We start from the raw sequence: 57671 nt of genomic DNA, 5'->3' as shown, positions 1-57671 counted from the left end.
ATGCCTTCATCTTAATCCCTCGTTGATTCTTGATAGTTGATCGATATCACGTCAAGCGTCTGCACCACACATTTCACGCCGAGCGCATCGGAGAAGTTCGGTACGGTCCTTCCGTCGTCGCCCGAAACGAACTCTTTGATGTAGGTCCCGGCATCGGCGTTCACGGTGAGGTCGAACACGTCATCTCCGATCATCTCCGCCTCGACCCATCGGACCTCTCTGTTTCTCACAAGGTCGGCGCGTCTGTGCTCGACCCTGCGTGGAGTCCTCTGGTCAATGTGGACATTCTTGAATGATAAAGCTACCTCATATAGCCTTTCTTTATTAACTTTACCCTCAGATCTTACTCTTGCTTTATAGGTTTTATCGGGATCTGCGGCTTTGTATTCCTGCACCGCTTCGCGCGGTACGAAGTGAAGACCGATATATCCCGCAAGCTCGGACATATTTGCTCTTTTCTCAAGTTCGTCGAGATCTATATCCCTGATCCTGGGCTTGCTTATCTCAAGCACGAACGGCCTTCCGTTACCCAGCATGCAGGCGTCGATGTCCTCTCTTCCCATACCGTGGAAGAAATGTTCGGTTCCTTCGGACATCTCCGCCGCGATATCGCCTATGATCTCCTGAACAGATGTCTGGTACATCTTGCCCGTGCCGCCGCATCTCGGACATCCTTTACCTTTGCAGACCCTGCACGGCCAGATGGTCTGAGGGATCTCGCGGCTGTACTTGAAGTATCTTCCGGCGATGAAAATGGGTGCGATGTCCAGCGTCACATCTGCAAATCTGGTATCTATGCATGCCACGACCTGAGGGTTCTTGAACTCGACCGGACGGTTGATCTTCGGCAGTGCGAGTTTTCCTATCTCGCGATTCAGCTCTGTCTTGATGGATTCGGCGTTCTCAAGCCCGTATTTTTCCCATAAGGCCTTCTCCTTATCCGCTATCTCCGGCTCGACCCTTGACCCTACAAGGAAATTGTCCGATCGGACGCTGTTGATGTTCTCTGCCACAGCATCGGCGAACCTCGGCATGAGATTAAAAACATTCTCGCAGAGGCTGCACATCTCCGGATTCTCTGTCTTGACCCCTTTTTCAGAAAGCGCCTCTCTTATCATCCGGCCGCGTGCGTCATTGGTCATGCCCGTTCCGACCTTCCCGAACATCCTGCCGAGACAGTGGTCGCATAGTCCTTCCGATGCCAACCTTTCGGCCTTATCTAAGTTATCGTATACCCAGTCTTCCATATGATCACTCACAGATCAAAGCCCATCTCGGCGATTCTGAGCCTGGGACGCTGACTTTCAAGGTAACTGTAGACTGTGGCATGTTCGCTTCCGTTGAGGATCAGTTCGACCGCATGCTTCGCCACTGGAAGGCTTACGGAGTTCCCTATCAAAGAGACGGTATTCCCGTACACCGACATATAGCAGCCGGTCAGTTCCTCTATTATCTGTCTTGTTCTGCCCCCGGCGCCGATCAGCCTTCCTCTGACCCTCTCAAGCTGGTTGGATTTGCTCCCCGCCGCTTCTTTCAGGTCGAATGATTCGAAGTATTCGTCATCCTCAAACAGTCTCACCGCACGGTCGGGGTTGAATCCCCTTCCGACCGCTTTCAGAACATCCATCAGCATCAGGACCTTAAGAGGATCGGCGCCTTTCGCTTCTTCGTTGAAGTTCACATCCCCCTCCGGAGTGATGTCCAGCCTTATCCCGGACATCTTCTCGATCATCCTTTTCGTCGCGCCGTCCTTTCCTACGAGCGTACCGATGCGGTCGCTCGGTATCTTAACGGACCTCATTCCTCTTCCTCCTCGTCGTCATCCGAACCATTAAGTACTTCGTCCAGAACTTTGGCGGAATCTATTATGTCCGCTCCTCTGTTCTTGAAGAATCGGTTGATGTTCGCTATGTCCCTTATCAATAGGTCCTTTGCATTGAAAAAGTCATTGGTCATCGCCTGTCCGCAGTCGATCATGATCGGCTGACCGTCCAATACGAGTACGTTATATTCACTGAGATCCCCATGTACCAGATGCGCATCCTTCCATCCGTCGATGATAAAGGAAAGGACCTCATCGTACATTTCGGTCGGTTCTTCAAGCTTCACATCCTTCAGCTGCGGCGCCGGGCCGTTCTCGTTGCCGATGTATTCCATAAGAAGACAGTTCTGCTGGAATGTAATAGGTTCCGGTACGGGCAACCCCGCTTCGGCGTACCTCTGGAGGTTCTTGAACTCTTTGTTGGTCCATGCATAGATCAGCTTCCATCTGTTACCGCCGATACCTTTGAACCGCGGATCCCCCTCGATATACTTACCGAAGCTTTTGAAAGTGGCCGTCGAGGTCCTGAATATCTTGATCGCCAGCGGATCGCCGTCCTCATCTGTTGCGAAGAACACATTCCCCTCTTTCCCCGTTGAAATAGGGAACTGAATGGTGTCGATGAAACCGCCTTTCATGAGATCATATATGGTCAAAAGCGTCTTTTTATCGAAAACTTCACCCTCTGTCTGACGCTCGTCACCTGTTTTATGGGTCTTCAGCGCATCGACGCGCTGTTCCAAATAGGCAAATTTCTCGTCATATGAGGGCAGTCAGAACACCACCGTTTCAGAAAACATCCAGACTCTTCGGCACTTTTCCTTTCTTGCTGAGATTTACCGCCTGTGTCCGGGTATACCTGAACCTGACATCGCATTTGTCAGGCTGGAAATCCCAAAGCGAGATTATCAGGAGATCACCCTCGCGTATCCACATCCTCTTTTTGATCTTGCCGGGGATACGGCCCACTCTCGACACGCCATCCTCGCACATCACTTTGATCTTTGATGCGCCGAGCAGCTGGTCGGCTATCCCGAACATCTCTCCTTCTTTTATGTTCGGCATGCGTACACGTGATACGTCCTCCTCTGTACTCTCGAATGGCTGCTCTTCTGCGGGCATTTTTTGATCTCCTTTACAGCATGTAATACTAAATGCTTTTAAATGTTATCCTAAAAATTAGACCAATTGTCCGACACCGAACCTTTCTACGGTTCCGATATATGCTCCAATAAAAACATTGAACGTGATCAGATCCGCCGCTTTCGCCGTTGCCTGAACAAAAAACTATTTTAACCATATCTAATTATGAGCGGCTAAGCTCTGATAGTGTAGCGGCCAATCATTCGGCCCTTTCGAGGCCGACACTCGGGTTCGAATCCCGATCAGAGCACATCACTCTCCTCACTTACACAAATTCTTACGGTATTTCTCGCTCTTCTCTGCGATATTGTCCACATTATCCTTGTTAACGATATGGACCTCCGGCAGTTTCTTTTTATTCGAATCGAGCATCGTTCTCATAAGATACGGGTCCGGGAAGTCCTTTTTCTCAAGTGTCTTCCTGTCCCAATTCTCCACAAGATCATACACAGCTTCGATCCCTTCGTTATAGAACTCCTGCACGAGTATGGCGGCGACCGTACAGTCCTTTGACATCACTGCGATATTTGAATTCCTGACCGCAAAGTCGCAGCCGTTGAACGACATTGCTAGACCGCTCTTGTCCCTGACCGTGTAAAGCGCGGAAACATCGGTCATGTCCCCTCCGATGAATGCCGTTCCTTCGAACTCGATATTCATCTTTTTGCACATATCGATCATAAAATACGCTTTCTCATTGGCCCCGACGACCCTGGACTGCCTCATCATGCCTTCTGCGGAAGTGTTCCTGAGACCGTCTTTGAAGATCTCGTCCAGGGTCATGACCATATCGACCTCTTCCTGCCTGAGTTTGGCGGGGATGTCCATCCTGTACTCGTGCGGAGGCATCCTCAGGCTTGTAATGGTCGTCGCCATCCCCCTGATTGTCCTGGCCTCCTGTTTTGTCATCTCTTTGTCATCGAAAGAGATATCAGTGCAGTCTACCACTGCGCGGGGGATATCAAGCTCATCACACAGATTGATCACATTATGCTCATACGAAGATGTTGTGACAAATGTCGGCAGGGTCTGCATCAGATGTTTCATCACTTTCTTCGATTCGTCCGTCAGTCTGAGTGAGACCTTACAGTGTTCCATTGCGGCATAATCGGTCATGCCGAAGGCCTTCAGGAACGGGGCTATGAATCTGGCCGTATTACCGGACCGTCCGTCGGTACGGTTGAGGATGAATGCCGTAAGGTCATCATATCTGGATATCATATCGTATAGTTTATCGCCGTGGTCGATGAACCTTTCGCAAAGATCCCTGGAACTGTTGTTCCTCTGGAGGAATCCGGTGCAACTGCAGATGAGTTGTTTGTCTTGCACAAGACCCAATTCAGCTGCGGGATCGAACTCGTCCATCTTTACACCTTCAGGGACCGATCGACCTCGGATGTCATGTCATACGGCCTCTCTATCGTCTTTCCGTCTTTGAAAAGCCTCTTATTTTTTATCTTCACGACGCCGCCGGCGAATAATCCGATGGTAGAAACGATGAGCGGAAGCTCCCGCTTGGCGCCTTCTTCCCTTATCTTCTTGAAGAGAGGTTCGTTGTTGCCTTCAGCCTTGATCACATTCTCCAAGGACGAGGATGCGATCTTTTCTTCCATGTCGGACCAAAGCTCATCGAACCCGGGGCCTCTTATCGGGAACACGCAGTAGGTCAGAGCGGCTCCCCTGTCCCACTCCTCTGTGCAGATGTGGATCATGACCCCGTGTTCTCTTGCATCTTCTCTTATCAGGGTCCAAATGACCTCCTCCCATGTTCCTTTAGGTCCGTCGGGGAGGGCGGGATGGAGGTTGATCATGTCGTATTCTCTGCATGTCTCATCATCCATCCACAGCATATAGCCTGCAAGCACGCCAAGATCGAATCTGTACTTCTTTGTGAGCTCTCTGAGCTTCTTCCCGTACTCGTTCCTCCATTCGGTCTCGTCGCTCTTGCGGATGTCCGGGCGGAACTCTTTCCATGATAATGTGATGAGCGGTATCCCGTACCCCTCGACCATGTCGAAGAACATCTTCCTTTGGTCTTTCTTCGGGTTCGGTTCTTCGTTGTTGTCCCAATTACAGAAAACGAAAGATATCTCTACATCCAGCAGACCCTGTTCTTTTTTGTCCATGACTGTTTTCAAAAGGTTCCTGGAACCCGGGCCTCTTCCTGTGGAGAACCACCCTAATCTAAGCATATCATTCCACAGAAAGAAATGACAGTATATTTCTTTATACGTCGAAAATGACGGTCACCGACGGCTCGTCGACGTCCACGGACATCATGTGATATGTCACCGCCTTGACCTCCGATCTCACACGGTGCCTGCTTTTATCGAGGATCTCTCCTTTCCCTGTGCACCTCAGTCCGTTCCCCCCGAACCTTACTTCAAGCTCGCAGAATATCGCGCCGTCGCTGTCTTCGAGGAACAACAGCTCTGACAGGAACGAGTATAACAGATCCTCTTTATCTTCGCCGGAAACGGAGAATTCAAATGTCTCGATCGGTCCGACCCCCGAAAGATCTACGGTTTGGTCGAATAATGCATAGCCCGCATTTGCAAAACACTCCTCCAGAGTGTTTCCGTACGCTTTGACCATCAGATCTGCGGTGTGGTCCAAGACCTCATATCTTTTCACATTCCAAAGAATGTCGGGGAAGTATATGCTATGTCCGAAATGAGAACGTAGTCTACCTGTACGGTACCCGATTAAAATACCGGTCCGGTCGTAAAGAGATGTGCCGGAAGTTGTGAAGTCTTTTTACTTGCTTGCTTTCCTGCTCCGGCAACCTCCTAAATAATTCAGGCGTGTGCCGCAGATGCTTGATCGTATCGGAAGTGCACAAGCTGCAATCACCATATCATCCCCATATTTTTCTAAAAGATGCATTTATTCGTTCTGTTTTAATAGTGTGTTCATAGAATATTTACGAAATACGGTAGCTTAACTACGAAATCCTCAAAACCGTGGGAGTAAACATTAATATTTAGCTTCCATTCTGCCACGTCATGCGTATAACCATCGTCGGTTGCGGCTCCATCGGCTCGAAACTTGCAAAAGCCGCCGATGAGATGAATGATGTAAAAAGGATCTATTTGTTGGATATCAACAAAAAGGTGGCAGAGAAGGTTGCCGCCGGCCTTAACAAAGGGATAGTGATAGATTCCGTTGAAGAAGAGTTGTATCACTCAGATCTTGTGATAGAATCGGCATCGCAAGCGGCGGCAAAAGAGCTCCTTCCCAAAGTGGCGGCGAGAGGAGTGGATATGATGATAATGTCGGTGGGTGCGCTTGTCGACGATGACTTCAGGGCGCTTGTATTCGAAAAGGCCAAAGTGAGCGAAGCAAGAATATACATCCCGACGGGTGCTCTCTGCGGCGTCGACGGCCTTAGATCCGCTTCCGTCGAAGAATTGGATGAGGTCGAGCTGATATCAATGAAGGGCCCGAAGAGCCTTCTCGGCGTTCCGTACATCGAGGAGAAAGGGATAGACGTCGATAAGATCAGAGAAAGGACCGTTATATACACAGGTTATGCGAGAGAAGCTGTTAAGTTATTCCCCAGGAATGTCAACGTCGCGGCAACGGTTAGTCTGCTGGGAATAGGGTTCGACAGGACGAAGGTCACCGTGGTCCTAGATCCGGACATAAAGAGCAACTCCCACGAACTCAGGATAAAGGGAATTTTCGGGGAAATGAACTGCCACACCTATAACGTTCCCGAACCTGACAATCCGAGGACATCCCACCTGGCAACGCTCTCTGCGATATCCGCGCTGAAGAGGATCGTCCGCAACGAATGGTTCGGTGTCTGAGCAAACCTTTTAGTCATTATTCTTTTATCCCGAAGCATGGAAAAATCCCGCGCCGAAAGGATGATCTCCAAAGCGGAAGGTCTTGATGCCATAGTGATAATGAATGACGGAAGCCCCTATCTGGACTCTACATTCTGGTACCTGACGGAGCTGAGCGGGGGTGTTTTCGAGGGAGCTATCGCCATCGTCGGCAAGGACGGGCGCTTGGACGTCATTGTGAGTGAGATGGAGTCGGAAGCCGCTGCTGCCGGTAAGGGAAATATATACGTTTACAAAAAGCGCGGGGAGAGAGAATACTACCTCAGAAAAGCACTTGCGGGTGCAAAAAGAGTAGGGTTCAATGCTGACCGTGTGTCGTATTCGAGCGTGGCTTATGTAGAGAAAACGGTCAAAAATATCAGGGTAAATGACGCCGCACCGGCGATCCTTTCAACCATGACGGTAAAGACCCAGAAAGAGATAGAACAAACAAGGAAGGCTTGCAAGATCTCCTCCCAAGTCGCGAAAGAGATACCTGATATGCTTTCTGAAGGTATAACAGAGAAGGAGATGGCCTTCAAGATGGATTTCAGGATGAGGGAGCTCGGCGGAATGGGAAATGCTTTCGAAACGATCTCCGCGTTCGGTGCGAACAGTTCGAGACCGCACCATTCTCCCACAGATTACAAACTTGCAAAGGGAGATGCCGCTCTCTTCGACTTCGGCACGAAGTACGAGGGATATTGTTCGGATATGACCAGAACGGTGTTCCTTTCAAGACCGCAGGAGATATTGGCACGCGCGTATGAAGTGGTCCTTGAAGCACAGACTGCCGGGATCGAGAAGTACAGGGACGGAGCGCCTGCGAAGGAAGCGGACCTCGCCGCAAGGAAGGTGATTGACGAATCCGAATTCAAAGGGAAGTTCATCCATGCCTTCGGCCACGGCATAGGCATGGACGTCCATCAGGGGATATCGGTCTCGCCCAGATCCAAGCACATTTTAAGAGAAGGGAACATCGTTTCGGCAGAACCCGGAATATACATTCAGGGTGTAGGCGGCATAAGGATAGAGGATACTTGCCTGATAACAAAGAACGGATGCGAAAGGCTCACCGACTTTGACAGAAGAATCACTTTCGTCTGATCAGAATGCCTGTTCGATGGTGATATGCTGACGATCGCCGGCGTCCTCCATCGATGAGCAGTCATCGATCATACGCCCTATTTTTGTCACTGGGTACCGAGAGACCGGCAGCCTGTCATCGCCGCTGAGCGGTGTGGGGCCGTAGAAGAAACACAGTGCGCCGACCTTAGGCCAATATGCAATATCGCCTACATTCAGCTTAGTGACCATTTCTTTTGGGTCTGCGTGATCGATGGGCATCTCGAAGTATATCTGACCGCCCATCATGTTTATTGCGGTTCTGAAAGGTAAAGAGAGCCAGATGGCATTCGAGATGTCTGAACCGTCAAGTTCGGCGCGGTATTCGCCGTTCCTTGTCCTGATGCGGATGCCGCTCATTGCCATCGGCCCTTTGAAGTTTATTTTTTGTCTTTTCTTTCGAAAAGCTTTCTGATCTCTTTTCCGACCACTTCGAGCTGCAGTTTCTTCTCTTCCTCTTCCAACCTCTTGAGGTTCACAAGGCCTGCCGCCCACTCGGCGCGCCAGTCGTTCTTGAAAGCACCGGACTCGATGTCTTTCAGTATCGACTTCATTCCGGCCTTGGACTCAGGCGTGATTACCCTGTCCCTTCTGGTAAGTCCGCCGTACTCCGCTGTGTTGGAAACGACCTGCCACATAAGCTCGAATCCCCCTCTGTTTATGAGGTCATCGATAAGCTTCACTTCGTGAAGTACCTCGAAATAAGCCATCTCGGGGGGGTACCCTGCGCCGACGAGCGTCTCGAATCCCGCTTTGATCAAAGCGGTCAATCCTCCGCAAAGGACCGCCTGCTCGCCGAACAGATCTGTTTTCGTTTCGTTGTCGAAGGTAGTTTCGAACACTCCCGCACGGGTCGATCCGAGTCCTTTCGCAAGTGCCAGTGCGATCTTTTTCGCATTTCCAGTTGCGTCCTGGTGTATGCAAACGAGAGCCGGTACACCGAATCCCTGAAGGAACATCTCCCTCTCCATGTCGCCCGGAGATTTAGGCGCCATCATAATGACGTCAACATCCTTCGGCGGTACGATAAGTTTGTATGTTATTGCGAATCCGTGAGCGAACTCGAGTGCGGCGCCTTTTTTGAGGTTTGGTTTTACATACTTCTCATAGATGTCGGGCTGTACCTCATCGGGGAGCAGGATCATAACAACATCCGCTCCTTTGACGGCGTCTGCAAGTTCTGCGACCTTCAGGCCGTCCTCTTTTGCTTTCTTCCAAGACTTTCCGTCCTTTCTGACTCCGATTGTAACATCCAATCCTGAGTCGTGGAAACAGAGGGCCTGTGCTCTTCCCTGCGATCCGTAACCGAGTACCGAGATCTTTTTTCCTTTGAGGACCTTCAGGTCCACATCTGAATCGTGGTAAATGTGCATTAATTCCACCTTAAGATAATGGGTTCAATCAATCGATACACTTAATACTTATCGCAGACCCGCACGCGGGGAGCTGTCAGCGGTCAGCCGTTATTGTTTTGTCATTTGTATGATGGTCTGTATTTATGGCAGAATAAAGTTGCCGGCGCATTACCGTCACTGAGTGGGTTATATACCTATTATGCAGATATATTCACGTTCTCGAAACTTCGGGGGGCAGTTAGAGGGGACAACAAATCAAAAGGTGATGGCATGAAAAAAATATCATCTCTGCTGTGTGTGATCACGTTAGTAATGCTTGTATTTGCGTCCTTGGTCCCAGTTGCACTGGACAAGTCTGAGAGCAGTGCGGCGAACAATTTCAATGACGGAACATGGAAACCGATCTCGAACTACCAGGATCTCGCAAAGATAGGGAACGACGGAGGTTATCCTCTGGACGGAAAATACTATTTGACACGAGACATTGATTTCAACGGTGACACTAACGGCGGAACTAACATAAATATCACTGTAAAAAAATCAGGAAGCAACAGCCTGAGTATAGAGCTTACGCCTTCGGTGGGAAGGATCAATGATTTACAGGCGTGGTATGGGACAGTTAGCAAAAACAATTCGATTGGGGAAATAACCTTAGACAATATCAGCTCGGGCAGTAACATGTTATATTTGGGCGGATACCTCGACGGCTATCCTTTCGCTTATTCTGTGTGGATTAACTCAGCGGTAAGCGGCGGTACCACGATCATCAATAATGTGACTTTCAACAGTAACGGTAATTTTACACCGATAGGTACTGACAAGAATCCGTTCACGGGAACATTCGACGGTAACGGCCACCGTATCTCGGGAATGAATACGGCGATATATGTAACCAGTAACGATTTTGCTCTGGCCGGTCTGTTCGGATATACCCTGAATGCCAACTTCTCTAATTTAGGGATTGTGAACGGTTCTGCGACGGCGATAACGAGCGGAAACGGCTACGCATCCGCAGGGGGAATTTCAGCCGTAGCAGATGCTAACAGAACTGATCCCGTAACAATAGACAACTGCTATAACACCAGCCATATCTCCTCGATCACTGCCTATCAGGGTTCGTTGGCGGGAGGCATCATCGGCATTGTGGGGGCGTTGACTAATAACAGTCTCGGTACTAGCACCGGGCCGGGGGCGATTATTTCTAACTGCTATAACAAAGGTACTGTCTCTGCTTCATCGACGGGGTGGGTGGCTTTTGCAGGCGGCATATCTGGAGACACAGAACAGGTGACAACGTTGTCTTACATAGAATGCTACAACTCAGGTACCGTAAATGCTGTGTCCACCGCATCCGATGCGGTCGTCGGCGGCATTACGGGTCTTGTATATGCAGAAAAAGAGAGATCGAATACGCTTTTTTCCAAATGCTACAACACCGGAATAACTTCATCTGAGTCGACGACGAAGGGTTGGGCGGACTCCGGAGGCATTGCGGGTTCCATCATGTCAAGCCAGTCAGCATCGGTATCGATCAGTGAATGCTATAACACCGGCAGCGGCAGTTCGACCTCATCCTATGCATATGGAACAGAAGCGGGAGGCATTATCGGTTATGTATATTCGGAGATCGGGTCGCGCATAAAGGTAGCAGATTGTTATAACACAGGCTCGATCTCTGTTAAAGCAAACAACTATCCTTGCGCCGGAGGTGTGATCGGGTATGCTGAATCGGGATCTTCTGGCCTTATTTTGATATCCAACTGTTATAACGATGGGGCGGTTGCTACTCTGTCCGGAACAAACCAATGCTCAGGAGGAATTGTCGGCAGATCATACATAGAGACAGGGGTCATAGCAATTGTGAATTGTTATTTCACTTCCGGTAAGGTAGTAAAGGGCGATACCGCCAATGAAGTACTATACAACGAGGGAAAGATCTGGGTCGATGGAAACTCCAACGGCAGTCCTAGGGCGGGCGCTCAAGGATCAGGTTCAAAATCACTATCTGACATGAAACCCAGTTCGTCTGATGCAAAGGGCGGCAACTCCATCTACTACATCGGAACAACAACGATCAGAACCGATACCATAAGCGGATGGGACTTTGACAACGTATGGACATTAGGAACAGGATCCGGATTGCCGATACTCAGTTATTCCGTTGAGAGTAAAAACAATGAGAATAAAAGGGAGGGGGGTGGTGGTGGATCCAACATCGCATTATATGTCATTCTCGCCATAGTGATAATTGTTATTCTCATCGAAGTGATATGGTTCCTGTTCGTAGGTAAAGGCAAGACTTTCTTCTTCGTTGAGTTGTTCAAAAAGCTGTCAGAGATAATAAAGAATATATTCTCGTCAATGAAGAAAAATTGAGGCGATAACGGACAAACCTGTTTCAAACCTTTTAAAATAATTTTCACTGATTAACTAATGCGCAAATCTCGGCTGCCGTTCTCATTTTATGGCTGACTTCACCACTCCGATATACATTCTTATTGCCGTCTGGGCCCTTCAAGTTCGCTTTCTTTTGCGTTGCAAATCGGGCAGCGCTTTTTGGCTGCCAAAGCAAATACTCCGCCGACTACCCACATGCCGGTGTCGCGTTTTGTATCTACATTTTGCTTGCAGTATGGACAGTATTTCAGTGTCATGAAGGAGCGTATCTCTTATTTGCCCCCTTAAATTTTTCGGTCGAACCTATAAGAACGGTCTGCGAACCCCGTATTGTAAAATATGGCTTTCAGGCAAGTGCCTGAAAGCCGTTTAGTGTTTATTGGAATTTGCAACGTCCTTTGACCAACGGCTGCGCCGGGTTTGCCGGGATCATCGGAGTAATGTCTTCCTCGCAGTCGACCATTATCTCCACAAGACAGGTCACGTCGCTGTCGAATGCCTGTTTCAGAGCGTCGCCTACCTCTCCGGACCTCTCGACGCGTATCCCTTTCGCTCCGAACGCCTCCGCGATCTTAACGAAATCCGGATCGGCTTTCAGCTCGGTGTTGCTGAACCTCCTGTTCCAGAACAGTTTCTGCCACTGCCTGACCATTCCCAACCACCCATTATTCAGCAAGCATATCACGATGGGGAAATCCTCTGCGACCGATGTGGCGATATCCTGCATGACCATCTGCAGACCTCCGTCGCCTGTTACGGTCATGACCTTCTTATCGGGGCATGCGGCTTTTGCGCCTATCGCCGACGGAAGACCGAATCCCATTGTGCCGAAACTTCCGGACGATATGAAGTGCCTCGGCCTTTCGATCTCAAGATAATGCATGGCCCACATCTGATTTTGGCCGACATCCGTTGTGATGATATAGTCGCCCGGATCCTTGCTTGTTATCCGGTTGATCTCATACATTACTTTTTGAGGGAGGATCGGCGTCTGATCGTAATTGAACTTGCACTTGCAGCGTTTCTTCAGATCCTGGATATTCGCATCCCACGGCTTGTGATTGTCAACGTGACCTCCGAGTTTATCGATAAGCATGCGCATTGCCTTCTTGGCATCCCCCGCTATGTTGATCCTTTCTCTTCCGTGTTTGTTGAAGACCGTAGGGTCGATATCGATCTGAATAATCCTACATGACTTTGCGGGAGCTGTCTGTGCGCTGTATGTTCTGTCAGAGAACTTTGTCCCGATCGCAATGATCAGATCGGCATCCCTGAACGCATGAAGCGAGCACATGCGGCCATGCATACCCAGCGATCCCAGGCAGAGGGGGTGGGATGTAGGTATCGCGCCTATTCCCATAAGCGGCGTTATCACCGGTATGTTCGTCATTTCGGCGAGTTTGATGAGTTCTGCGCTGGCGTTTGCGCTTATCACTCCCCCGCCCACCATCATGACTGGTCTCTGAGCTTCTTTTATCCATTGTACGGCCTGATCTATCCCCGAATAATCTTCTTTCGGGACCTTGATGCCGAATGTCTCATTGAGCAGGGCCTCGTCTATGTTAGCGTTGATCTGGTCTGCGGGGAAATCTATGTGCACAGGCCCCGGCCTTCCTGTCTGGCAGATGTCCCACGCCTCCAGGACCGCGTGCGGAAGCCTGTTCAATTCCAAGACCCTGAAGTTGTGTTTGGTGATTGGCATCATAAGGCTGTATGCGTCGACCTCTTGGAATGCATCCAATCCCAGAGATGCTGTTCCGACCTGACCGGTCAGTGCGATCATGGGCGATGAATCTGCATATGCGGTCGCCACTCCGGTGACGAGGTTCGTTGCGCCGGGTCCGCTTGTAGCCATACAAACACCGGGGAAACCGCTTGCTCTGGCGAAACCGTCCGCCATATGGGCTGCGCACTGCTCGTGGCGTACGAGTACGTGCCGGATCGATGAGTCTAATATTTCATCATAGATAGGGATCACTACACCGCCCGGGTACCCGAACATTGTTTCAACTCCCTTATCCTCCAGCATTTTGAGTAGTGCTCTAGATCCTTTCATGAGTGTACCTCAGCATGTGTATCAAAGGACCTCTTTATAAAATTGAGGTAAAAACGTACTGTGTTCGCAAGTATCGGTTCATCCTCTCGGAACATGCAGTAAAGGAGCGATGATCCATCCTTACTTGGAAAAAATGATTAATTTGTTTATTAAAAGGTTTGGGGGTCTTTGGAAGATTGCCTCCGGATACTTACCTGAGGACCATCTCTCTGTACTCTCTCCTGTTCTCCATCGAGATTATCAGAGGCAGACCTACAGCAATGTGTCCGTCCTTAGCCGCCATTGGGATTGTGACCATGGAGTTCTTCTTTGCGGGTATCCTGATCTTACCTCTCGAGTTCGTTGACTTGGTTCCGTTCTCGGTCTTGCCGTCCTTTTCCACCCTATAGGTGATCTCTGCGCCCTTCGCTGCCTCCTCTCCGATCGTTACAGTCAGGAACAGGCCTACTCTTACCCACAGCAAGATTATCAGTGACAGCAGCAACACGGTCGCGATCGCTAACATATAGATAGCCAACGATAAAGAACCGCCAAAGCGGCTCGAATCACCGTTACCGCCGATACCATTGTCTCCGCCTCCGGCGCCGCCGTCACCATCTCCTCCTCCGGAGTCCATTGCACTCTTCACAGCAATAGTGTGGTTGGACATCACATCGGTGAAAGTGTATATACCAGAGTCAATCTGCGCTTGGGTTAAGCTATAGAGCCCGTCTATCACCACTTCCGTTATTGTGTAGCCAACCTTTGCCTTGAATGTGAACGTTTGGCTGTTACCTTGCAGCACTGCGACCCTTCCGCTCGGGGTTATTGTGGATCCTGAGTCGGCTGTCGCTGTGATGGTGTATTGCTTGTGTTCAGGTTGGTTCGGATCTTCCAGTACATCCGGGATGCCGTTGCTGTTGGTGTCTATTCCCCATACAGCGTAGACGGTCTCGTCGTTGCCGCTGATCGTCACCGATGTGACGAGTGCCGGCACGGTGTCGCCCTTTGCGAGGACGCCCGTCTGAGCCAGGGACCATCCCATGAAGAGGACGTCCGATCCGCCCTGCTGCGCGTGGGTCGGCGCCGTCGGGGACAGGGTGTGTGCTCCGTCGAGGAGGCCTGTCTCCTTCGCCGGTGCGCCCGTTCCGCCGTTGGCGTCGTAGGTGACGGAGTATGTGTTCTTGGTGACGTCAGGTATGCCGTTGCTGTTGGTGTCTATTCCCCATACAGCGTAGACGGTCTCGTCGTTGCCGCTGATCGTCACCGATGTGACGAGTGCCGGCACGGTGTCGCCCTTTGCGAGGACGCCCGTCTGAGCCAGGGACCATCCCATGAAGAGGACGTCCGATCCGCCCTGCTGCGCGTGGGTCGGCGCCGTCGGGGACAGGGTGTGTGCTCCGTCGAGGAGGCCTGTCTTCTTCGCCGGTGCGCCCGTTCCGCCGTTGGCGTCGTAGGTGACGGAGTATGTGTTCTCGGTGACGTCAGGTATGCCGTTGCTGTTGATGTCTATTCCCCATACAGCGTAGACGGTCTCATCGTTGCCGCTGATCGTCACCGATGTGACGAGTGCCGGCACGGTGTCGCCCTTTGCGAGGACGCCCGTCTGAGCCAGGGACCATCCCATGAAGAGGACGTCCGATCCGCCCTGCTGCGCGTGGGTCGGCGCCGTCGGGGACAGGGTGTGTGCTCCGTCGAGGAGGCCTGTCTCCTTCGCCGGTGCGCCCGTTCCGCCGTTGGCGTCGTAGGTGACGGAGTATGTGTTCTCGGTGACGTCAGGTATGCCGTTGCTGTTGGTGTCTATTCCCCATACAGCGTAGACGGTCTCGTCGTTGCCGCTGATCGTCACCGATGTGACGAGTGCCGGCACGGTGTCGCCCTTTGCGAGGACGCCCGTCTGAGCCAGGGACCATCCCATGAAGAGGACGTCCGATCCGCCCTGCTGCGCGTGGGTCGGCGCCGTCGGGGACAGGGTGTGTGCTCCGTCGAGGAGGCCTGTCTCCTTCGCCGGTGCGCCCGTTCCGCCGTTGGCGTCGTAGGTGACGGAGTATGTGTTCTCGGTGACGTCAGGTATGCCGTTGCTGCTGGTGTCTATTCCCCATACAGCGTAGACGGTCTCGTCGTTGCCGCTGATCGTCACCGATGTGACGAGTGCCGGCACGGTGTCGCCCTTTGCGAGGACGCCCGTCTGAGCCAGGGACCATCCCATGAAGAGGACGTCCGATCCGCCCTGCTGCGCGTGGGTCGGCGCCGTCGGGGACAGGGTGTGTGCTCCGTCGAGGAGGCCTGTCTTCTTCGCCGGTGCGCCCGTTCCGCCGTTGGCGTCGTAGGTGACGGAGTATGTGTTCTCGGTGACGTCAGGTATGCCGTTGCTGTTGGTGTCTATTCCCCATACAGCGTAGACGGTCTCGTCGTTGCCGCTGATCGTCACCGATGTGACGAGTGCCGGCACGGTGTCGCCCTTTGCGAGGACGCCCGTCTGAGCCAGGGACCATCCCATGAAGAGGACGTCCGATCCGCCCTGCTGCGCGTGGGTCGGCGCCGTCGGGGACAGGGTGTGTGCTCCGTCGAGGAGGCCTGTCTCCTTCGCCGGTGCGCCCGTTCCGCCGTTGGCGTCGTAGGTGACGGAGTATGTGTTCTCGGTGACGTCAGGTATGCCGTTGCTGTTGGTGTCTATTCCCCATACAGCGTAGACGGTCTCGTCGTTGCCGCTGATCGTCACCGATGTGACGAGTGCCGGCACGGTGTCGCCCTTTGCGAGGACGCCCGTCTGAGCCAGGGACCATCCCATGAAGAGGACGTCCGATCCGCCCTGCTGCGCGTGGGTCGGCGCCGTCGGGGACAGGGTGTGTGCTCCGTCGAGGAGGCCTGTCTCCTTCGCCGGTGCGCCCGTTCCGCCGTTGGCGTCGTAGGTGACGGAGTATGTGTTCTCGGTGACGTCAGGTATGCCGTTGCTGTTGGTGTCTATTCCCCATACAGCGTAGACGGTCTCATCGTTGCCGCTGATCGTCACCGATGTGACGAGTGCCGGCACGGTGTCGCCCTTTGCGAGGACGCCCGTCTGAGCCAGGGACCATCCCATGAAGAGGACGTCCGATCCGCCCTGCTGCGCGTGGGTCGGCGCCGTCGGGGACAGGGTGTGTGCTCCGTCGAGGAGGCCTGTCTCCTTCGCCGGTGCGCCCGTTCCGCCGTTGGCGTCGTAGGTGACGGAGTATGTGTTCTCGGTGACGTCAGGTATGCCGTTGCTGTTGGTGTCTACTCCCCATACAGCGTAGACCGTGACGTCCGCGTTGACTATCAGGACATCCGTGTTAAGCGGAGGTACCGGGTCGCCGTATATCAGGATCCCGACCTGCTCGAGGGACCATCCCATGAACAGCGCCGGCGATCCACCGATGTCCGAGTGGGTGGGCTCTGTCGATGACAGGTTGTATGTTCCGGGTATGAGGTCCGTTTCCGTTGCAGGTGCGCCCGTTCCGCCGTTGGCGTCATATATCAGCGAGAATCCTGTCTCGGTGACGTCGGGTATGCCGTTGCTGTTGGTGTCTATTCCCCATACAGCGTAGACCGTGACGTCCGCGTTGACTATCAGGACATCCGTGTTAAGAGGAGGTACCGGGTCGCCGTATATCAGGACCCCGACCTGCTCGAGGGACCATCCCATGAGCAGCACCGGCGATCCACCGATGTCCGAGTGGGTGGGCTCTGTCGATGACGGGTTGTATGTTCCGGGTATGAGGTCCGTTTCCGTTGCGGGTGCGCCCGTTCCGCCGTTGGCGTCATATATCAGCGAGAATCCTGTCTCGGTGACGTCGGGTATGCCGTTGCTGTTGGTGTCTATTCCCCATACAGCGTAGACCGTGACGTCCGCGTTGACTATCAGGACATCCGTGTTAAGAGGAGGTACCGGGTCGCCGTATATCAGGACCCCGACCTGCTCGAGGGACCATCCCATGAACAGCACCGGCGATCCACCGATGTCCGAGTGGGTGGGCTCTGTCGATGACAGGTTGTATGTTCCGGGTATGAGGTCCGTTTCCGTTGCGGGTGCGCCCGTTCCGCCGTTGGCGTCGTAGGTGATGGAGAACGCACTGAGAATGATGTCGGCTCCGCTTTTTGCAAGGAAATATCCTTGGTTTGCCGAAATAGGACCAAGTATGAAGTTATCAGAGAACGCCGTACCGTTGATTACTGCGTTGGCACCGAATGCCGGGTTGAATATATCAATGGTGTATGTAGCGGTCGGATCGAAAGCTGGTGCATCCGGAGATACTATCACGCTTATCCTTTCTACCCCTGCGTATATCATGCCGTTGATTGTCGGATCTCCGCCCAGTTCCACATATACATCTGCGCCTGCCTTGATGGCGTAACCGCCCATCGTCATGACGTTACCGCCGGTTATGATTACTGTGCCAGAATCGGCGATGCTGATCGCTGCGCTTGTCGGAGAGGTTGAGGCATTTCCCACCAAACCTCCCTTGATCTCAAGCAATGTGGCAGCTGTCGTGCCTCCGGAAATGACAACAGCGGCTGTGGGGCTGTATGATGTCACTGTTGTGACCTTGCCCGGGATCTGATCTATTGTGATCTTTCCGTTGCTGTCGCTGACGATCGCGTGTCCGTCGGTCGAATTAGTAGACTCTATGTTGCCGCCTGATATATTCATGGCCGCGCCGCCCGATAATCCTACAGCGGTCCCCTCTCCCTGCACCGTACCGTCGAATATGTTCAGCACCGTGTTGTCCGAACAGTATATCGCAGACTGAGTAAGTTCTGAAATCACATAGCCACCGTTGATGTTCACTGTTGCCGTTCCGGTAGCGGTGATAGTCGAGCCGGAAGCGAGGACGGAGGTGTTGGGCCTTTGGACCTTGCCGCCGATGTTGACGTTGAACGTACTGTTGCTGACAGTCACCGTGTTGCCAGTAGATATTGAGTTGTTGGCGAGGGTCGCCTCATTGTCGACCGTGACCCCATTGCTTATTGTGACCAGACTCGTCGTGGGAGTTCCAGAAAGGTTGCCGTAGAGTGTGATCTTTCCCCAATCTTTGCCTGTTGCTCCGCCGTTGAATGTCATGGCGGCCTCTCCAGTGTCCAGCGAAGTGTTATAGTCCTCTTCGTTTCCGTCTCCCCAGAATGTTATCGAGCATGGGTTGCCTGCTGCATTGGCCTTGATGGCATCAACAGAATCTTGTACGGGCTTATCGACCCCGCTGATGGGGAATGTTAGATCCTCCCAATAGTAAGCGGTGGAGCCTGCGCTGATCTTTACCTGAGCAGTGAAGGTTTGAGTGCCGCCGCTGTTATCGCCATATATTATCCTGTATTCATACACTGGCTGTCCCAGGAGAAGGTCCCCGTTGGATGGGACCAAGTAGAAGGTCGAGTCATAATACTCGAACTTCCAATCAGCGCTCGCGCCTTGGAACACCGCTTTATCGCCTACAGCAGGAGTTGTTATTTCGATATAGTAAACATTACTGCCTACGAGAGGGTCGGTGTTGAACTCCTCGTTCCATGCTGTTATCTTTTCTTTCGGTGCGCTGATCCTGCCCTTAACGTAGGGATCCCCGCCTAAGGAAAGCGGACCTGTGGTGTCGATTGCTTTAGCGGCATTCGACATGAAATCGCCGCCGATTATGTTTATGCTTCCTATATTTGAGATTGCCAGGCCAGTGTCGGATTGGACAGTACTGTTGACGATCATGATAGACCCCGACACATTTCTGTTGTCGATCGCTATGCCCGTGCCGGTCGCCTGGATCAGGGCATCGCTGATGCTTATGCTTCCTAATGCAACGCTGTTATCGATCGCTCTGCCATTGATTGTTTGGATCGTGCCGCCGTAGATGTTTACTCCACCAGTAGACTGATTGGAGATCGTTCTGGCAGTGGTGGCGGTGGACGTGTTGTCCACTGTGCCACCAGATATCTTCAACACGCCGTTGTTATTGCTCAGGATCGTACCCGAGGCAGAGTTGGCGTTCTTGCTGGTGACCTTGCCGCCGGAGATATCTATCGTTCCTCCGGCGGTGTTGTATATCGCTCCCCCATCGCCCAAATTCTGTATCAGGGTCGGGACGAGGGGTGTTGTCTCAGAGATGCTTATCGTTCCTCCAGCATTGTTGTAGATGGTCGGGCTGTTGGCTACATTGTCGCCTGTGGAATTGTTCTGCACCGTTCCGCCGGATATGTTCACTGCGTTGTTGAGAGCAGAGCTGTTCAGAATCACAACAGCACCATTATTGACGGTACTGCCGGTGTAGGTGTTCTCCACCAAGCCGCCGGAGATGTTTAAAACGCCCCCGGAATTATTCACAATGGTGCCTCTTACGGAGGTACTGCTGTTCGCACTGGTGATCTTGGCATTTCCCGAGACATTGGCCGTTCCTGAATTGGATATCGCCGGAGCGGTGTTCGCCGTGACCGTGCCGCCAGAGATGTTCACCGTTCCTGTGGAACCGGTGATAATCCCAGTGCCTGCTCCGCCGCTGAGAACCTTCACGTCGCCGTTGGTCATTGTCAGCGTTCCTGCGGATATGTTAATTACCTTGCTGCCTGCGACACTTGCACCGCTCAGCTGCACCGTGCCGCCGCTGATGCTCACTGTGCTTCCCGCATTCGTGCAGTAGATCGTGGTTGCACTGCTGCCGGCCGATGTGTTCTCTACTGTGCCAGCGGTTATGGTCAGCATACCGGCACTGCTCGCTGAACCATTCAAAATGGTGCCTTGTGTGGAACTGCTGTTCGCACTGGTAATCTTGGCGCTTCCGGAAATATTGACCGTTCCGTTATTCTGAATTGCCGGGCCTGTGATCGCCGTGACCGTGCCGCCGGATATGTTCGCCGTTGCTCCGGGATTGATGAGGATCCCGGTGCTTGCACCGCTGAGGATCTTCACATCGCCGTTTGTCATTGTCAATGTTCCGTAGGTAAAATGAATTGCCCTGCTGCCTGTGGCGCTTGCGCCGCTCAGCTGCACCGTGCCGCCGCTTATGCTCACCGTGCTTGCCGAATTGGCACAGTAGATCGCAACAGCATTGGTACCTGTCGATGTGTTCTCGACTGTGCCGGCGGTCATGGTCAGCGTACCCGAGGCACTTGAAGCGACCATTATGGTGCCTTGGCCGTTAGTGCTGCTCTGACTGGTGACGGTGCCGCCGGAAACACTGACGTTCCCTAGATTATAGATCGCCGGGCCGGCATTCGCCTTCACTATGCCTCCGCTGATATTTACCGTCGCACCGTTGGTGTTCCATATCGCACCTGAACGGATGCCGGAGGTGGAGGATGTGTTCTCAACTGTGCCGCCATATATGTTCACTATGCCCAAGTTATCAATCGTGCCTGTGTTTACTGTGAGATGTGTGGCAGCGCTTGTGATGCCAATTGGGGATGTTGAAAAAATATTTAACACCCCGCTGTTTGAAATTGCACTACCTGTACCTGCTCCCGCCTTGATCGTTACCGTACTGCCGTTGACCTCCATATTCGCCGATTGGCCGTTACATATTGCATCACCCGTGCTTATGTTCTCCACAGTACCGCCAAAGATCTTTAACGTCGTGTCGGTCGTTGATGTGGGATAGTTATTAATTGCCGTACCGGAACCTGAGGAACTGATGAGCGCATTATCCCGGATCGTTACTGCCCCGTCAAGCGTGGATGCGTTATATATTACAACGCCATAAACAGACTTCACAACAGCATTACCGGAGATGTCCAATTTTCCACCGACATCGTTATAGATATTATAAGCGGAGCCGGGCTTGGCTGAGGTCGACACGGTAGTGAACGCGACCGTGCCGCCTAATATGTTCACCGTACCGGAGTTATAGATGACATATGCGTTGACTATTTGTGGGAGGTCGACATCGTTAGAGATGTCTGCATAACTGTCTACGATTATGCCGTCTTCGACGGAGACCGTCGCGGCTGCCGGGCCCGGCGAACCGGAGACGATCGACGTTACTTTGCCGTAAAGCGTGATGGTGCCCCATGTCACCGAGTCGTTGTTGAAAGATATGCCCACTGCTCCGATATCCAATATGCCGGGTGAATACGGGTTCGCACCTATATCTCCCCAAAATGTTATAGAACATGCTCTGCCGGCGGCGTTCGTATTGATCTCCTCGATGGCGGATTGAATACTTGTGACGTTTACGGCAAGATCTTGCCAATCTGTTCCGTCACCTACTTGAACTGTGTATGAGTCGGACGATAGGATCCTATAATCTGTGTCGGTCGGCGGTTCCGCCGACGAATCCGATGATTGATCGAAATCTACCGCCATTACTACAAATGCTCCAGGCAATACCAACACTGCAGCCAAAACTACCAGTGTCGACATGCGCCTGCTCTTGTATGAATTGAATTTCATTTTTGCCCCCCTCCTGTTTTTTAACATATAAAGTCGTAACCTGAAACGACCGGCAGAATCATCGGAGAGGGATGTGGCCCGAATAGCATAGAATAAAGCCACCGGACCTCATTCACCCCCCGTATGAGTCCCTCTGTCTTCAGTTAAGACCGCTATAACCATATCTATAGAAAGTTATCATATATTAACATTTATCTCATACCGCGATTGTATCGGTAAATCAAGATCGGGTTCTGATCTACTATCCGGCCATATTTCAATGTGTAAAATTATCTTACTGCATTCCCGCATCCTGTTACAACTTGCCGGCCAAAGTGCAGAAACAAACTGCGAGTCCGTGTCCACTGACACCGGCGACACATAAGATTATTTTATCTGTTTACTATTAGGAACCAGAGGGACCCGATGTCAAAAGTAAAGGTTGGGATTAACGGTTACGGCACTATCGGCAAAAGAGTGGCTGATGCGGTAAAAGCACAAAACGATATGGAAGTGGTCGGAGTAACAAAGACGAGACCGACATTTGAGGCGCAGACAGCAATTGACAAAGGATTCAGCTTATATGTGCCGGAAGATAGTCTGAAAGCCTTCAGGGACGCAAAGATGCCTGTCAAAGGAACGATCAAAGACCTTTACAAAGCGGCAGAGATAATGGTGGACTGCACACCCGGAGATGTCGGAGAGAAATACAAGGCCGAATATGAGGCGGCGGGGATCAAAGCGATATTCCAAGGCGGCGAGGATCACAGTTTGACGGGCATATCCTTCAACTCGACCGCCAACTACAGCGAATCCTGGGGTGCGCAATTCTCAAGGGTCGTCTCATGCAATACGACCGGACTGCTCAGAACTCTGAACCCGATCGATAAGAAGATCAAGATAAAGAATGCTTATGTCACGCTGGTCAGAAGGGGCGTTGATCCCGGAGACAGCAAAGGCGGTCCGATCAACGGTTTGGAGCCGACCGTTAAACTGCCCACACACCACGGGCCGGATGTAAAGAGCATAATGCCGTGGCTGAACATCAACACGATGGCGATTAAAGCATCGACGACCCTCATGCACCTCCACACTGTGGTGGTAGAACTTGAAAAAGAGACGGGCACCGACGAGATCCTCAACATAATGAGAACATCCCCGCGTGTGAAACTCATAAAAAGCAGCAGCGGGATCAAAGGCACTGCAGAGATAATGGAGCTCGGAAGAGAGATGGGAAGGAACAGATCCGACATGTATGAGATAGTGGTATGGGAGGATGGGGTGAAGGTTGTGGGAAAAATGCTTTACTACTATCAAGCGGTGCATCAGGAATCCGACGTCGTGCCGGAGAACATAGACTGCATAAGGTCCATGTGTAAGATGGAAGAGGATGCATCTGTATCCATCTCAAAGACCAACAAATCCTTAGGAATACGCCAATAAGGGTGGTAGCACGAAAGACTTCAATACGCTGGAGGATTTCAACTTCAAAGACAAGACGGTCCTTTTAAGGGTGGATATAAACTGTCCTCTCGACAAGAAGACGCTCAAAATATTGAATGATGTGAGGATCAGAAGCATTGTTCCGACAGTGAGGGAACTGATGGGGAAGAGGGCAAAGGTCATCATCATTGCGCACCAGAGCAGAAAGGGTGCATGGGATTTCATCAGTTTGGAGCAGCATGCGGCACTCCTTTCCAAGAACCTCAACGCACCGGTGAGATATGTGAACGATGTGATTGGCGATGAAGCGAAAAAAGCAATTACCCAGCTTAGACCCGGAGAGGTCATTCTCCTGGGTAACGTGAGAGAATTGGAATGTGAATCCCGTGAAGTGGAGATGTCCGAGCACGCAGAAGCTAAACTGGTTACCGAATTGCTTCCTCTGATCGATTATTACGTCTGCGACGCATTCGGTGCGTCACACCGCTCTCAGTGTTCTTTGGTGGGGTTCCCTATGAAGGTCCCGTCGGCATCGGGGAGACTGATGGCAAGGGAGCTGTACGCCCTGAGGACGATCTTGGAAAAACCGAGACGCCCCTCCGTATTCATTCTCGGCGGGGCTAAATTTGCGGATGTCCCCCATATGATCAATACCGTCCTGACAAGCGGAATAGCAGACACAGTTATCTTGACCGGACTCACAGGTAACGCATTCCTGCTCGCAAGAGGAGTTGACATCGGGGAATCCAGCAAAAAAGTACTTGCCGACGAACTCACTGAGGAGAATTTCCGGAGGGCAAAGGATGTTCTGTCCAGGCACGGGCAAAAAATATTGCTCCCTGTGGATGTGGCAGTTGAAAGGAACGGCAAAAGAGTTTGTGTGAGCACAGGAGATATGCCGACTCCGGAACCTGCGCTGGACATAGGAGATCAGTCAATAGATAAATTCAGAAAGGTCATACTTTCTTCAAAGACATCGTTCATGTCTGGTCCCGCTGGCATGTTCGAAAAACCGGGCTTCGAGGTCGGCACGAAACAGTTGATGATGGCGATGGTTGAAAGCAAGGGGCTTTCCGTCCTCGGAGGAGGGCACACAGCAGGCGCGGCGGAACGATTCGACCTTGCGGACCGTGTTTCATATGTAAGCACAGGAGGCGGTGCGCTGGAGACATTCATTCTGCAGGAGCCGCTCCCGGTAATAGAGGCCCTGAAGTATTCGAAAGAGAAGTTCTCCGCTCAGTGATGCGGGTCAACGCATCTGCATTTCATCCTGGCAAGTGCTTCCCTGATGCGTTCGACGGGCTCCGTTACCGTCATCCGTATATAACCTTCGACCGAATTCCCGAATCCCGGTCCGGGTGTGACGATCACACCTATGTCAAGCATCATCCTGGTGAATTCTTCCGACGGCATTCTGCAGTTGAACCAAACATAGAACGTGCCTTTCGGCATTGTAACATTGAAACCGAGTTCCCTCAGGCCATCGACCAGGACCCTCCGTCTCTCGGCATAGATGTCCATATTGTTCTTCAGAACACCGGGTAATTTCCCGTCGTCATTGTAAAGTTCCAGTGCCGTTATCGCAGCCTTCTGTATGAATATCGGCGCGCCCGAGTCTATCTGACCTTTGCACTTCTTAAGCCCTGCGACAAGGTCGGGATGGCCCACCGCATAACCCAACCTGAATCCCGTCATGTTGAATGTTTTTGAGAATGATCCGAATTCAATGCAGTCGGGTCCAGCCTGAAGTGCGGAAGGTGCGCGGTAATCATCGTAGCACATCTCCGAATAAGCGTTATCGTAACATAAGATCGTGTTATTCGTCTGGCACCATTCATACACCTTCTTCAGATATTGAAGGTCGCATGTCGCACCTGTCGGATTGTTCGGATAGTTGATGTACAGCATCTTTGCGCCTTTGGGGCACTCGTTCATATCCAATAGCCAATCCTTTTCCGCCCTGAGCGGGACCAGTACACATTTTGCTTCGTTGAAGAGCGTAGAGGCGCCCGAATAGACAGGATATCCTGGACTCGGGGCGATTATCGTCTCTCCGGGGTTGACGAACGCCTGAGAGATGTTGAAAATCGCTTCTTTGGATCCTATCGTGATGCAGACCTGTTTATCGGGATCGACATCGATACCGAATCTCTTCTTATACCATTTTGCAACTGCTATCCTGAGATCCTTTTCACCCTGTGATGAGGAATATTTCTGGTTATCGTTCACGGCGGCTGCGATCTGCATCGTTTTAACTATCTTTTCCGGCGTGGGAAGGTCCGGATCGCCGATACCAAAATCTATCATGTCCATCCCTTCCTTTCTCTTTACCGCCGCAAGCTCCTCCAGCCTTACAAACAAGTAGGGGGGAAGCGCCTTGAGTCTTTCTGATTGTTCGAATTTTGCCACACAAATCACTCATCCGAGATATTACCTTCATATACCAATTCTGCGGGCCCCTCCATGTAAACATGGCTGAGGTCTTTTTTTACCGTTATCGTCAACCATCCGCCCGGAAGACGGACGGCGACCGGTTCATCGAAAGAGACCAGACCGTTCACGGCAGCGGCCACCGTAGATGCGCACGCACCTGTGCCGCATGCCAGCGTCCATTGGGCTCCTCTTTCATACACTTTTATGTGAATATTTCCGTCCTCAATCCTGCAGAACTCTACATTAGTTCTTTTCGGGAATAGTTTGTATTTCTCCAGTATCGGCCCGAGTCTGATGACCTCACCGTCATCCAGATCCGAAAATGTTATGAAATGGGGGTTGCCCATTGAAACAGCGTTGCCTCTGATAACCAAATTATCCACTTTTAGCTGCCTGTCGATGAATTTTCCGTCGTGATCGATCGGTATGGACCTGCCATCAAGGATCGGTGCGCCCATGTCCACTCTGACAGTGACGACCTTATCGGCATCTAAAGCTACCTTTACGGTCTTTATTCCGGCAAGAGTATCGATGGTGAATTCTGTTTTGTCAACGACCCCAAAATCATATGCATGCTTTGCGAGACACCTTATCCCATTACCGCACATCTCCGCTTCCGTGCCGTCTGCGTTGATAACTCTCATTCCTACATCCGCCTTGTCCCCGGAGAGAAGGAACAGCACGCCGTCTGCGCCGATGCCGTAGTTCCTATCACAGAGAAGTTTACATCTGTCCTTGTCGATTTCGATATCGTTCCCGATCCAGTCGAAAAGGATGAAATCATTCCCTATCCCATGATATTTCCAGAACTTCATCTCATTAGCCTCGCAGGTATCCTCTGATGTCTCCATTGTTCCTCAACGGTCTCAGACTCCCTGATCAATTCCGCTTTGCCGCCATTCACAAGGACCTCTCTGCATAGAGGGCGTGTGTTATAGTTGCTTGACATTGAGAACCCGTATGCCCCAGCATCATATACAACGACTATGTCCCCTTCATCCGGATCCGGAAGCACGCGGTCATGTGCCAGATGGTCGCCGGACTCGCATATCGGCCCTACGACATCATACTTTGCCGTGCAGGCTTTTCCGAATTTATTCCCTATTTCAACATGATGATAGGAATCATACATCGCCGGTCTGACGAGTGTGTTGAATCCTGCGTCAACACCGATGTACTTCTTCACGCCGGCATCCTTGACATCAACGCATTTTGTAAGAAGGACCGTGCTGTCGCACACGATATATCTTCCAGGTTCAAGGAGTATTGTTCTTACATCCGTACCTTCGAGTATCATCTCTGTTAGGGTCGCGCCCAGATCATTGATGTCCATCTCCGGCTCATTCTGATGATAAGGTACGCCTATTCCGCCTCCGATGTCTATGAACTCAAGATCTATCCCCTTCTCTTTCAGTTTGTTAGTGATCTCTATCAGTACTTCAACAACATCGACGAATGGTTCAACGGTAAGTCCTCCGGAACCTATGTGTGCATGGATCCCTTTTATTTTAAAGCCAAGTTCCTTCGCACGCAGGTATGTTTTTATTACCTGGCTCTTAGGAATGCCGAACTTCGATCCCTTTGAGCCGGTGACGACCTTCGCACTGTGCCCCGAACCCACGTCAGGGGTGATCCTGAACGATATCGGGAGAGATCTGTTGATCTTAGCGAGTCTTTCCAGTTCGGATGCGGAATCAACATTGATCATCACGCCCATGTCGGTCACGGCTTTCAATTCCTCATTGCTTACATTCACTCCGGTGTACATTATCTTGTCCGGATCGAACCCGGCCTTCAGGCAGGTCATGACCTCTCCTACGGAAACGGCATCGATGCCGCACCCTTCGCTTTCCAGGATCTTCAGTATGGCAAGGTTGGTGTTCGCTTTGCACGCATAGTTGATCCTGGTGTCCATATGCTTTGAGAACGCATTGTATATGTTGCGGTAGTTCTCTCTGAGCCTCTTCTCCTCGGTAACATAAACGGGAGTTCCGAACTCCTTTGCGATATCCGTGACCGGTATACCGCCGAACATCATCACGCCGTTCTTACTTTCGAAATTTCTCATTCGACTGTTCCCCTCACATACTTTTTGTGCAGCAACTTGACGACCTCGGTCGCCATCGACATCGGAACAACAAAGTTCAAAGATACATCGGAAGCTCCTTCCGATATCATCTCCACGTTCGCTCTCGCTTCTTTCACTACGGTGAATATCTCTGCCGATACTCCGCACTTCGAAAGCAGATTGTCTCCCACTGCACATATGAGCGCCATATCGCTCTTTACCTCGATCCTTTCGATGTCCTCGGGGTCGAGGGTGTTCAGCTTGGACAATATCGCCTTGATGTCGTTATTATGCACAAGGAACGCTACAGTGGAGAGCGAGGTTGAAATGGAATAGATGACCACTTCGTTCTCCGCGATCTTTTCGATTATACGGGCGATCATGTCCGGCCGGTAAGCGATCTCGGCCGAACTTATCGATATGATGGATAGATCCGCCTTTAGTGCGACGCTCATCAGCATATCCGTATTTTGCTTCCTCAGGTGATGGATGATTGTACCCGGCTCTTCGGGTTTGAACGAGTTCCTGACCGTGAGAGGGATCTGTCTCATCCTCACCGGTTCGATCGTTCTCGGGTGAAGCACCTTCGCACCGAAGTATGCAAGTTCGGCGGCCTCGCCGAAGTTCATCTCCTCTATCTTTATCGCATCCGATACGATGCGCGGGTCGGCGGACATGAATCCGTCCACATCCGTCCATATCTCCAGAAGATCAGCATCCATGGCATTCGCAACGACAGCCGCCGAATAATCGCTTCCGCCTCTCCCGAAGGTCAGCGGTTTCCCGTCGTTGCTTAGATTCGTTCCGTAGAACCCGGTGATCACGGGGATTATGCCTTCCTCCACATATGGTTTGACCTTCATTGCCATCAATGACTCTGTCCTGACAAGATCCGCGCTTCCGGAAAGCGGCCTTCCCTCGGCGACTATCCCGCTGTCCTCGGATGTGAGGGCTACCGCTTTTGCTCCTGCCGCCATCAGTGCGTGGCATAGAATGAGGGTCGAGAATCTCTCTCCCTGGGATGTGACATTGTCTTTGAAGTATGGATCGTTAATTGCGTTCTTGTCTTCAAGGAGGTCTCTGAACTTCCCCATCCTTTGGTTGAAGTCCTTCATGAATTCCTTCATCTGCTCCTTGTTCAATATCTGGGATGCGGCATCGATGTGCTTCTTCTCGAATCCGTCCAATAGATCCCGTTTACTGGCCGGAAGGTTCTCGGCACCGCTCACAAGGAAGTTGGTCACACCGGACATCGCCGATGCTACGACGATCGGACTGTTCCCTTCACGCATTACTATCTTCACAGCTCTTTGCAGAGCCTCGGGAGAACCCATGCTGGTACCTCCGAATTTCATTACAGTTATCATAGGCCAAGAACCTCGTCTAAGTTGTGGACCTTTCCGTCCCTTTTACCATAAATCCATCTGATCGATTCAATGAAGCCGCTGGCAAGCGCATCTCTTGATGCCATGCTGTGCTTTATCTCGATCCTTTCCCCGTTGCCGACGAACATTACGGTGTGATCGCCGACAATGTCGCCGCCGCGTATGGAATGCACTCCGATCTCCCTCTTTCTGGCTCCGACGTGACCTTCGCGGCCGTATACGACGGACTCGATGCCGGTGATCTTCTGCATCCTCTTCACTGCCTCCATTGCGGTCCCGGAGGGTGAATCTATCTTTTGGTTGTGATGTGCTTCTATCACTTCAATATCATAATCTTTCAACGTTGCCGCCAATATCTCGCACGTCTTCCAGAACACGTTCACCCCGACGGCGAAGTTCGCGGAGTGGACGGCGGATGTTTTGTTCTTTGCGATCTCGTCCGTCATATTCTTGATGATGTCGGCTGGTATTCCCGTTGTCCCGAGGACGATGTTGACCCCCATTGCCGGGATCCTTGTGATAATGTTCGCAGCCGGCTTAGGTGCCGTTATATCAACATAGACATCAGCATCCTCCAGCACTTCCTTCAGGCTGTCCTGCCCCTTTGCGATGACACCGGGGTATATCTCTTTCCCGAACATCGGCTCATTCGGTGCGATCATTGCACCGACCAGCTTCATGTCGCTGCTTTTCTGTATTATGTCGCAGATCGTGCTCCCCATCTTACCGGAAGCGCCTCCTAATGCTACATTTATCATTTTACCACGCCCCAATGTTCTTCATCGCCGCATCAACGGACACACGGCTCTTATCGGTGATCCTTGTCAACGGAAGTCTCGGCGCCCCGGTACCGTATCCCATCTTTGACATGACATATTTGATCGGGATCGGGTTGGTCTCTATGAATAACGCATCGAATACGGGAGTGAGCTCTGCGACCATCTTGTCAGCCGAAACATTGTTGCCGCTGAGAAGTGCGTTCACAAGTTCTGACATCTTTCTCGGAAGACAATTGGATGTCACTGAGATAACGCCATCGCCGCCGCTTCTTATGAGTGCCGGGGTGAATGCATCATCGCCGCTAAGGACCTCGAATCCCTTCGGCCTTTTCCTTATTATTTCCTTTATCTGTTCGAGGTTGCCGCTGGCTTCCTTCACTGCCTTGATACCTTCGATCTCCGCCATCCTGAGCATGGTCTCCGCCGTAACGTTGGAAGCTGTCCTTCCGGGGATGTTATACACCACTACCGGAATATTGACGGATTCGGCGATCGCCTTGAAGTGTTGATATATTCCCTCCTGGGTCGGCCTGACATAGTATGGGGAAATTGACAAAAGACCGTCGACGCCCAGATCCTCCGCGCGCTTGCTCAGCATGACCGCCTCGGACGTCGAATTGCTGCCTGCGCCGGCCAGGACCTTTGCCTTCTTTACATGATCCACAACTACCTCTATCACATGTATGTGTTCATCGTGGCTGAGCATTGCGGATTCACCCGTGGAGCCGCATGGAACGATAGTATCTATGCCGTTCTCTTCCTGAAACTCTACAAGTCTTCTGAGGCCTTCCTCGTCAACCTTGTTGCCCTTAGTGAAAGGAGTGATTATTGCGGTGGAAATGCCTCTGAACATCTTAATTCTCCCCGAAATGCTCCTTCAATATGAGTCTGGTGCGGGTGCTCAGGATATTCTCATATCTTCTGACCCGCTCGATTATATCGTTGAGGTTCTGAGAAGTATCAACATCAACCAGAACTATTATGTCTTGATCCCCGGTCACTTCAAAGACCTCTGTCACGCCTTCATAGCTCGCTAATTCTTTGGCAATGACTTCCGTGTCGGTGTTGACGTCTATCCTGATCTCTACAAGCGCCTTTACATTTTTCGAACTGGTCTTGATAGTGAAACCGCGGATGATCCCTTCCTCGGTCATTCTGTGCACTCTGCTTCTTACTGTCCCTTCCGAAACTCCGAGCTGACTTGCCACCTCTACGAAGGGGCGGCGGGAGTCTTTCCTCATGATCTCCAAGATACGCTTGTCAAGGTTATCTATCATCAAAGTCACCATTTTTGCTTGATTTCGTAAGCAGACTGCGCATATGTCCTCAACGATATAAAAATTGTTATGATATCTATTTATTACGCAACGAAAAACATTGTTTTTTTACAAAGAGTTCAGTCGCCGTGGCCATTTTTCGCTTCTTCTTTGCTGGCGTAGTCGATATGCACATCCGCCTGAGGGAATGGTATCGATATTCCATTCTCCTTGAACAACTTGAAAATGACCTCTCTCAACTCTCCGCCGACCCTTCCGTTGTCATTGAAATCATAAACGTAGCTGGTAAGTCTGAGTTCGATGCTGGAATCGCGGAAAGCCGTCAGTCTTGTATACGGCAGATCCACGGACTTGTTGGTTATAACGCTCGGGTGTTCCATCGCAGCCTTTACCATGAGGGATTTAGCGAGATCCACATCGTTCTCGTAATCGATGTTCATTACTACCTGTATCTTATAGATCAGGCCGTCTCCGGTGAGGTTCACTATTGTCGATGACGATACCGCATTGTTGGGCATCGTGACCGTCTCCTCATTGTCCCAGTTCTCGAAAATGGTGTTCATAATATTGACGGTTTTGACACGGTATATCCCGGAATCCCCAACCCTTATGAGATCCCCGCTCTTGAACGGACGTGTGGTCAGCAACACCATGCCGCTGAAGAACTGGCTCAGTATGCTCTGTGCGCCGAACGTGATTCCAAGGCTGATTATCCCTGCGCTTGTTATTATCGCAGTGAGATCGAATCCCAGAACCGACATTATCAGGGCGACGCTGAGGACCCACAGGACCAGTTTTCCGAGAAGGCGGAACAGAGGTTCGAGATCCATATCTTTTTGATCGATACGATTATTCTTTTCTATTCTGGACAGCATGTACTGGATGAATATTATGTATAATCTCCAAGCGATGACGGCCCCCACCACAATGTAGATAACATTGAACCATGCCTCGATGGGACCGATCACATCTTCCGGCGCGCCGTAAACGCGCAGTCCATTATCAAAGGCGAACAACAGGACTGCGAGAGGGAAGAGCGCTCTGAGTCCTTTTTTGATCTTCTTTCTGCTTTCTTCGTTGTTCTTCGTGATTATACGTGTAAGAACCGGTATCAGTATGAGCATTGCAACTATACCGATCACCATCCAGAGCAGGAATGAGATGATGGCGGTCGCAAGTGGGCCGTTGAACGGTTCCGGAAGGGGGTTGGCGAATAATCCCATTATCTTATTGTATGTCTCTCCCGAAGAAAGCGCCGACATGATGACAAGCTGAACCTCTATAGGCGAGGTCGTAGTTTCCGAGTCGCCGTTCAGATCCCTCACGGTAAGGGCAATGTTGATCGTGTATTTTCCGGCGGTCGCATATCTGTCGATATCAACATTGACTATGATGGAGCGATGCTCTTGCCCGGCAAGAACAAAGTCCCCGTCATTCTTTGCAACCGAGACCGTTGTTTCGTTCGGAGAAGTGAATGCAATAGATACCATTCTGGAATTTGTGATGTCGTTTTCGATAAAGCCGAGATAGTTCACAACCTCTATCTTGAAACTGTCCGAGTTCCCAGCATTGATCTTCACTTTATCGACATATGAGACCACTCCCACGTCCGTGTCTGAGACACCGGAGGCAGATTCAATACCCGGTATGATGACCAGCGCAGAAAACGCTACTATAATCAGCAAGATTACCGGGGCCTTGACAGATCTCATAATAACCTTGACTTTATGAAAGAATAAAATAATATCTGTTATTCCATTAAATATCAGCCGATACATTAGGTTGCCGTGGAAGTAGAGGAGATACTCGGGATATCCGCATTCGTCATAACGGTTGTCGCACTTGTATATGCAAGCATCAGGGACTGGAAAGAAAGAGAGGTCCCCGACCTACCCTGGATAATACTGAGCGTTATCGGTCTCGTCATATTCTTATCATACTCCGTCTATTTGACAGGATTCAGATGGGAGTATGTCCTGCTGGCGGCGGGCACCGGAATGATAATTGTAGATATCTTCATTGATCGGGAGTTCAACGCTTTTATTTTTTACTTTGTTATGGCGGTACTCTTCATTGTTCCGCTTTATGATAACATATCCGAGGGCATCTTCAGAGCCTGGGCCTCCATTCCCTTATGCTATATCATTTTCATCGGGATGTATTTTGCAAGTATAGTCAGAGGAGGTGCGGATGTTAAGTGTCTCATTGCGCTTTCCATCGTGTTCCCGCTCTATCCTTTCTTTTTCGGACTGCCTGTGATCGATATTCCGGACAATGTTCTCAGCCAAATCTTTGTTTTTTCGATCTCGGTACTGTTCGTCGCTGCGGTGTTGACCGCACCTATAATCCTTTATTTCGCAGTAAGGAATTCGAAAGAGGAGGATTTTTCCGGAAGGATGTTCACAGGTTACAGAATGGACATCTCCAAAGCCGAGAATGCCGATGTTTGGCCGATGGAGGATATCATCGACGGAAAATTGGAACATATTAAGATACCGAACGAAGAAGAAATGGGCGATATCTATGCAAGACTGAAAGAAGCCGGACATGAAAAAGTGTGGGTCACTCCGATGATGCCTTTCATCATCTTCATCACAGTTGCCGTGGTGATAATAGTCTTGATCGGAAATCCGCTGTTCCTTATCTTTTGACATTCATCCTGTGCCTGCACTGGGCGCATCTGTCTCCATTCAGACCGACAAGTTCTACGAGATATCCGGTACGGCGGATCACCAGCGCCCCGCAGTTGGGGCAGTATGTGTCCGAGGCCTCATCGGTCATCACATTCCCGACATATGCATACTCGAGTCCGCATTCCATTGCGGTCTCTCTGCACATGAACATCGTCTCAAGAGGCGTAATGGGGACATTCATCATCTCAAAATCCGGATGGAATCTTGTGAAATGTACAGGAGTATCCGGAGACAGCTCATCGCGCACCCATTCGGAAAACTCCTCTATCTCGCTTTCTTTATCATTATATCCGGGGATTACGAGATATGTCAGTTCCAAATGCACTCCCTCCTCGTTTATTATCTCTGAAGCCCTCATAACATCCGCAAGATGCGCCCCGCAGACCTTCATATAGAAATCATCCGTGAAACCTTTGATATCTATGTTCATTGCGTCGGTGACCTTGCACAGGTCTCTCAACGGATCTTCGCACACCAATCCGTTGCTGACAAGTACATACCTCAGATCCGGTGCCTCTTTCACTATGTCCATGATATACTCGAACCAGATTATCGGCTCGTTATATGTGAAAGCAATGGCATCGAACCTCTCTTTCCTGCAGAAAGATACTATGTCCTCCGGGGATTCGTAAGTTGTCCGTTTCCTTCCCGATGGTGAGGCGGAGATCGACCAGTTCTGGCAGTGTCTGCAGGACATGTTGCATCCTATCCCTCCGATCGAGAATATCTTGCTCTTCGGATAGTAGTGGTAAAATGGCTTCTTTTCTATCGGATCGACATTAAAAGATGATACTTTTCCATAATTATTGGCGATGAGTTTGTCCTCTTCGGCCTTTCTTGAAACGCATCTTCCGAATCCTCCCACCTGTATATGACATCGGTGCGGGCACAGATCGCAGATATACACATTACCGTCCCTGTGGTAATATCTGGCCTCCATGTTCGGGTTAATACCTGCCGTTCTTCATCACTGTCCTTTTGTTTTCATAGTTGATATAAGGCGCATTCTCGTTTGTGACCTTGCCGATGATGGTAAATTCCACATCGTGATCGTATAACGCGTCCCGTTTTTCTTTATCGAATGTGAACAAGAGCTCATATTCGCCGCCCCAATAAAGCATCATCTCTTCCCTCGTGATGTTTGTATTGGATGTGATGATATCAACGCCTTCGCCTGCCGGCAGGAAGTCCATGAAGATGTCCATTCCGACATGGCTGGCACTGCAGATGCTTCTCGCCGCCTCGGCAAGACCGTCGGAAAGATCGATGCATGATGTTACGGCTCCCGATCCGGACATGGCAATGCCCTCTTCCACCCTCGGCATAGGCGACATGAGCGGATTCAACGATACTTTATCCTGAAGACCGTTCTCTATCGCATAGAATCCCGCCGCCGCAGATCCGAGCGAGCCTGTAACTGCGATTATATCACCCGGCATCGCCTCCGACCTTAGCATCGGTTTCCTGCCGTTCATAGTTCCGAGGGCGGTGCATGACACCGCACCCTGTCCGAACTTTGTATCCCCGCCGTAGATGAATGCTCCGGCCATGTGGGCGCAGTTGTTCATCCCCTTCATTATGTTGTAGATGTCTATTTCTTTAAGATCTGGCGGCAGCATCAAAGCGGCAAGCAATCCTACGGGAGAAGCACCCATGGCGGCCAGGTCGCTTATGCTGACCGCTGCGGCGGTCCATCCGAAATCTTCATACGTCATACCTTTCGGGAAATGCCTCTCGAAAGTAACGCTGTCCACACAAGCGACGACATCTCCTATCGGGAACGGAATAACGGCTGAATCGTCCCCGGCGCCTATGCCCTTCGGGCTCCCCAATAAGTTCCGGATACCTTTGACGATCCCTCTTTCCCCTAATTCGCTAAAGGAGACCATTGCTGAGGTATATTCAGCTCGATAAATAAGGTTATAGGCTCATACAGAGACTCGGTGCTCTTCATACATTACATTCAGCCTGCGCTATAAATTCGGTTGCATAAATGTATTAAAATATGTCATAAATCGATTTGCCAGATATGATAATAGCCGTCACAGACAGAAAGACCTCGATGCTTCCGTTCGGAGAACAGTTCGCGCTGATCGCAAAGGCAAGACCGGACATCATCATACTTTCGGAGAGGGACATGTCCGCTTCTGAGTATAAGGATCTGGCTCTATCGTGCAAAGCCGAGTGTGATAAGAACGGAGTGGAGTTCTGTATCGATAAATTCTTCGATGTCGCAAAAGAACTCGGGGTCAAGACCGTCTATGTAAGCCTCGGAACACTGAGGGAGGAAAAACCCGAGGGGTTCGACAAGATCCTGACAAGCGTGCATAATGAGAAGGAAGCACAGGAAGCGGAGAGGCGCGGCGCAACGCTTCTGATATTTCAGGGCGTGTTCGACGTCAACTGTAAAGCGTGCAGGAACGCAAAGGGCTTAGCCGTCCTCAGGTACCTCTTGGGATCTGTGGACATCCCCGTGGTGGGTGCAGGAGGCATCATGCCTGATGTTTTCCTAGAGGTCCTGGCCTCAGATACGGCGGGCGTATGCATGAAAGAAGGATTCATGAGGACAAGACATCCGGACGAGGTCGTCTCAAAATACCGCGAAGCAGAGAAGCAGTGGCAGAAAATGCGTTGAATCTCCCATTTTAGGGTCTCAGATAAATATTTACATTCGGTTCCACTCAGTAGGTCAAAGGTAGACCAATATGAGAAGCGAGGTCGTCAGAAAGGGGATAGAAAGTGCACCTGCCAGAAGCCTGCTGAGAGCAGACGGCCTGACAGACGAGGATTTCGAGAAGCCGTTCATCGGCATAGCCAATTCGTGGAATGATATCATTCCGGGACATCTTCATTTGAATGAGTTGAGTGAGGCTGTCAAAGAAGGCATAATCGAGGCGGGAGGAAAGCCGTTCATGTTCGGCGTTCCTGGCATTTGTGACGGCATCGCCATGGGCCACAACGGCATGAGATATTCTCTGATCTCAAGAGATGTTATCTCCGACTGCTGCGAAGTGGTGGTCGAAGGCCACGCTTTCGATGGCTGGGTCGGCATCACAAATTGCGACAAGATAACCCCGGGAATGCTGATGGCGGCAGGCAGGATGAACCTCCCCGCGATAATGGTAACGGGCGGAGCAATGGAGCCCGGACGCCTTGACGGAAAGGATCTTGACCTGCAGTCGGTGTTCGAAGCCCTGGGATCTTACTCCGCCGGTACGGTGGATGAGAACTTCGTCAGAACGATAGAGTGCGCAGCTTGTCCCGGAAAGGGGAGCTGTTCGGGACTTTTCACAGCAAACTCGATGGCGTGTCTGACCGAGGTAATGGGAATGAGCTTAACGGGATGCGGAACATCCCTTGCGGTCGACGGAAAGAAGTTGGCGATCGCAAGAGAGACGGGGAAAAGAATAGTAGAGCTTGTCAAGAAGGATATCAAGCCAAGGGACATAGTGTCTATGAAGTCTCTGAGGAACGCTGTGCGCATCGACATGGCAATAGGCGGATCGACCAACACCGCATTACACATTCCGGCAATATCGAAAGAATTCGGGCAGAATATCACATTGGACGATTTTGATAAGATATCCAGAGAGATCCCTCATATCACAAGCATAAGACCGTCGGGTATCTATTCGATGAAAGATCTGGACAGCGCAGGAGGAATGCCGGCTGTATTGAACAGACTGAAGGATTTCATGGAGGATGCTCCCACCGCAGGCGGGAAGAGTATAATGCAGATCGCAAAAGAAGCAAAGGTCCTGAACGATGAGGTTCTGAGGCCGTTGAACAACCCGTTCCACAAACAGGGCGGCATCGCAATATTGAAGGGGAACCTAGCACCGCAGGGATCGGTCGTTAAACAGGTCGCCGTAAGCGAAAAAATGATGAAGTTCACCGGGAAAGCGAGAGTGTTCGACTCCGAGAGCGATGCGACCGCGGCAATAAAATCAGGCAAGATAGTTTCCGGGGATGTCATTGTCATAAGGTATGAGGGGCCGAAGGGTGCTCCTGGAATGCCCGAGATGCTTTCACCCACGAGCCTGATCATGGGCAGAGGGTTGGGTGATTCGGTCGCATTGATAACTGACGGAAGGTTCTCGGGTGCCACAAGAGGAGGGGCGATAGGTCATGTTTCCCCCGAGGCATACGAAAAGGGTCCGATCTCCGCTGTTAAGGACGGAGATATCATCGAGATCGACATAAAAGAAAGGAAACTCAATGTGAAGATATCCGATGCGGAGATGAAGGAGCGTCTTTCAAAGGTCAAGATCGTCGAGCGCCCTGTTACGGGCGTGCAAAAGAAATACAGAAAACTGGTCACGAACGGTGCGAACGGCGCTTATCTGGAGTGACCTTTTTCCGTTTATCTCACCCCGATATACTGGAAAAGTGATATAGCCAGCAGCAGAAATGTTGCGTCTCTAGGCGTTCGGATGAGCATCCTTGTTCAACGCCCTGTAACAAAAAGTTACATATTTGTTCAAAGAATCATGCATGAATATGATAGAAGACGTTTGGAAGAAGATATCGGCTGACCCGTTAACGATCGGCTATTCTTTTAAGAAGATCGATCCTCCATCACCCGACAGAAGAACAATGAGCAAATGCAGGGAGTTATGCTCCCAGAATTTATGCGGAGCGTACGGCACCTCTTGGGGATGCCCCCCGGGAGTGGGGACAGAGAAGGAATGTCTGAACACGGTCAGAAAATTCTCGAATGCGGTCGTGTTGATCAAGAAGTTCGATAATATCGATATAAGCGACCTTAAAAGCCTCGAGACTCTGGGCAGCGGGCATCAGGAACTTTGCAGGAGATTCTGGAACGCTCTCAGAAAAGAAGGGTATGATGCCCTCCCGCTTTCCGACGGGGGGTGCAGATATTGCAAAAAATGCTCATATCCTGATGAACCGTGCAGGTTCCCGGACCAGATCGTGACGTCGATATCCTGTTACGGAATAATGATGGAGGATTACATGAAGTCCCAGAACATCGATTTTAAATTCGAGAAGGACAGCATGACCCTCTACGGGCTGATACTTTACAACGAGCCCGATTGAATCCTCTATTAGGAAATAATTTAACTGAAGCATACAATCAAGGCGTGAACTGTATGGATAAAGAGACAGTGAAGAAAGTTGCGAAAACCGCACACATTGCACTGAGTGATGAAGAACTCGAGAGATACGGCAAAGACCTGAGCGAGATACTTGACTATTTCAAGATACTCGACGAGGCTCCCGAAGGAGAAGGGTTCGGTGTCAATCCGGTAGAGATCGCAGATGTCCTCAGAGAGGACGAGCCGGGCATCTTCTACGATCCATACGAACTTTTGAAAGACATGAAAACATATGAGAACTACGTCAGGGGGCCCAGGTTGCTATGAAGGACCTCTTGGCCAAGCTTTCGAAACTCAACGATAAGTACTCTATGTTCACCACGATCACCGCCGACAAAGATGCCGGTGATTCGAAATTCCTGTTCTCGGCAAAGGACGGCCTTACGTCCAAAGATATGGAGACGAAATGCGGTTCCAGGATCCTTGAGGGATATCGTCCCGTATTCGACGCCACCGCCATTGCTAAGATGAGAGAGGCGGGAGGAAAGCTCATCGGAAAGACCAACATGGATGAGTTCGGGTTCGGTTCGTTCAGCACCAACTCCCCCTTCGGTGTACCTAAGAATCCTTACGACCTCGAGAGATCCTGCGGAGGTTCCTCGGGAGGTGCCGCGTGCGCGGCATCCGTCATCGAATACCATGTTGCCCTCGGAGTATCGACGGGGGGCTCGGTATGCTGCCCGGCCAGTTTCTGCGGGGTGTACGGCCTTGTGCCGACGTACGGCAGGGTCTCCAGATACGGGGTCATCGACAACGGCAACTCACTGGATAAGGTCGGACTTCTTTCCTCATGTCCGTTCCAGATAGCAAAGTTCCTACCCATTATTTCGGGAAAGGATCCAAAGGATCCGACATCGTGCTGCCAGCCCGAGCTTGAGATCAAAGGAAAGAAGATCAAGTCGGTGGCGGTCCCGGAAAATGCTCTGGACGGATTAAGCAAAGACGTCCGTTCAGGCTTCAATGCATCGCTGGATACCCTAAGGGGAATGGGCATCGATGTGGAAATGATCACCATGCCTTCCCTGAAATATGCCATCCCGGCTTACTATATCATCGAGACCTCGGAAGCATCCACAAACCTTGCCAGTTACGTCGGTATGAGGTACGGCCGGCAGGACGGCGACCTTTCACTCAAGTTCGACGATTATTTCAATTACTTCAGAACAGAATACTTCGGGGACGAGACCAAGAGGCGTATAATCCTGGGAACATACGCCAGGATGGCAGGCCTCAGAGACAGATATTATTCCAAATCGCTCAGGGTCAGACTCCATATCATTTCATCCTACAAAGAGATCCTGAAGGAGCACGACGCCGTGCTTACCCCCACGATGCCGTTCGTTTCTCCCAGATTCGACGAGATATCGAACATGTCACCCGTAGAATCGTACAGCGCGGATCGCTTGACCGTGCCCCCCAATTTGACAGGCATGCCGCACATGTCCGTTCCGTGCGGATACGACGGGAACGGAATGCCGATGGGAATGCAGATCGTGACCGACCACTGGCAGGAAGATCGGCTCCTGACGTTCGCGAAGGAATGGGGTGCCGTATTTGACGTGAGACGCCCGGAGGTGCCGCTATGAAGATCGGATTGGAAGTGCATGTGCAGCTTCCCACAAGATCGAAGATGTTCTGCTCTTGCCCGACGACGGATGCGGAAGCACCCAACACACACGTATGCCCTACATGTCTGGGTATGCCGGGCGTAAAGCCGGTGATGAACAAGAAGGCCGTTGAATACGGCATCAAATTGGCAAAGATGCTCAACTGTGAGATACCCGAAGTAATGTGGTTCTCCAGAAAGACATACTTCTACCCCGATATGAGCAAAGGGGTCCAGATCACCCAGTATGAGAACACCGTAGGAAAGAAGGGCATCTATTACGTAAACGGCGGCAGACCCATCCATATAACAAAGATACAGCTTGAGGAGGATCCCGGAAAGACAAAAAGGTTCGGCGACCAGTCCTCGCTCGTCGATTACAACAGAGCGGGAACACCTCTTACCGAGATAGTCACCGACCCCGACTTCAAGACCCCCGCCGAGGCCAGAGAATTCCTCAGACAGCTGATAGCCGATATCCGCCACACCATAGACCTTCCCGACGACGGGGAGAGAAGCATCAGGGCCGACTGCAACATCTCCGTCGGCGTGGAGAGGGTCGAAGTTAAGAACGTAAGCGGCCTGAAGAATGTGGAGAGGGCCCTGACCTTCGAGTTCGTAAGACAGACAAAGATCCTAAAGGCCGGCGGTAAGATAGAGAGGGAGACCAGAGGTTTCGATGAGGAAAGAGGTGTGACATTTTCGGTAAGGAAGAAAGAATGGGAAGCCGACTACGGATACATCAACGAACCGGATCTCGGAATATTCCACATCGGGGACCTTGCGAGATCCATAACGATAAAAGAAAGTCCGACGAAAATGGCCGTAAGACTGAGCCAAGAATACAAAATAGATCAGAAAACGGCCGACCAGTTCGTTTCCACATCCGTAGGTCTCGCAAAGATGTTCGAGGTCCTTGTAAAGGCGACCGATATTCAGACCGCATTGTCGTGGACCAAGGGTACCATAAGCGCAAATTGGAAGACCTTCGAAGCCTGCGGGAAGGATCCCGAGGGCATTACAAAGATCATAAAGAAACTCTCAGAAGGAAGGATCACCGATGTCGAAGCGGATATCGAGCTTAAGGCTTATATGGCAGGCAGGGACGCATGCGCGATCAGAGAGCAGTGCGGCGATCTCTGTAAGATCATCGAGAAGTATCTTGATGCCAACCCCGAGATCGTGAACGAGATCAAGAGGAACGAGAAAGCCATCAACCGCGTCATCGGCCACGTTATGAAAGAAACGGGCGGCAAATACTCCTCGGCGGACATAGTGTCAGAGACCAAGAATGCGTTGTGCCACCGGCTGTGATGACCCGCTCCTCCGCTGTACGCGTGCGGTGAATAGCGACTTTATTCGCCGCATTTTTGCGGTGAATATTTTATACTTTCACCGCATTGGCATTCATCATGACAAAATACATCTACCAATATGATAACTGGACGGATTTCAGTTGGGAAAATGCAGTTGTCAGTGCGGCTTTGGGGGAGGTCCGTCTTCTGCAGGGAAAGATACTCGGACAGATCCATTCACTCGGTTTTGAATCAAAGAACGAAAGGAACCTTGAGATGTTGACGTTCAGTATTGTTAAATCGTCGGAGATAGAGGGCGAGATGCTGAATTATCAACAGGTGCGCTCATCCATTGCCAGACGCCTCGGGATGAACACTGCCGGGCTTGTGCCGTCGCCCAGGAATGTGGATGGCATTGTGGAGATGATGCTGGATGCCACCTACAATTACAAAAAACCCCTTACAAAAGAACGTTTGTTCGGATGGCACGCGGCACTGTTTCCGACGGGATACAGTACATTTTATGCCATCACAGTTGCACAGTACCGCAAAGATGAGGTGCAGGTGGTCTCTGGAGCGATCGGGAAAGAGAAAGTTCATTACGAAGCCGTTCCGGCAAAAGACGTAAATGCGGAAATGGACAAGTTCCTCTTGTGGCTGAATGATGATAACATCGTGATAGACGCCATAATAAAGGCAGCGATCGCACATTTTTGGTTCATAATCATCCACCCCTTCGATGACGGGAACGGCCGTATCGCACGAACGATCTCAGATATGATGCTTGCACGCAGCGAGAATAATTCGGAACGGTTTTACAGTTTATCGAAACAGATACAGCACGAGCGGAGCGGTTATTACGAAATTCTAAAAAGATCTCAATACGGCAGCGACATTACAGAGTGGCTCGTTTGGTTCTTGAATTGCTTGAAGCATGCTCTTCAAGAGACAGAAGCAAGCATTCAGAGCGTTCTGCATAAGGCTGAATTTTGGGAGAAACACAGAAACACTCAGATCAACGAGCGCCAGCGTATGATGATCAATAAGTTGTTCGACGGTTTTGATGGAAAGCTCACATCATCTAAATGGGCAAAGATCACCAAGACCTCTTCCGACACAGCCTTGCGTGACATTCAGGACCTGATAGCAAAAGGCATCTTAAAGAGAGAGGAAGCGGGCGGGCGCAGCGTGAATTACACTCTGAATAATGATTATGAGAAGAAAAATGCCGGACGGCTTGACCGCCCAAAATAATGTTTATTCTTCTGTGTTCTCCAAGTTGTCGAAGTCGATATCGCCGATCGCCATTGATATTATCTGCAGCTCTTCCAGCTTAGACTCGTCCACCTTTGCGGGTGACTTGTCAAGCAGCGATATGGCCTTCTTGTTCTTCGGGAATGCGATGACATCCCTTATCGTTTCTTTCCCCAGCAATAACGTAACGAACCTATCTACTCCCAAAGCCATGCCGCCATGCGGAGGCGCACCGTAACCGAGAGCTTCGATGAAGAAACCGAAGTCCGCCTCTATCTTTTCATCTGACATCCCGATCTTCCTGAACACTTCTCTTTGAAGTTCCGGGTTGTGTATCCTTATCGAGCCGGATCCCAATTCATTGCCGTTAAGACAAAGATCGAAACACGCTCCCCCGACATACGGAGCATCCAGATCGTTCTCCGGGAGAACGAATGGGTGGTGGAACGCATCATGCTTTCCCGAGACCGGGTCGATATCGAACATCGGACAATCGACCAACCACAGGAACTGCATCTCGTCCTTCGGTACAAGGTCGAGATCCTCTGCTATTTTCCTTCTGAGGGCGCCTCCGCCTTCATACGTGGATTTCCATGGTCCGGCGATAAGGAATAACAGGTCTCCCTCTTCGGCGCCCATCTTTTGTTTTATTTTGTCCAATACCTCGGGCGTGAAGTATTTCACAATGTTGCTGTCCAGTTTGCCGTCCTTGCATCTCATCCATGTGAGACCGCCGAGACCGAATTTCTTTGCCTGGTGGATATATCTGTCAACCTCGTTCCTTCCGATCTTCTCGCCGGCGATATTCGCTTTAAGGTTGATACCTGCGACTATCCCTCCGGATTTGATTATCCTCTGGAATATATCATAGGGTGCGTTCTTTACCGTCTCTGTGAGAGAGACGAACTTGAGGCCGTATCTCAGATCGGGTTTATCGGAACCGTATGATTCCATTGCCTCTTTGTATCCGATCCGCATGAAGGGGGTCTTCAGATTTTTGCCGTAGAGTCCTTTCCAGATATATGCTACAAGCCCCTCGATCATGTTCTGTATATCTTTTGCGTCCACGAACGACATTTCCATATCGATCTGCGTGAACTCGGGCTGACGGTCCTTCCTGGAATCCTCATCCCTAAAACATCTGGCTATTTGGTAATAGCGGTCCATGCTCCCGACCATCAGCATCTGTTTGAAAAGCTGCGGGGACTGCGGAAGTGCATAGAAAGTTCCGGGGTGTACCCTTGACGGCACCAGATAGTCCCTTGCGCCTTCCGGCGTGGACCTTGCGAGGATCGGCGTCTCGATGTCCAAGAACCCGTTCTTCTCCATATATTGTCTGATCAGATGGACAAATTTGCTCCTGGTCTCGATAGCCTGTACCATTTCCGTCCTTCTGAGGTCGAGATATCTGTATCTCATTCTCGTATCTTCATTGGGAAGGACCCCTTCCTTCTGGTCGCCCAACTCGAAGGGCGGTGAATTCGACCTGTTGAGAAGTTCGGCTTCGGTTATCAGGACCTCTATCTCTCCCGTCGGGTTCCTGCCGTCGTCGGTGCCTTCCACCCTTTTCCTGACGATACCGTTGACAGAGACCACAGATTCACGTGTGAATGTCCTCATTATATTAGACAGATTATTCACATCGGTCCCCTTGGGAACATCTTCCGGGTCGAAGACGATCTGTGTTATTCCGTATCTGTCGGCGAGGTCGACGAATGCTACTCCGCCGTGGTCTCTGGAGAACCTTACCCAGCCCTGAAGACATACTTTCTTTCCGATGTCTCTCGACCTAAGTTCTCCGCAGGTGTTCGTTCTTCTCATAACAGTACCTCTGTTTGGCGGATTCCAGCTAAGAAGTGTGTTATATAAATCTTTGTTTGTCCCATGGGGGCGGTTGTCATTCTCTGCTTTTCAGCACCGGAACGAAATCGCTCATGTCCTTTATCACGTTCAGTATCACGGACGTGTTCGTTTTCTTAACGCCTTCGACCGAGTTTATCTTCTTCACGGTCTCGGAGAACTCGTCCCTGTCCATGCACGATATCATCGCGATACAATCGGCATCTCCCGTGACGTCATAGATGGCCATCACCTGAGGGATCGCCTTGATCCTTTCCTGGACGTTTATCACATCATCCATGTATATGTGTACAACACCCATGTAATCGAACCCCAATTTCAGATAGTTGATCTTTGCGCGGTATCCGTTAACGACTCCTTTGGCCTCAAGGTTCTTTACTCTTTGGATCAGCGTCGTAGGGTGTACGTTCAGCTGCTTGGCTATCTGCCTGAAAGAACCCTGGCTCGATGTGCATAACAATTCTATGATCTTCCTGTCCAGATCGTCAAAATCCTTTATGTTCGCCATTGCCCTTACACCGATATTATCTCCAAACCTCCTATCGCATATTTATTACATAGGATTTTCATATCCTTTCACATGACGGAAGAGGTCTTCAGACGCGACGGTTATGCTTTTGAGTTCGAGGCCAAAGTTATATCTGTCAATGGGAATGAGATAGAACTCGATCTGACAGCCTTCTATCCGGGCGGCGGGGGGCAGGTATGCGATACCGGAACGATCATGGGTTTCGAGGTCACCGAGGTCTTCTACAAAGGAAATAAAATAATCCACAAGATCAAAAGCGGCGAACTGAAGGTGGGGGACACCGTGTGGTGCAGCGTCGACTGGGACCGGAGATACGATCTGATGATGGGGCATACCGGAGAACATCTATTGTTCTCTTCTCTCAGGAAGCAGGTCCCGGAACTTACGATCAACAAGATCTTCATATCGCCGGAAAGCAAGTATGTCATTGTCGACAGGGACATCAGCTGGGAAGACATCAACAAAGCTCTGATCTTCGCGAACCGAGCGATACGAGATAACCTTCTCGTTACCAAAACGATAATGGGCGCTGATGACCCAGAGCTTGAAAGAGTGAGGATCAAGAAAGAGAGGATCCCCGAGGGAGAGGATGTCTCGGTCGTCTCGATCGGCGATATCGACCTGTCGGCATGCAGCGGGCTCCATGTGATGGAGACCGGAGAGTTGGAAATGCTGTTCGTAGACAGAAAGGTCTCCGCCGGGAAGGACGGGGTTGCGATACATTTCAAGGTGGGGAACGAGGCAAAGGATTCTGCGATGTCTTTGGCTAACGTTTGTCTTCAATCCTCTGAGGCGGCGGACAGCAAACCGGAAGACCTCGTGCGTGCGGTGTCCAATCTGAAGAACGAGTCGGAGTCGCTGAGGAGATCCGCCGGTTCTTTCGTAAAGAAACAGATCATGAGCCTTCCTCCCACCAGCATCAACGGAACGGATGTCATCGGAGGCATATTCCCAGCTGTAGAGAGGTCCGTTCTCTCAGATGCAGCGGAAGCGTACAAGAGCTCGGGAAAAGTGTGCGTCATCGTCTCTGCGGGAAGCAGTGTGTCGGTGATACTTTCTTCCGGAACAAAGCGGGTGGATTGTAAAGACGTTTTGTCAAAAGTGCTTTCCGAGTTCGGTGGGAGAGGCGGGGGGACCACGGGTTTCGCTCAAGGCGGAGTTGCAGATGCCGCATTAGCGGAGAGCATATTCCAAAAGCTTATGGAAAGGATCGCATCATTACTTAATTAATAGAAACACTATGAGGGACCGATATGGCAGCAGGAATGAGAGGCGTCAACCCCCGTCAGATGCAGCAGGCAATGAAAAAGATGGGGATGAAACAGACCGACATCAAGAACGTCACCGAAGTGATAATCAGAACGAACAACAAAGAGATCGTCATCACCAATGCCGAGGTCACTTTGATAGAGATGCAGGGCAGCCGCAACTATCAGATCGCGGGAGATGAGATAACGCGCGAATTGGGTACGGCTTCCGCTCCTGCGACTGTTACGTTCCCGGCCGAAGATATAGAGCTTGTGATGTCCCAGACAGGCTGCGATAAAGAGAAGGCAGTAAAAGCGCTTGAGGATGCGAAAGGACAGCCTGCGGAAGCGATACTCAAGATAATGACGAGCTGATGATATGTGTTTAGCTGTACCCGGAAAAATAGTTAAGATCGACGGCGACACCGGAGATATCGACTTCGGCGGCGTGATCAGAAAGGCGAATATAACAATGGTCGAAGCAAAGATCGGGGACTGGGCAGTGGTGCATGCGGGCTTCGCCATAGAGATAATGGATGAGGAAGAGGCTCAAGAGACCCTTAAATTATGGAATGATGTCTTAGAACACGATCGCAGATCGGCAAACTGACGTAACTTTCCGTAACACCCTGCCACATGAGATAATTTAATATACTCGTTAGATATCGGAGGAATTGGTATGACGGTCAAAGCGGCGGGGTGACACCCGGTCCCATTTCGAACCCGGCAGTAAAGTCCGCCCGCGTATCTACCTGTACTGTATTGCGCAAGCATACGGGAACCTAGACACGCTGTCAACCACTTTCATTTTTTCGGCTGTTTTACTTTGATTCCCAGTTCCTTCCCTGTCTTTTTCAGTTCATTCAGCTTGTCTTTCTCAATCAGACCGAAAGAATAGCTATCAGAGTCGGTGCCGATGACGAAAATGGTCTTGTCGGTTCTGCTCTCTACTTCTTGATTCAGAACGGAGAGTATTTTCTCGGCAGTGCTGCGTTTGTGTTTACCGCCGTCGTCGCTCTCAAGCGAGATGCCGCTTATCTCTTTCAGTGCATATACGACATCAGAATACTCAGCCTTCCAATCGACCGTTGCCATGATCCCATCCTCTTCCATGACCGCAACCAAAAATAACAGATACATCTCCTTGGAGGGTTCGAGTATCTGATATTTCCTTAGCTCCTTTTCGTTCTTCTCGAAGTTGTCGGACGGAGAGTTTGCCATGTCGACGATCCTTTGCGCATTTACATTATTAGCGCCCAATTGAACGAGGAACCTCTCCATTGCCTGTTTATTAAGCTTCACGCCTTCTATCCTCGGCACCTTGGGCTTCTCTGGTTCTTTATAATCCTTCAAGAATTCAATGATGCTCAACAACGAACCGTGCATTTTTGCTACCACTGAACTATCGGTCACCTGCTTATGCAGATCGGCTGTCTGAAACCATTCGACGTTTGCGCCGCCTTTTACGGAGCGGATCTCCAGTTCGTCCCCTATCTTCGCTATGAAATAATACTGCGAAGGGAATGTGAAATCACCGATATCCCAGAAGACTATCGTTTTCGGGAGATAGAATTTCCCCTCACTGCTTGAATCATAATGCCGGGCCTGGTTGGAAATCAGTGTATACCTGAACCGTTTCTTACAGGAACTCCAGCACCCCGTATCTTAGGAGCGAAGAGGTGGGCATGCGTCTTGTGTGCAACGGCTGACCTGTATGCTTCGGAGACAAAGCGCAATTTGTCTTGCCCAGAGTTGCCGGGGAACTTTGAATGCATAGGGCGAGAGGGGCCGAGATCTCTGATAACTATTAAAACAACCTCCGCCATCATTCAGTGATGATACTGATCAAGCTGGGCGGAAGCGTTATCACCGATAAGACCCAGTATAGGACGTTCAATAAAGACACCATCAGCAGACTCTGCAAAGAGATCCGAGCTTCTGAGGCCGATACACTTATCGCCCATGGGGCAGGTTCTTTCGGGCATGTTCTCGCAAAAGAATTCTCCCTGCAGAACGGATTCAGCAGGCCCGAACAGATACCTGCGGTCGCAAGAGTGCAGTATGACGTGAGGGAGCTGAACCTTATGGTCATAAATGAACTGCTGAAAGCGGGGATACCCGCAATATCCATACCGCCGGGATCTTGTTTTATGATGGATAACGGAGAACTGATCCTGGAGAACCCCGAGGTATTGCTTTCCGCATCCAGAATGAAGATAATGCCGGTGATGTTCGGAGACGTGGTCTTTGACAGAACAAAGGGGTTCGGCATTTGTTCCGGCGACCAGATAATGGAGGTCCTTTGCAAACTTTATGATCCGAAAAAAGTTGTGTTCGTGTCAGACGTCGACGGACTTTTTGATAAAGACCCGAAGAAGAACCCTGACGCAAAGCTACTTAGAGAAGTGACCTCGGATATTCTTAAAAAAGTATCCGGAAAGAGCAGTGTCGACGATGTAACGGGCGGAGTGATGGCCAAGGCAGAATCCATGCTGAGAATGACCTCGCCCGGCCGGGACTGCATACTGGTCAACGGTTCCGTGCCCGGAAGGTTACAGTCACTATTAAAGGGGGAGAAAGTTATCTCCACCACAGCCAAAGGAGGACTGTGATGACCCCCATCAAAGAAAGGAAAGCAGACCACATCGATATCTGCCTGAATGAAAGGGTAGAGCCGGGGTACTGCTATTGGGATGATATAAAATTGATACACAACGCCCTCCCCGAGGTGAATGCCGATAAGATTGACATGTCCGCATATGTTCTGGGAAAGAAATTGAAATTCCCATTCATCGTCACAGCGATAACGGGAGGATTCCCGGGTGCAAAGAAGATCAATGAGAACATCGCCATCGCATGTTCCGAACTCGGGATAGGTATGGGTGTAGGGAGTGAAAGGGCCGGCATCGCCGGCATAGAACCGGACAGCTATTCCGTAATAAAAGAATACGATATTCCTCTGGTAATAGGAAATGTCGGGGCACCTCAACTGGTTCGCCAGCACAGCAAGGACATATTCTCCAAAGACGACATCGGTAAAGCAAAGGACCTCATAGATGCGGACGTTATGGCGGTACACCTTAACTTCCTGCAGGAAATTGTACAGCCGGAAGGCGACACGAACGCCGAGGGTTGCTTTAATGCTATAAGAGAGCTCGCAAAAGACTATCCGATAATCGTGAAAGAGACCGGTGCCGGGATATCGAAAGAGGTTGCGAACCGACTGAAAGGCACCGGGATCTTGGGGATGGATATCGCAGGCATGGGCGGGACCAGTTTCTCCGCCGTCGAATTGTACAGGGCGATGGCCGATGGGGACATCATCAGGACCAACATGGGAGAATCGTTCTTCGATTGGGGGATCCCGTCCCCCGTATCTTTGCTTGAGGCAAAAAACGGACTCCCGCTGATAGCTTCCGGGGGGATACTTGACGGGATACATGTTGCGTCTTCTATCGCAATGGGCGCATGTTGTGCGGGTGCCGCACATGCCGTCCTGAGAGAGGCTACCGAATCGCCGGAAGCGGTGACAGAGAAACTCACGCTCATAAGGGAAGAGCTCAGGGCGGCGATGCTGCTTACCGGATCGTCAAATGTCAAACAGCTTTCCAAGGCCAGGTACATAGTGCTCGGCGAGACGAAAAAATGGTTGGAAGGGCTACTATGGACGCAAAAGAATATCTGATCAAAACATCCAAACAGTTGGATGACCCGATAAGAAAGTACATCGGAGACGAGGAACCGGCCAATCTAATCGCCGCGTCGAGGCAATACCCCTATGCCGGCGGGAAAAGGATGCGTCCTGCGATGGTGCTTGCCGCCGCAGGTGCGGTAGGGGGGGATGTGTCCAAAGCTGTGCCGCTTGCCGTCGCCATCGAATACATACACAATTTCACACTTGTCCATGACGATCTCATGGACGGCGACGAACAGAGAAGGGGCATGACAACAATACATATCGCATACGACATGCCGACGGCGATCCTCGCAGGCGATGCGCTGTTCGCAAAAGCGTTCCAGATCATTTCGGAGCTTGATGTTCCGGATAAGAAGGTCAGAGAGATCCTGAAATACGTAACGACAGCTGTTTGGGACCTGGCGCGCGGACAGCAAATGGACGTCAATAACGAAAGGAAGATCGTCTCGGAAGAAGCTTACATCGAAACGATAAGGTTGAAAACAAGCGTCCTCTTCGCCGCCGCTGCAGCGGGAGGTGCGCTTGCGGGCGGAGCCGACAAAAAGACCGTTAAGGCTCTCCACGAATACGCAATGGCGCTGGGCCTGGGATTCCAGATATTCGATGACTATCTGGGTATTGCGGGTGACCCCTCAAAAACAGGAAAATCCGTCGGCAACGACATCCGTAAAGGAAAATGCACGGTGATGGTAACTCACGCCGTCAGGAACATCAAGGACGCAAAGGTGCTTGATGAATTCAAAGGCATCATCGGGAAGAGCGACGCCACGGAAGAAGAAGTATCAAGGGCCAGATCCATCATGGAGAATGCGGGAAGCATCGCCTACGGAAGACGAATGGCCAAAAAGAAGGTCGATGAGGCGATATCTAAGCTGAGCATCCTTCCTCCCAGCGAATACAAAGAATTCATGATCGCACTCGCAAAATATGCGATAGACAGGGACGTCTGATCATAGATCTTCGATGCCTGTCGCCGTTATCTTATAATTCGCAGACCTGCCCTCCGGCAGACTGCGGTGTTTTATTATTACCGCTGTCCTGACGCTGTTGAGCTTCTTATCTAACCGGAGTATTGTCTTGGCGTTGTGGCTCAACGCATGCCCCCCGATGAACTCGATGCCTCCCGTGGCGATGTTGGTGTAGACCTGCGACGTCAGCAGAACGGCCACATCGTTCCTCCTTGCCATCCCCATGAGGACCTCTATCTGCCTGACAAAGTCATTCCTTGTCTTTGTATCATCGTGGTTGATCCTGTAGAACATATTGATGGAATCCACTATCGCCAGAACGACCACTCCTTTATCTGCCAGGTTTGCGGTCTTATCCACCTTGTCCGACTGTTCCTCAAAACTGTGTACCTGTGATACCAAAAGGTCTTTCGCACTTTCCCCCTCAGTCCCGAATATTTGGTTTACGCGATCATATGATAACCCTTCGGAGTCGATGTATGCCACCTTCTGCCCGTTCCTTATCACATTGCGGGCGGCCTGCAAACATACGTTGGACTTGCCCGCTCCCGCCTCACCGTAGAGGAGTGTTATGCTGCCTTTCTCTATCCCTCCTCCGAGAAGGTTGTCGAACGCTACACATCCGGTGGGTATTCTGTTCACGTCAATGAAAAGTAAAAGGAATTGATAAAGTTGTTTAGATGCTCAGTGATCTTCCTTCTTCTCCGAATCCTTCTCTTTTATAGGTTTTACATCATCAAGATCGTAGGAGGCGTCGGTCTGATAGGTCTCTCCCTTTGCCGCATAATACGGAAGCGCCAGCAATGCCATGACCACATAGATCATTATCACAATGACAACGATCACAACTGTCACAACGACCGCGATCGCGGCCAGATTCCTCAAAAGGTCGAGGTTGAAAGCAAGGAACACTACGACCGCCACTATCACAACCGCCAGAAGCAACAGTGACAGCGCAGAGACCAGCGTACTTTTCTTTTCTATGTTCCCGGAGTTTGCCATCTCTGCCTCACTTGTTGGACGGAAGATACGGCACCAATGCAAATGCCAGATCCTGAAGCGTCATTGATTGGATTATTATCTTACCCGGGCCGGTTAGGGTCGTTACAAACAATCCTTCCCCTCCGAACAATGCCGTTTTTATTCCGCCTGCCGCCGCGATATCATATGTCACTGTGTCCTGCCATGCGACCGCTTTCGCCGTTGCCACTTTATACTGCTCTCCGGGCCTGAGGTCCACGATGTTGAAGTCGCCGCATGCGGCAACGAAAGCTATCCCTGTCCCGCTCAGTTCCTGAAGAATGAGGCCTTCTCCTCCGAAGAATATGCTGCCCAACTTCTTTTGGAATGCCATCTTCAGATCGACGGTCTCCTGCGACCCCAAGTATCCTGTCTTCTGAACTATCCACTTGCCTTTTCCTATATCGAGATCGACTATCTTCCCCGGAACCGATCCCCCGAGGCCCACTATGCCCGTGCCCCCTTTGGACCTGTACTGCACGAGGAACATGGATGCGCCCGACAACGACCTTCCAATCCCCTTCAGCAGGCCCCCTTCCAACTTGGCCTCCATGATCATATTGCCTGTCATGTATGCCATTCCTCCTGCGACGGATTGGAACAACTCATTCTCTTCCAACTGCACATTGACGAACTGCAGATTGTCTCCCGTGATGGTATATCTCATACGCAACAAATCGAAAAGGGGCTATTTATTTACATATGATATCCGATTGGCTCCCATATGACCGATCCGGTGTGCATTGCCAAAGGGGCGGAGGCGGAGGTGTTCGTCTCAAGCTTCTTGGGAAGAGCTTCGATAATCAAAAAAAGGTCTCCGAAACGGTATAGAGCGGGCGAGCTGGATTATCAACTGAGATCGTCCAGGACAAAGAACGAAGCAAGACTGATGAAAGAGGCCAGAAGGGCCGGTGTCAGGACCCCGATGATATACGACATCGATCTCGCAGAATGCTCCATCACCATGGAAGAGATCAAAGGCACCAAGGTCAAAGACAGGCTGGATTCCGACCCGGGGTCTGCGGCGGAGATATGTATTGCTATCGGTGCCGCGGTTGCGCGTCTCCACAATTCGGGAATATGCCACGGTGATCTCACAACTTCCAACATGATAATCACCGATGACGGAACGATATGCCTTATCGATCTCTCGATGGGGAAAACAAAGGCGGAACTTGAGGACATAGGAGTGGATGTGCGTCTTCTGGAGAGAGCCTTCACTTCTGCCCACCCCGATCTCTCTGAAGCATTCTCTGCGCTGATGGACTCATACCTATCTATAAAAAAGGACCCGAATTCTGTACTCCGGAAAGTAGAAGAGATAAAGAACAGAGGAAGATACACTTGAGGATCAACGTAATAACATCAAACCCCGGTAAAGTGAAGGAATACCAGCGTTCTTTCGATGTGCTCGGGATAGAGATGGTACATCTCAAGTTGCCATACGACGAGATCCAAACATCGGATCTGGAAGAGGTCGTCAGAAAAGGTATGGTCGAGATCAAATCAAAGGGAGTAAGGGATTTCATAATTGATGATACGGGTCTTTTCATAAATTGCCTTGGAGGTTTTCCCGGTGTCTGGTCGGCATTCGTTCAGAAGACCATAGGCAACGAGGGGATATTGAAGCTAATGACCGATGTTGAAGATCGAAAAGCAATGTTCAAGTGCTGCATCGGCTGCAACATCAAAGGCCGGGACATTGTGGTCACAGGAACATGCGGCGGCGAGATCCTGACTGAGGAAAGGGGAAAAGAAGGCTTCGGTTACGACCCGATATTCAGCCACGATGGAATGAGATCGTTCTCGGAGATATCGCTGGACGAGAAGAACGATGTCTCGCACAGAGGGAACGCCATAAAGATGTTAGTAAAAGAAATAGAAGACCTGTTAGGCAAATCTTAATATCTTTAGTATTATCAGCCGTTAGGGGCCTATGGGCTAGCTTGGTATACTTGTGGCTTTGGGAGCCATTGACTCCGGTTCAAATCCGGATAGGCCCACTAAATATCTCTTCGGTTTTGCTATCTGTTAATGCAATAGACCTCCCGACAAAATAACCAAAGAAGAACAAGGACGGGTGGGGCAGTCACGTTACCACAGGGGGGCTGTGAGCAGTTCGTGGCTGTCCCCATTTTTTCGCTATTTATATTTAACTTGCCTAAGCTCCCCCACCTATAGCAAGATAATATAATTATACAAATATTTAATAACTGTTGTCCAACGCATAACGTATGCTTTTGCCTGCTTCAGCCTTATCGCGATCGGCGATGGAACCATCTGTACTTTTCAGGGCAACGCGCTAGAACCTTTTAACTTATGTGTTTTGACAGATAATATTAACAAACATACCTAATATATCAACATCGTTTACTTCTAAGCCTGAAGAAAATAACCCTTCTGAACATATGGATCTGTATCTCACCCTGCCGCCGCTGCATCAGTATGGGGGGGGGGGACTTTGCAAATATTGAGTATGCCAGCATTCTAAAAAATATCATATCTAAAATATATTAAAAATACATCAAGTGGGTGTCAAATAAATATAATATTGATATCAAAAAGATATTGGATATAATATCCAATGGCAAAAGAGTTTTATAATATGTATACGTGATAAAAACTATGGATGTAAGACACGTTCAGATCACGGGGGGGTCTTCGTTTATGATTACTTTGCCTAAGGAGTGGGCGAATTCAGTAGGATTAAACAAGAATGATACAATAAATGTACAAGCACAACCAGATGGTACTTTGCTATTGTTTCCGAGAGGGGTGCAACCTCTTGCGCAAAAGCGTACGTCAAAGAGTATTGATGTCACCGATGTTACGGATCTAAAGTTTATCTATAGAGAACTTATCGGAGCATATATAGCCGGACATACGACCATCATGGTCAAGTCGGCGCAACCTATGTCAAAGGAATTAACGTCAGTTGTCTCTAGCTTTGTACAGACCGCAATGGGCTTAGAAATGATCGAAGCAGACGAGTCGCACATACTTATTGCGAACCTGATCGAACATGAAGCCATTGACATGAAGAAGATCGTAGAGAGAATGGGATCTCTGGTCAAAAACAATGTGAAGGATGTGTATCATGCTGTACAGACCGGCGATTATAGCAGGATCGGCAACATGGCTGTCAAGGATTCAGAGATTAACAGAATATACTGGCTTACACACAGGCAGTATAACATGTATCAAAAGAACCTGACCTCTTTGACAAAGGATGGGCCGTCGATGCTGAAATTCACCGGATGTCTTTTCCTGAGCAGAGTGCTTGAAGGAATAGGCGATCACGTTGTGAGTGTTTCCAAATTCATCTTAGGAATAAAAGGCGGCGGCAGTCCCATAAAGCTTGATCCCTTTGTAGCCGAGCTCGGAGAAAGGATCATAGCAAACCTCGATTTATCCATTAAGAGCTGGATCAATCTTGATATTGAGCTTGCCCATCAAGCGATCAAGGAGGCGGACGAGCTGGTCATAGATGCTGAAAGGTCCATGGTAGGTAATTTGAAAAGCAGCGAACGTTCCAGCTTGAATGCGGTGCTGGAATTATTTACGATTGTAGTAGCTGAATACTGCAAATATATCTCTGAATTCTCATTCAGCGCATCAATGGAATAAAAACAACTACGCAGTATGAACAATGTGGACATACTGCTTTTTTTATCCTTCTTTTTGACCGAATAAATTCATAGCGCTCTTTTCATACCGGAGACATATTTGTACAGTGCCGGTTTTGCTTTGGTCCCATGTTGTGCGATGATACGGACAATGGCACTCCCCACTATCACTCCGTCTGCGAACCTTGAGAACTCCTCGGCCTGTTCCGGTGTCGAAATGCCGAACCCGATCGCAACAGGGACCTTTGCATTTTCTTTTATCTTAGAAACAATGGCGGGAAGATCCGTCGTTATATCGCTGCGTACACCGGTGACCCCCATTGAGGACACCACATATACAAATCCCTCCGCGGCGGCCGCTATGTTTCGTATGCGACCCTCGCTTGATGTGGGAGCGACTAATGTGACAACCTCGATCCCGTGTTTCCTGGCAGGCCGCTTTGCTTCTGCCTGCTCTTCGAATGGCATGTCGGGGATTATTATCCCGCATATCCCTATCTCTGCGCATTTGGCAAAGAACCTGTCATAACCATAAACGAACACGGGGTTGGCGTAGGTCATGAACACCATTGGCACGTACATTTTATCTTTTATCGAAGCAACCATGTCGAATACTCCGTCCAGCCTCGTTCCAGCCTGCAGAGCGCGTACGCTGGCGGCCTGAATGACCTCGCCCTCGGCAATGGGATCCGAAAATGGTATGCCTATCTCTATCAGGTCGGCCCCTGCTTCCTGTGCGGTAAGTATGAGTTCGGCAGATGTCTTAAGGTCTGGGTCCCCTGCCATTAAGTACGCAATGAAGGCTTTCTTGTTCCTGAATGCTTCAGCGATCTTAATCATCGATATCTTCTCCTCTGTATCTGGCAATGGCCGCCACATCCTTATCTCCGCGGCCCGAGAGACAGATAACTATGCTCTTGCCTTTGCCAAGGTCCTTTGCGACCTTCACTGCGTAAGAGACGGCGTGCGCCGATTCTATTGCTGGGATTATGCCTTCCGTGCGCGTGAGAAGTTCGAATGCCTCTACAGCCTCGTCATCTGTGACGGGTACATATTCGGCCCGGCCCGTTTTGTGCAGATGCGCATGCTCCGGTCCTATTCCGGGATAATCCAATCCTGCGGAAATGGAATACACAGGCGCAATCTGTCCGAATTCATCCTGGCAGAACAGAGACTTCATGCCGTGGAATATCCCGGTTGAACCTGTGGCAATTGTCGCTGCCGTTCTGTCTGTATCTACTCCCCTGCCTGCGGCCTCGCATCCGATCAAACGAACGGAGCTGTCGCCGATGAAATCATAGAATG

The 57671-nt window shown here is 50.5% G+C and carries 52 protein-coding genes, 2 tRNA genes, 1 rRNA gene and 1 pseudogene (2 of these 56 cut by a window edge); 26 read left to right on the top strand and 30 right to left on the bottom strand.

Annotation, left to right across the window (positions count from 1 at the left end):
- The 5 genes in view from Mpt1_RS00535 to eif1A are tightly spaced (at most 46 nt apart) and all read right to left on the bottom strand, a layout consistent with a single transcriptional unit that may run on beyond the window.
- Positions 1-10 carry the 5' end (the start) of a 50S ribosomal protein L21e gene (locus Mpt1_RS00535; RefSeq protein ID WP_048111283.1) on the bottom strand. The gene continues 284 nt to the left of window position 1, outside the view, so 10 of the gene's 294 nt are visible here — the first part of the coding sequence; its start codon is at positions 8-10; the stop codon falls past the left edge of the window.
- 1 nt (position 11) lies between these two features.
- Positions 12-1247: a tRNA pseudouridine(54/55) synthase Pus10 gene (locus Mpt1_RS00530; protein WP_048111281.1), complete on the bottom strand. Its 1236-nt coding sequence runs from the start codon at positions 1245-1247 to the stop codon at positions 12-14.
- Positions 1248-1255: 8 nt separating this feature from the next.
- A complete protein-coding gene (locus Mpt1_RS00525; RefSeq protein ID WP_048111278.1) occupies positions 1256-1801 on the bottom strand; it encodes a KH domain-containing protein in 546 nt (181 codons plus the stop codon).
- Positions 1798-2565 (bottom strand): serine protein kinase RIO, encoded by a 768-nt coding sequence (locus Mpt1_RS00520; RefSeq protein WP_238603125.1) that lies wholly within the window; start codon positions 2563-2565, stop codon positions 1798-1800. Before Mpt1_RS00520 ends, Mpt1_RS00525 begins: the two co-directional genes overlap by 4 nt.
- 46 nt (positions 2566-2611) lie before the next feature.
- Positions 2612-2944, bottom strand: coding sequence for a translation initiation factor eIF-1A (gene eif1A / locus Mpt1_RS00515; protein WP_048111273.1), 333 nt, complete (start codon positions 2942-2944; stop codon positions 2612-2614).
- Between the two features lie 198 nt (positions 2945-3142).
- On the opposite strand from eif1A, the gene Mpt1_RS00510 reads away from it, so the two are divergent.
- Positions 3143-3215, top strand: a tRNA-Glu gene (locus Mpt1_RS00510).
- 11 nt (positions 3216-3226) lie between these two features.
- Here Mpt1_RS00510 and Mpt1_RS00505 read toward each other — a convergent pair.
- From Mpt1_RS00505 to Mpt1_RS00495, 3 genes are read right to left on the bottom strand one after another with little or no spacing between them, the layout of a single operon-like run.
- Positions 3227-4330, bottom strand: a complete 1104-nt coding sequence (locus Mpt1_RS00505; RefSeq protein WP_048111271.1) for a hypothetical protein — start codon at positions 4328-4330, stop codon at positions 3227-3229.
- 2 nt (positions 4331-4332) lie between these two features.
- Entirely contained in the window at positions 4333-5157 is an 825-nt protein-coding gene (purN, locus tag Mpt1_RS00500) for a phosphoribosylglycinamide formyltransferase (protein WP_048111270.1), read from the bottom strand.
- Positions 5158-5191: 34 nt separating this feature from the next.
- On the bottom strand, positions 5192-5599 hold the full coding sequence (locus Mpt1_RS00495; RefSeq protein ID WP_052399210.1) for an archease: 408 nt from the start codon (positions 5597-5599) through the stop codon (positions 5192-5194).
- 371 nt (positions 5600-5970) lie between these two features.
- On the opposite strand from Mpt1_RS00495, the gene nadX reads away from it, so the two are divergent.
- On the top strand, positions 5971-6777 hold the full coding sequence (gene nadX / locus Mpt1_RS00490) for an aspartate dehydrogenase (RefSeq protein WP_048111268.1): 807 nt from the start codon (positions 5971-5973) through the stop codon (positions 6775-6777).
- Between the two features lie 36 nt (positions 6778-6813).
- Positions 6814-7902 (top strand): M24 family metallopeptidase, encoded by a 1089-nt coding sequence (locus Mpt1_RS00485; RefSeq protein ID WP_048111267.1) that lies wholly within the window; start codon positions 6814-6816, stop codon positions 7900-7902.
- Here the strand turns inward: Mpt1_RS00485 and Mpt1_RS00480 are convergent, their stop codons facing one another.
- Both Mpt1_RS00480 and ilvC read right to left on the bottom strand, forming a co-directional pair.
- The gene (locus Mpt1_RS00480; RefSeq protein WP_148305779.1) at positions 7903-8280 is read right to left on the bottom strand and encodes a cyclophilin-like fold protein; all 378 of its coding nucleotides are present in this window, start codon (positions 8278-8280) and stop codon (positions 7903-7905) included.
- 20 nt (positions 8281-8300) lie between these two features.
- Positions 8301-9293: a ketol-acid reductoisomerase gene (gene ilvC / locus Mpt1_RS00475; RefSeq protein WP_048111263.1), complete on the bottom strand. Its 993-nt coding sequence runs from the start codon at positions 9291-9293 to the stop codon at positions 8301-8303.
- A 252-nt stretch (positions 9294-9545) separates the two neighbouring features.
- On the opposite strand from ilvC, the gene Mpt1_RS00470 reads away from it, so the two are divergent.
- Positions 9546-11651, top strand: coding sequence for a hypothetical protein (locus Mpt1_RS00470; RefSeq protein WP_148305778.1), 2106 nt, complete (start codon positions 9546-9548; stop codon positions 11649-11651).
- Between the two features lie 397 nt (positions 11652-12048).
- Here Mpt1_RS00470 and ilvB read toward each other — a convergent pair whose 3' ends face one another.
- Together ilvB and Mpt1_RS00460 are read right to left on the bottom strand one after the other, a co-directional pair.
- A complete protein-coding gene (gene ilvB, locus Mpt1_RS00465) occupies positions 12049-13728 on the bottom strand; it encodes a biosynthetic-type acetolactate synthase large subunit (RefSeq protein ID WP_048111259.1) in 1680 nt (559 codons plus the stop codon).
- Between the two features lie 190 nt (positions 13729-13918).
- Positions 13919-22090, bottom strand: a complete 8172-nt coding sequence (locus Mpt1_RS00460; protein WP_158386704.1) for a beta strand repeat-containing protein — start codon at positions 22088-22090, stop codon at positions 13919-13921.
- 405 nt (positions 22091-22495) lie between these two features.
- Here Mpt1_RS00460 and Mpt1_RS00455 point away from each other — a divergent pair, with 405 nt between their 5' ends.
- Together Mpt1_RS00455 and Mpt1_RS00450 are read left to right on the top strand one after the other, a co-directional pair.
- The gene (locus tag Mpt1_RS00455; protein WP_048111255.1) at positions 22496-23512 is read left to right on the top strand and encodes a type II glyceraldehyde-3-phosphate dehydrogenase; all 1017 of its coding nucleotides are present in this window, start codon (positions 22496-22498) and stop codon (positions 23510-23512) included.
- A 28-nt stretch (positions 23513-23540) separates the two neighbouring features.
- Entirely contained in the window at positions 23541-24755 is a 1215-nt protein-coding gene (locus tag Mpt1_RS00450) for a phosphoglycerate kinase (protein ID WP_048111253.1), read from the top strand.
- Here the strand turns inward: Mpt1_RS00450 and Mpt1_RS00445 are convergent.
- From Mpt1_RS00445 to Mpt1_RS00410, 8 genes are all read right to left on the bottom strand, one after another.
- Positions 24749-25921 carry an aminotransferase class I/II-fold pyridoxal phosphate-dependent enzyme gene (locus tag Mpt1_RS00445; protein ID WP_048111251.1) on the bottom strand — a complete coding sequence of 391 codons (1173 nt, stop codon included), beginning with the start codon at positions 25919-25921 and terminating at the stop codon, positions 24749-24751. The genes Mpt1_RS00450 and Mpt1_RS00445 overlap by 7 nt on opposite strands.
- 5 nt (positions 25922-25926) lie before the next feature.
- Positions 25927-26796 carry a diaminopimelate epimerase gene (gene dapF / locus Mpt1_RS00440; RefSeq protein ID WP_238603123.1) on the bottom strand — a complete coding sequence of 290 codons (870 nt, stop codon included), beginning with the start codon at positions 26794-26796 and terminating at the stop codon, positions 25927-25929.
- Positions 26757-28013 carry a diaminopimelate decarboxylase gene (gene lysA / locus Mpt1_RS00435; protein WP_048111247.1) on the bottom strand — a complete coding sequence of 419 codons (1257 nt, stop codon included), beginning with the start codon at positions 28011-28013 and terminating at the stop codon, positions 26757-26759. Before lysA ends, dapF begins: the two co-directional genes overlap by 40 nt.
- Positions 28010-29347, bottom strand: a complete 1338-nt coding sequence (locus tag Mpt1_RS00430; protein WP_238603122.1) for an aspartate kinase — start codon at positions 29345-29347, stop codon at positions 28010-28012. Before Mpt1_RS00430 ends, lysA begins: the two co-directional genes overlap by 4 nt.
- 29 nt (positions 29348-29376) lie before the next feature.
- Positions 29377-30156 carry a 4-hydroxy-tetrahydrodipicolinate reductase gene (gene dapB / locus Mpt1_RS00425; protein ID WP_048111244.1) on the bottom strand — a complete coding sequence of 260 codons (780 nt, stop codon included), beginning with the start codon at positions 30154-30156 and terminating at the stop codon, positions 29377-29379.
- Position 30157: 1 nt separating this feature from the next.
- Positions 30158-31030 (bottom strand): 4-hydroxy-tetrahydrodipicolinate synthase, encoded by an 873-nt coding sequence (dapA, locus tag Mpt1_RS00420; protein WP_048111242.1) that lies wholly within the window; start codon positions 31028-31030, stop codon positions 30158-30160.
- A gap of 1 nt (position 31031) precedes the next feature.
- The gene (locus tag Mpt1_RS00415) at positions 31032-31454 is read right to left on the bottom strand and encodes an Lrp/AsnC family transcriptional regulator (RefSeq protein ID WP_052399341.1); all 423 of its coding nucleotides are present in this window, start codon (positions 31452-31454) and stop codon (positions 31032-31034) included.
- Between the two features lie 119 nt (positions 31455-31573).
- On the bottom strand, positions 31574-33166 hold the full coding sequence (locus Mpt1_RS00410; protein ID WP_048111240.1) for a mechanosensitive ion channel family protein: 1593 nt from the start codon (positions 33164-33166) through the stop codon (positions 31574-31576).
- 75 nt (positions 33167-33241) lie between these two features.
- Here Mpt1_RS00410 and Mpt1_RS00405 point away from each other — a divergent pair, with 75 nt between their 5' ends.
- Positions 33242-34105, top strand: coding sequence for an A24 family peptidase C-terminal domain-containing protein (locus tag Mpt1_RS00405; protein WP_048111238.1), 864 nt, complete (start codon positions 33242-33244; stop codon positions 34103-34105).
- Here the strand turns inward: Mpt1_RS00405 and amrS are convergent.
- Both amrS and thiL read right to left on the bottom strand, forming a co-directional pair.
- On the bottom strand, positions 34095-35087 hold the full coding sequence (amrS, locus tag Mpt1_RS00400; RefSeq protein WP_048111236.1) for an AmmeMemoRadiSam system radical SAM enzyme: 993 nt from the start codon (positions 35085-35087) through the stop codon (positions 34095-34097). The genes Mpt1_RS00405 and amrS overlap by 11 nt on opposite strands.
- Before the next feature lie 7 nt (positions 35088-35094).
- Complete coding sequence (thiL, locus tag Mpt1_RS00395) at positions 35095-36036, bottom strand: thiamine-phosphate kinase (RefSeq protein WP_048111234.1); 942 nt, start codon at positions 36034-36036, stop codon at positions 35095-35097.
- 140 nt (positions 36037-36176) lie between these two features.
- Between thiL and Mpt1_RS00390 the strand changes: the two genes are divergently transcribed.
- The 7 genes from Mpt1_RS00390 to Mpt1_RS00360 all read left to right on the top strand — a co-directional run bounded on the left by Mpt1_RS00390 (position 36177) and on the right by Mpt1_RS00360 (position 43419).
- The gene (locus Mpt1_RS00390) at positions 36177-36782 is read left to right on the top strand and encodes a thiamine phosphate synthase (protein WP_048111232.1); all 606 of its coding nucleotides are present in this window, start codon (positions 36177-36179) and stop codon (positions 36780-36782) included.
- Positions 36783-36852: 70 nt separating this feature from the next.
- Positions 36853-38499, top strand: coding sequence for a dihydroxy-acid dehydratase (gene ilvD / locus Mpt1_RS00385; RefSeq protein WP_048111230.1), 1647 nt, complete (start codon positions 36853-36855; stop codon positions 38497-38499).
- A 148-nt stretch (positions 38500-38647) separates the two neighbouring features.
- The gene (locus tag Mpt1_RS00380) at positions 38648-39205 is read left to right on the top strand and encodes a DUF2284 domain-containing protein (RefSeq protein WP_158386702.1); all 558 of its coding nucleotides are present in this window, start codon (positions 38648-38650) and stop codon (positions 39203-39205) included.
- 53 nt (positions 39206-39258) lie between these two features.
- Complete coding sequence (gene gatC, locus Mpt1_RS00375; RefSeq protein ID WP_048111226.1) at positions 39259-39531, top strand: Asp-tRNA(Asn)/Glu-tRNA(Gln) amidotransferase subunit GatC; 273 nt, start codon at positions 39259-39261, stop codon at positions 39529-39531.
- A complete protein-coding gene (locus tag Mpt1_RS00370) occupies positions 39528-40850 on the top strand; it encodes an amidase family protein (RefSeq protein ID WP_048111224.1) in 1323 nt (440 codons plus the stop codon). Before gatC ends, Mpt1_RS00370 begins: the two co-directional genes overlap by 4 nt.
- Entirely contained in the window at positions 40847-42184 is a 1338-nt protein-coding gene (gene gatB / locus Mpt1_RS00365; RefSeq protein WP_048111222.1) for an Asp-tRNA(Asn)/Glu-tRNA(Gln) amidotransferase subunit GatB, read from the top strand. The genes Mpt1_RS00370 and gatB overlap by 4 nt, the downstream gene beginning before the upstream one ends.
- A 98-nt stretch (positions 42185-42282) precedes the next feature.
- Positions 42283-43419: a Fic family protein gene (locus Mpt1_RS00360; protein WP_082007205.1), complete on the top strand. Its 1137-nt coding sequence runs from the start codon at positions 42283-42285 to the stop codon at positions 43417-43419.
- 3 nt (positions 43420-43422) lie between these two features.
- Here Mpt1_RS00360 and aspS read toward each other — a convergent pair whose 3' ends face one another.
- A complete protein-coding gene (gene aspS / locus Mpt1_RS00355; RefSeq protein WP_048111220.1) occupies positions 43423-45240 on the bottom strand; it encodes an aspartate--tRNA ligase in 1818 nt (605 codons plus the stop codon).
- Positions 45241-45316: 76 nt separating this feature from the next.
- Complete coding sequence (locus Mpt1_RS00350; protein WP_048111217.1) at positions 45317-45787, bottom strand: Lrp/AsnC family transcriptional regulator; 471 nt, start codon at positions 45785-45787, stop codon at positions 45317-45319.
- 72 nt (positions 45788-45859) lie between these two features.
- Between Mpt1_RS00350 and Mpt1_RS00345 the strand changes: the two genes are divergently transcribed.
- The 4 genes from Mpt1_RS00345 to rrf all read left to right on the top strand — a co-directional run bounded on the left by Mpt1_RS00345 (position 45860) and on the right by rrf (position 47855).
- Entirely contained in the window at positions 45860-47038 is a 1179-nt protein-coding gene (locus tag Mpt1_RS00345) for an alanine--tRNA ligase-related protein (protein WP_048111215.1), read from the top strand.
- Positions 47039-47061: 23 nt separating this feature from the next.
- Entirely contained in the window at positions 47062-47430 is a 369-nt protein-coding gene (locus Mpt1_RS00340; RefSeq protein ID WP_048111213.1) for a nascent polypeptide-associated complex protein, read from the top strand.
- 4 nt (positions 47431-47434) lie between these two features.
- Positions 47435-47665 (top strand): HypC/HybG/HupF family hydrogenase formation chaperone, encoded by a 231-nt coding sequence (locus Mpt1_RS00335; RefSeq protein ID WP_048111211.1) that lies wholly within the window; start codon positions 47435-47437, stop codon positions 47663-47665.
- 68 nt (positions 47666-47733) lie between these two features.
- Positions 47734-47855, top strand: a 5S ribosomal RNA gene (gene rrf / locus Mpt1_RS00330).
- 4 nt (positions 47856-47859) lie between these two features.
- On the opposite strand, the gene Mpt1_RS00325 is transcribed toward rrf, so the two are convergent.
- On the bottom strand, positions 47860-48453 hold the full coding sequence (locus Mpt1_RS00325; protein WP_148305777.1) for a DUF6630 family protein: 594 nt from the start codon (positions 48451-48453) through the stop codon (positions 47860-47862).
- Positions 48454-48890: 437 nt separating this feature from the next.
- Here Mpt1_RS00325 and Mpt1_RS00320 point away from each other — a divergent pair, with 437 nt between their 5' ends.
- The 3 genes from Mpt1_RS00320 to Mpt1_RS00310 are packed head-to-tail and all read left to right on the top strand — an operon-like array spanning position 48891 to position 51702.
- The gene (locus Mpt1_RS00320; RefSeq protein WP_048111207.1) at positions 48891-49667 is read left to right on the top strand and encodes an isopentenyl phosphate kinase; all 777 of its coding nucleotides are present in this window, start codon (positions 48891-48893) and stop codon (positions 49665-49667) included.
- Positions 49667-50740 carry a type 2 isopentenyl-diphosphate Delta-isomerase gene (gene fni / locus Mpt1_RS00315; RefSeq protein ID WP_048111205.1) on the top strand — a complete coding sequence of 358 codons (1074 nt, stop codon included), beginning with the start codon at positions 49667-49669 and terminating at the stop codon, positions 50738-50740. The genes Mpt1_RS00320 and fni overlap by 1 nt, the downstream gene beginning before the upstream one ends.
- A complete protein-coding gene (locus Mpt1_RS00310) occupies positions 50719-51702 on the top strand; it encodes a polyprenyl synthetase family protein (RefSeq protein WP_048113533.1) in 984 nt (327 codons plus the stop codon). Before fni ends, Mpt1_RS00310 begins: the two co-directional genes overlap by 22 nt.
- Here the strand turns inward: Mpt1_RS00310 and radB are convergent, their stop codons facing one another.
- The 3 genes from radB to Mpt1_RS00295 are packed head-to-tail and all read right to left on the bottom strand — an operon-like array spanning position 51703 to position 53407.
- Positions 51703-52362 (bottom strand): DNA repair and recombination protein RadB, encoded by a 660-nt coding sequence (radB, locus tag Mpt1_RS00305; protein WP_048111203.1) that lies wholly within the window; start codon positions 52360-52362, stop codon positions 51703-51705.
- A 42-nt stretch (positions 52363-52404) separates the two neighbouring features.
- Complete coding sequence (locus Mpt1_RS00300) at positions 52405-52722, bottom strand: hypothetical protein (RefSeq protein ID WP_048111201.1); 318 nt, start codon at positions 52720-52722, stop codon at positions 52405-52407.
- Between the two features lie 7 nt (positions 52723-52729).
- Positions 52730-53407: a TIGR00266 family protein gene (locus Mpt1_RS00295; protein WP_048111199.1), complete on the bottom strand. Its 678-nt coding sequence runs from the start codon at positions 53405-53407 to the stop codon at positions 52730-52732.
- A 57-nt stretch (positions 53408-53464) separates the two neighbouring features.
- Here Mpt1_RS00295 and Mpt1_RS00290 point away from each other — a divergent pair, with 57 nt between their 5' ends.
- The 5 genes and pseudogenes from Mpt1_RS00290 to Mpt1_RS00275 all read left to right on the top strand — a co-directional run bounded on the left by Mpt1_RS00290 (position 53465) and on the right by Mpt1_RS00275 (position 56367).
- Complete coding sequence (locus Mpt1_RS00290; protein ID WP_048111197.1) at positions 53465-54088, top strand: KEOPS complex kinase/ATPase Bud32; 624 nt, start codon at positions 53465-53467, stop codon at positions 54086-54088.
- Positions 54085-54645 carry an RdgB/HAM1 family non-canonical purine NTP pyrophosphatase gene (rdgB, locus tag Mpt1_RS00285; RefSeq protein WP_048111195.1) on the top strand — a complete coding sequence of 187 codons (561 nt, stop codon included), beginning with the start codon at positions 54085-54087 and terminating at the stop codon, positions 54643-54645. Before Mpt1_RS00290 ends, rdgB begins: the two co-directional genes overlap by 4 nt.
- Positions 54646-54670: 25 nt before the next feature.
- Positions 54671-54743: transfer RNA gene (locus tag Mpt1_RS00280), tRNA-Pro, on the top strand.
- A gap of 622 nt (positions 54744-55365) precedes the next feature.
- Positions 55366-55500 (top strand): annotated as a pseudogene (locus Mpt1_RS07875) (AbrB/MazE/SpoVT family DNA-binding domain-containing protein); the annotation flags it as partial.
- Between the two features lie 201 nt (positions 55501-55701).
- Positions 55702-56367, top strand: coding sequence for a PhoU domain-containing protein (locus tag Mpt1_RS00275; protein WP_048111193.1), 666 nt, complete (start codon positions 55702-55704; stop codon positions 56365-56367).
- Positions 56368-56435: 68 nt separating this feature from the next.
- On the opposite strand, the gene trpA is transcribed toward Mpt1_RS00275, so the two are convergent.
- Positions 56436-57206, bottom strand: a complete 771-nt coding sequence (gene trpA / locus Mpt1_RS00270) for a tryptophan synthase subunit alpha (RefSeq protein ID WP_048111191.1) — start codon at positions 57204-57206, stop codon at positions 56436-56438.
- Positions 57199-57671, bottom strand: partial view of a tryptophan synthase subunit beta gene (gene trpB / locus Mpt1_RS00265; protein WP_048111190.1) — the final stretch only. Its footprint extends 712 nt past the window's final position; only the last 473 of its 1185 coding nucleotides appear in the window; its start codon lies beyond the right edge, outside the window — the gene reads right to left on this strand; the stop codon is at positions 57199-57201. The genes trpA and trpB overlap by 8 nt, the downstream gene beginning before the upstream one ends.

Source organism: Candidatus Methanoplasma termitum (assembly GCF_000800805.1).
Classification (GTDB): Archaea; Thermoplasmatota; Thermoplasmata; order Methanomassiliicoccales; family Methanomethylophilaceae; genus Methanoplasma; species Methanoplasma termitum.
The sequence above is the reverse complement of the archived record's forward strand: the minus strand, read 5'-3'. Positions and strand labels throughout refer to the sequence as shown.

What these genes read in the sequence shown, in the direction of transcription:
- Mpt1_RS00530 (WP_048111281.1), bottom strand. Translation starts at nt 1,247, where the DNA reads ATGGAAGACTGGGTATACGATAACTTAGATAAGGCCGAAAGGTTGGCA.
- Mpt1_RS00525 (WP_048111278.1), bottom strand. Translation starts at nt 1,801, where the DNA reads ATGAGGTCCGTTAAGATACCGAGCGACCGCATCGGTACGCTCGTAGGA.
- eif1A (WP_048111273.1), bottom strand. Translation starts at nt 2,944, where the DNA reads ATGCCCGCAGAAGAGCAGCCATTCGAGAGTACAGAGGAGGACGTATCA.
- Mpt1_RS00505 (WP_048111271.1), bottom strand. Translation starts at nt 4,330, where the DNA reads ATGGACGAGTTCGATCCCGCAGCTGAATTGGGTCTTGTGCAAGACAAA.
- purN (WP_048111270.1), bottom strand. Translation starts at nt 5,157, where the DNA reads ATGCTTAGATTAGGGTGGTTCTCCACAGGAAGAGGCCCGGGTTCCAGG.
- nadX (WP_048111268.1), top strand. Translation starts at nt 5,971, where the DNA reads ATGCGTATAACCATCGTCGGTTGCGGCTCCATCGGCTCGAAACTTGCA.
- Mpt1_RS00485 (WP_048111267.1), top strand. Translation starts at nt 6,814, where the DNA reads ATGGAAAAATCCCGCGCCGAAAGGATGATCTCCAAAGCGGAAGGTCTT.
- Mpt1_RS00480 (WP_148305779.1), bottom strand. Translation starts at nt 8,280, where the DNA reads ATGAGCGGCATCCGCATCAGGACAAGGAACGGCGAATACCGCGCCGAA.
- ilvC (WP_048111263.1), bottom strand. Translation starts at nt 9,293, where the DNA reads ATGCACATTTACCACGATTCAGATGTGGACCTGAAGGTCCTCAAAGGA.
- Mpt1_RS00470 (WP_148305778.1), top strand. Translation starts at nt 9,546, where the DNA reads ATGAAAAAAATATCATCTCTGCTGTGTGTGATCACGTTAGTAATGCTT.
- ilvB (WP_048111259.1), bottom strand. Translation starts at nt 13,728, where the DNA reads ATGAAAGGATCTAGAGCACTACTCAAAATGCTGGAGGATAAGGGAGTT.
- Mpt1_RS00460 (WP_158386704.1), bottom strand. Translation starts at nt 22,090, where the DNA reads ATGAAATTCAATTCATACAAGAGCAGGCGCATGTCGACACTGGTAGTT.
- Mpt1_RS00455 (WP_048111255.1), top strand. Translation starts at nt 22,496, where the DNA reads ATGTCAAAAGTAAAGGTTGGGATTAACGGTTACGGCACTATCGGCAAA.
- dapF (WP_238603123.1), bottom strand. Translation starts at nt 26,796, where the DNA reads ATGGAGACATCAGAGGATACCTGCGAGGCTAATGAGATGAAGTTCTGG.
- lysA (WP_048111247.1), bottom strand. Translation starts at nt 28,013, where the DNA reads ATGAGAAATTTCGAAAGTAAGAACGGCGTGATGATGTTCGGCGGTATA.
- Mpt1_RS00430 (WP_238603122.1), bottom strand. Translation starts at nt 29,347, where the DNA reads ATGGGTTCTCCCGAGGCTCTGCAAAGAGCTGTGAAGATAGTAATGCGT.
- dapB (WP_048111244.1), bottom strand. Translation starts at nt 30,156, where the DNA reads ATGATAAATGTAGCATTAGGAGGCGCTTCCGGTAAGATGGGGAGCACG.
- dapA (WP_048111242.1), bottom strand. Translation starts at nt 31,030, where the DNA reads ATGTTCAGAGGCATTTCCACCGCAATAATCACTCCTTTCACTAAGGGC.
- Mpt1_RS00415 (WP_052399341.1), bottom strand. Translation starts at nt 31,454, where the DNA reads ATGATAGATAACCTTGACAAGCGTATCTTGGAGATCATGAGGAAAGAC.
- Mpt1_RS00410 (WP_048111240.1), bottom strand. Translation starts at nt 33,166, where the DNA reads ATGAGATCTGTCAAGGCCCCGGTAATCTTGCTGATTATAGTAGCGTTT.
- amrS (WP_048111236.1), bottom strand. Translation starts at nt 35,087, where the DNA reads ATGGAGGCCAGATATTACCACAGGGACGGTAATGTGTATATCTGCGAT.
- thiL (WP_048111234.1), bottom strand. Translation starts at nt 36,036, where the DNA reads ATGGTCTCCTTTAGCGAATTAGGGGAAAGAGGGATCGTCAAAGGTATC.
- Mpt1_RS00390 (WP_048111232.1), top strand. Translation starts at nt 36,177, where the DNA reads ATGATAATAGCCGTCACAGACAGAAAGACCTCGATGCTTCCGTTCGGA.
- ilvD (WP_048111230.1), top strand. Translation starts at nt 36,853, where the DNA reads ATGAGAAGCGAGGTCGTCAGAAAGGGGATAGAAAGTGCACCTGCCAGA.
- Mpt1_RS00380 (WP_158386702.1), top strand. Translation starts at nt 38,648, where the DNA reads ATGATAGAAGACGTTTGGAAGAAGATATCGGCTGACCCGTTAACGATC.
- gatC (WP_048111226.1), top strand. Translation starts at nt 39,259, where the DNA reads ATGGATAAAGAGACAGTGAAGAAAGTTGCGAAAACCGCACACATTGCA.
- Mpt1_RS00370 (WP_048111224.1), top strand. Translation starts at nt 39,528, where the DNA reads ATGAAGGACCTCTTGGCCAAGCTTTCGAAACTCAACGATAAGTACTCT.
- gatB (WP_048111222.1), top strand. Translation starts at nt 40,847, where the DNA reads ATGAAGATCGGATTGGAAGTGCATGTGCAGCTTCCCACAAGATCGAAG.
- Mpt1_RS00360 (WP_082007205.1), top strand. Translation starts at nt 42,283, where the DNA reads ATGACAAAATACATCTACCAATATGATAACTGGACGGATTTCAGTTGG.
- aspS (WP_048111220.1), bottom strand. Translation starts at nt 45,240, where the DNA reads ATGAGAAGAACGAACACCTGCGGAGAACTTAGGTCGAGAGACATCGGA.
- Mpt1_RS00350 (WP_048111217.1), bottom strand. Translation starts at nt 45,787, where the DNA reads ATGGCGAACATAAAGGATTTTGACGATCTGGACAGGAAGATCATAGAA.
- Mpt1_RS00345 (WP_048111215.1), top strand. Translation starts at nt 45,860, where the DNA reads ATGACGGAAGAGGTCTTCAGACGCGACGGTTATGCTTTTGAGTTCGAG.
- Mpt1_RS00340 (WP_048111213.1), top strand. Translation starts at nt 47,062, where the DNA reads ATGGCAGCAGGAATGAGAGGCGTCAACCCCCGTCAGATGCAGCAGGCA.
- Mpt1_RS00335 (WP_048111211.1), top strand. Translation starts at nt 47,435, where the DNA reads ATGTGTTTAGCTGTACCCGGAAAAATAGTTAAGATCGACGGCGACACC.
- Mpt1_RS00320 (WP_048111207.1), top strand. Translation starts at nt 48,891, where the DNA reads ATGATACTGATCAAGCTGGGCGGAAGCGTTATCACCGATAAGACCCAG.
- fni (WP_048111205.1), top strand. Translation starts at nt 49,667, where the DNA reads ATGACCCCCATCAAAGAAAGGAAAGCAGACCACATCGATATCTGCCTG.
- Mpt1_RS00310 (WP_048113533.1), top strand. Translation starts at nt 50,719, where the DNA reads ATGGACGCAAAAGAATATCTGATCAAAACATCCAAACAGTTGGATGAC.
- Mpt1_RS00300 (WP_048111201.1), bottom strand. Translation starts at nt 52,722, where the DNA reads ATGGCAAACTCCGGGAACATAGAAAAGAAAAGTACGCTGGTCTCTGCG.
- Mpt1_RS00295 (WP_048111199.1), bottom strand. Translation starts at nt 53,407, where the DNA reads ATGAGATATACCATCACGGGAGACAATCTGCAGTTCGTCAATGTGCAG.
- Mpt1_RS00290 (WP_048111197.1), top strand. Translation starts at nt 53,465, where the DNA reads ATGACCGATCCGGTGTGCATTGCCAAAGGGGCGGAGGCGGAGGTGTTC.
- Mpt1_RS00275 (WP_048111193.1), top strand. Translation starts at nt 55,702, where the DNA reads ATGGGCTTAGAAATGATCGAAGCAGACGAGTCGCACATACTTATTGCG.
- trpA (WP_048111191.1), bottom strand. Translation starts at nt 57,206, where the DNA reads ATGATTAAGATCGCTGAAGCATTCAGGAACAAGAAAGCCTTCATTGCG.